49 protein-coding genes, 1 tRNA gene and 2 pseudogenes (1 of these 52 only partly in view) are annotated in these 57671 nt (G+C 62.7%); 22 read left to right on the top strand and 30 right to left on the bottom strand.

Annotation, left to right across the window (positions count from 1 at the left end):
• Window positions 1-715, bottom strand: partial view of an MBL fold metallo-hydrolase gene (locus LMTR21_RS34165; protein ID WP_065751932.1) — the 5' portion only. 140 nt of this gene lie to the left of the window's left edge; 715 of the gene's 855 nt are visible here — the first part of the coding sequence; its start codon is at window positions 713-715; its stop codon lies beyond the left edge, outside the window.
• 117 nt (window positions 716-832) lie between these two features.
• Between LMTR21_RS34165 and LMTR21_RS34160 the strand changes: the two genes are divergently transcribed.
• The gene (locus tag LMTR21_RS34160; RefSeq protein ID WP_065751931.1) at window positions 833-1246 is read left to right on the top strand and encodes a DUF3775 domain-containing protein; all 414 of its coding nucleotides are present in this window, start codon (window positions 833-835) and stop codon (window positions 1244-1246) included.
• On the opposite strand, the gene LMTR21_RS34155 is transcribed toward LMTR21_RS34160, so the two are convergent.
• From LMTR21_RS34155 to LMTR21_RS34140, 4 genes are all read right to left on the bottom strand, one after another.
• Window positions 1247-2236: an NADPH:quinone reductase gene (locus tag LMTR21_RS34155; protein ID WP_065751930.1), complete on the bottom strand. Its 990-nt coding sequence runs from the start codon at window positions 2234-2236 to the stop codon at window positions 1247-1249.
• A 10-nt stretch (window positions 2237-2246) separates the two neighbouring features.
• A complete protein-coding gene (locus LMTR21_RS34150; RefSeq protein ID WP_065751929.1) occupies window positions 2247-3029 on the bottom strand; it encodes an SDR family oxidoreductase in 783 nt (260 codons plus the stop codon).
• A 120-nt stretch (window positions 3030-3149) separates the two neighbouring features.
• Complete coding sequence (locus tag LMTR21_RS34145) at window positions 3150-3665, bottom strand: CvpA family protein (RefSeq protein ID WP_065751928.1); 516 nt, start codon at window positions 3663-3665, stop codon at window positions 3150-3152.
• Between the two features lie 215 nt (window positions 3666-3880).
• Entirely contained in the window at window positions 3881-5488 is a 1608-nt protein-coding gene (locus LMTR21_RS34140) for a GMC family oxidoreductase (RefSeq protein ID WP_187399261.1), read from the bottom strand.
• 338 nt (window positions 5489-5826) lie between these two features.
• Here LMTR21_RS34140 and LMTR21_RS34135 point away from each other — a divergent pair.
• Window positions 5827-5903, top strand: a tRNA-Met gene (locus LMTR21_RS34135).
• Window positions 5904-6042: 139 nt separating this feature from the next.
• Here LMTR21_RS34135 and LMTR21_RS34130 read toward each other — a convergent pair.
• Window positions 6043-7041: a LysR substrate-binding domain-containing protein gene (locus LMTR21_RS34130; RefSeq protein ID WP_246174798.1), complete on the bottom strand. Its 999-nt coding sequence runs from the start codon at window positions 7039-7041 to the stop codon at window positions 6043-6045.
• Window positions 7042-7165: 124 nt separating this feature from the next.
• Between LMTR21_RS34130 and LMTR21_RS34125 the strand changes: the two genes are divergently transcribed.
• Window positions 7166-7945, top strand: a complete 780-nt coding sequence (locus LMTR21_RS34125; protein ID WP_065751926.1) for a crotonase/enoyl-CoA hydratase family protein — start codon at window positions 7166-7168, stop codon at window positions 7943-7945.
• A 111-nt stretch (window positions 7946-8056) separates the two neighbouring features.
• A complete protein-coding gene (locus tag LMTR21_RS34120; protein WP_065751925.1) occupies window positions 8057-9184 on the top strand; it encodes an aromatic ring-hydroxylating oxygenase subunit alpha in 1128 nt (375 codons plus the stop codon).
• 65 nt (window positions 9185-9249) lie between these two features.
• On the opposite strand, the gene LMTR21_RS34115 is transcribed toward LMTR21_RS34120, so the two are convergent.
• Window positions 9250-9912: a TetR/AcrR family transcriptional regulator gene (locus LMTR21_RS34115; RefSeq protein ID WP_065751924.1), complete on the bottom strand. Its 663-nt coding sequence runs from the start codon at window positions 9910-9912 to the stop codon at window positions 9250-9252.
• 130 nt (window positions 9913-10042) lie between these two features.
• On the opposite strand from LMTR21_RS34115, the gene LMTR21_RS34110 reads away from it, so the two are divergent.
• Together LMTR21_RS34110 and LMTR21_RS34105 are read left to right on the top strand one after the other, a co-directional pair.
• Window positions 10043-10876, top strand: a complete 834-nt coding sequence (locus tag LMTR21_RS34110; protein ID WP_065751923.1) for a sugar phosphate isomerase/epimerase family protein — start codon at window positions 10043-10045, stop codon at window positions 10874-10876.
• Between the two features lie 23 nt (window positions 10877-10899).
• On the top strand, window positions 10900-11982 hold the full coding sequence (locus tag LMTR21_RS34105; RefSeq protein WP_065751922.1) for a Gfo/Idh/MocA family protein: 1083 nt from the start codon (window positions 10900-10902) through the stop codon (window positions 11980-11982).
• Here LMTR21_RS34105 and LMTR21_RS34100 read toward each other — a convergent pair.
• Window positions 11970-12875 carry an amino acid ABC transporter substrate-binding protein gene (locus LMTR21_RS34100; protein ID WP_065751921.1) on the bottom strand — a complete coding sequence of 302 codons (906 nt, stop codon included), beginning with the start codon at window positions 12873-12875 and terminating at the stop codon, window positions 11970-11972. The two genes, LMTR21_RS34105 and LMTR21_RS34100, sit on opposite strands and share 13 nt — an antisense overlap.
• 176 nt (window positions 12876-13051) lie before the next feature.
• On the bottom strand, window positions 13052-13513 hold the full coding sequence (locus LMTR21_RS34095) for a winged helix-turn-helix transcriptional regulator (protein WP_065752252.1): 462 nt from the start codon (window positions 13511-13513) through the stop codon (window positions 13052-13054).
• A 212-nt stretch (window positions 13514-13725) separates the two neighbouring features.
• Between LMTR21_RS34095 and LMTR21_RS34090 the strand changes: the two genes are divergently transcribed.
• The 4 genes and pseudogenes from LMTR21_RS34090 (at window position 13726) to LMTR21_RS34075 (ending at window position 18053) form a co-directional block, all read left to right on the top strand.
• Window positions 13726-14391, top strand: a complete 666-nt coding sequence (locus tag LMTR21_RS34090) for a 2-hydroxychromene-2-carboxylate isomerase (RefSeq protein ID WP_246174789.1) — start codon at window positions 13726-13728, stop codon at window positions 14389-14391.
• A 61-nt stretch (window positions 14392-14452) separates the two neighbouring features.
• Complete coding sequence (locus tag LMTR21_RS34085) at window positions 14453-16042, top strand: class I adenylate-forming enzyme family protein (RefSeq protein ID WP_141688206.1); 1590 nt, start codon at window positions 14453-14455, stop codon at window positions 16040-16042.
• 45 nt (window positions 16043-16087) lie between these two features.
• Window positions 16088-16825: an SDR family oxidoreductase gene (locus tag LMTR21_RS34080; RefSeq protein ID WP_065751920.1), complete on the top strand. Its 738-nt coding sequence runs from the start codon at window positions 16088-16090 to the stop codon at window positions 16823-16825.
• A gap of 35 nt (window positions 16826-16860) precedes the next feature.
• Window positions 16861-18053: pseudogene (locus LMTR21_RS34075) on the top strand (ABC transporter substrate-binding protein).
• Here the strand turns inward: LMTR21_RS34075 and LMTR21_RS40455 are convergent.
• Both LMTR21_RS40455 and LMTR21_RS34065 read right to left on the bottom strand, forming a co-directional pair.
• A complete protein-coding gene (locus LMTR21_RS40455; RefSeq protein WP_065751919.1) occupies window positions 18050-18304 on the bottom strand; it encodes a helix-turn-helix transcriptional regulator in 255 nt (84 codons plus the stop codon). The pseudogene LMTR21_RS34075 and the gene LMTR21_RS40455 overlap by 4 nt on opposite strands.
• Window positions 18305-18824: 520 nt before the next feature.
• The gene (locus LMTR21_RS34065; RefSeq protein WP_065751917.1) at window positions 18825-19175 is read right to left on the bottom strand and encodes a hypothetical protein; all 351 of its coding nucleotides are present in this window, start codon (window positions 19173-19175) and stop codon (window positions 18825-18827) included.
• A 531-nt stretch (window positions 19176-19706) separates the two neighbouring features.
• On the opposite strand from LMTR21_RS34065, the gene LMTR21_RS34060 reads away from it, so the two are divergent.
• Window positions 19707-20528 carry a class I SAM-dependent methyltransferase gene (locus tag LMTR21_RS34060; RefSeq protein WP_141688205.1) on the top strand — a complete coding sequence of 274 codons (822 nt, stop codon included), beginning with the start codon at window positions 19707-19709 and terminating at the stop codon, window positions 20526-20528.
• A gap of 23 nt (window positions 20529-20551) precedes the next feature.
• Here the strand turns inward: LMTR21_RS34060 and LMTR21_RS34055 are convergent, their stop codons facing one another.
• The 4 genes from LMTR21_RS34055 to LMTR21_RS34040 are packed head-to-tail and all read right to left on the bottom strand — an operon-like array spanning window position 20552 to window position 24222.
• On the bottom strand, window positions 20552-20965 hold the full coding sequence (locus tag LMTR21_RS34055; protein WP_246174776.1) for a hypothetical protein: 414 nt from the start codon (window positions 20963-20965) through the stop codon (window positions 20552-20554).
• A complete protein-coding gene (locus tag LMTR21_RS34050) occupies window positions 20962-22143 on the bottom strand; it encodes a glycosyltransferase family 4 protein (protein ID WP_084030542.1) in 1182 nt (393 codons plus the stop codon). Before LMTR21_RS34050 ends, LMTR21_RS34055 begins: the two co-directional genes overlap by 4 nt.
• 10 nt (window positions 22144-22153) lie before the next feature.
• Window positions 22154-23431 (bottom strand): glycosyltransferase, encoded by a 1278-nt coding sequence (locus LMTR21_RS34045; RefSeq protein WP_065751914.1) that lies wholly within the window; start codon window positions 23429-23431, stop codon window positions 22154-22156.
• Entirely contained in the window at window positions 23428-24222 is a 795-nt protein-coding gene (locus LMTR21_RS34040; protein WP_065751913.1) for a WecB/TagA/CpsF family glycosyltransferase, read from the bottom strand. The genes LMTR21_RS34045 and LMTR21_RS34040 overlap by 4 nt, the downstream gene beginning before the upstream one ends.
• Before the next feature lie 203 nt (window positions 24223-24425).
• Here LMTR21_RS34040 and LMTR21_RS34035 point away from each other — a divergent pair, with 203 nt between their 5' ends.
• Window positions 24426-25526, top strand: a complete 1101-nt coding sequence (locus LMTR21_RS34035) for an endo-1,4-beta-xylanase (protein ID WP_065751912.1) — start codon at window positions 24426-24428, stop codon at window positions 25524-25526.
• 21 nt (window positions 25527-25547) lie between these two features.
• On the opposite strand, the gene LMTR21_RS34030 is transcribed toward LMTR21_RS34035, so the two are convergent.
• From LMTR21_RS34030 to LMTR21_RS40450, 10 genes are all read right to left on the bottom strand, one after another.
• On the bottom strand, window positions 25548-26987 hold the full coding sequence (locus LMTR21_RS34030; protein ID WP_065751911.1) for a lipopolysaccharide biosynthesis protein: 1440 nt from the start codon (window positions 26985-26987) through the stop codon (window positions 25548-25550).
• A 3-nt stretch (window positions 26988-26990) separates the two neighbouring features.
• Complete coding sequence (locus LMTR21_RS34025) at window positions 26991-28040, bottom strand: acyltransferase family protein (RefSeq protein ID WP_246174773.1); 1050 nt, start codon at window positions 28038-28040, stop codon at window positions 26991-26993.
• Window positions 28037-29134 (bottom strand): acyltransferase family protein, encoded by a 1098-nt coding sequence (locus LMTR21_RS34020; RefSeq protein WP_065751910.1) that lies wholly within the window; start codon window positions 29132-29134, stop codon window positions 28037-28039. The genes LMTR21_RS34025 and LMTR21_RS34020 overlap by 4 nt, the downstream gene beginning before the upstream one ends.
• A complete protein-coding gene (locus LMTR21_RS34015) occupies window positions 29127-30200 on the bottom strand; it encodes a glycosyltransferase (RefSeq protein WP_065751909.1) in 1074 nt (357 codons plus the stop codon). Before LMTR21_RS34015 ends, LMTR21_RS34020 begins: the two co-directional genes overlap by 8 nt.
• Before the next feature lie 18 nt (window positions 30201-30218).
• Window positions 30219-31571, bottom strand: a complete 1353-nt coding sequence (locus LMTR21_RS34010; RefSeq protein ID WP_065751908.1) for a VpsF family polysaccharide biosynthesis protein — start codon at window positions 31569-31571, stop codon at window positions 30219-30221.
• A 41-nt stretch (window positions 31572-31612) separates the two neighbouring features.
• The gene (locus LMTR21_RS34005; RefSeq protein ID WP_065751907.1) at window positions 31613-33925 is read right to left on the bottom strand and encodes an AAA family ATPase; all 2313 of its coding nucleotides are present in this window, start codon (window positions 33923-33925) and stop codon (window positions 31613-31615) included.
• Window positions 33906-35261, bottom strand: a complete 1356-nt coding sequence (locus LMTR21_RS34000) for an outer membrane beta-barrel protein (RefSeq protein ID WP_065751906.1) — start codon at window positions 35259-35261, stop codon at window positions 33906-33908. Before LMTR21_RS34000 ends, LMTR21_RS34005 begins: the two co-directional genes overlap by 20 nt.
• Before the next feature lie 368 nt (window positions 35262-35629).
• The gene (locus tag LMTR21_RS33995; protein ID WP_065751905.1) at window positions 35630-36220 is read right to left on the bottom strand and encodes a polysaccharide biosynthesis/export family protein; all 591 of its coding nucleotides are present in this window, start codon (window positions 36218-36220) and stop codon (window positions 35630-35632) included.
• 150 nt (window positions 36221-36370) lie between these two features.
• Entirely contained in the window at window positions 36371-37105 is a 735-nt protein-coding gene (locus LMTR21_RS33990; protein WP_065751904.1) for a metallophosphoesterase, read from the bottom strand.
• A gap of 63 nt (window positions 37106-37168) precedes the next feature.
• Window positions 37169-37312: a hypothetical protein gene (locus LMTR21_RS40450; protein ID WP_187399260.1), complete on the bottom strand. Its 144-nt coding sequence runs from the start codon at window positions 37310-37312 to the stop codon at window positions 37169-37171.
• A gap of 534 nt (window positions 37313-37846) precedes the next feature.
• Here LMTR21_RS40450 and LMTR21_RS33985 point away from each other — a divergent pair.
• The 5 genes from LMTR21_RS33985 to LMTR21_RS33965 all read left to right on the top strand — a co-directional run bounded on the left by LMTR21_RS33985 (window position 37847) and on the right by LMTR21_RS33965 (window position 43416).
• Window positions 37847-38611 carry a sugar transferase gene (locus LMTR21_RS33985; protein ID WP_065751903.1) on the top strand — a complete coding sequence of 255 codons (765 nt, stop codon included), beginning with the start codon at window positions 37847-37849 and terminating at the stop codon, window positions 38609-38611.
• Window positions 38612-38651: 40 nt separating this feature from the next.
• Window positions 38652-40085, top strand: a complete 1434-nt coding sequence (locus LMTR21_RS33980) for a mannose-1-phosphate guanylyltransferase/mannose-6-phosphate isomerase (protein WP_065752247.1) — start codon at window positions 38652-38654, stop codon at window positions 40083-40085.
• Between the two features lie 86 nt (window positions 40086-40171).
• Window positions 40172-40960: an FkbM family methyltransferase gene (locus LMTR21_RS33975; protein WP_065752246.1), complete on the top strand. Its 789-nt coding sequence runs from the start codon at window positions 40172-40174 to the stop codon at window positions 40958-40960.
• Between the two features lie 65 nt (window positions 40961-41025).
• Window positions 41026-42345: a UDP-glucose dehydrogenase family protein gene (locus LMTR21_RS33970; RefSeq protein WP_065751902.1), complete on the top strand. Its 1320-nt coding sequence runs from the start codon at window positions 41026-41028 to the stop codon at window positions 42343-42345.
• A gap of 51 nt (window positions 42346-42396) precedes the next feature.
• Complete coding sequence (locus LMTR21_RS33965) at window positions 42397-43416, top strand: NAD-dependent epimerase (protein ID WP_065752245.1); 1020 nt, start codon at window positions 42397-42399, stop codon at window positions 43414-43416.
• Here LMTR21_RS33965 and LMTR21_RS33960 read toward each other — a convergent pair.
• Complete coding sequence (locus LMTR21_RS33960; protein ID WP_065751901.1) at window positions 43413-44345, bottom strand: helix-turn-helix domain-containing protein; 933 nt, start codon at window positions 44343-44345, stop codon at window positions 43413-43415. The two genes, LMTR21_RS33965 and LMTR21_RS33960, sit on opposite strands and share 4 nt — an antisense overlap.
• Before the next feature lie 143 nt (window positions 44346-44488).
• On the opposite strand from LMTR21_RS33960, the gene LMTR21_RS33955 reads away from it, so the two are divergent.
• From LMTR21_RS33955 to ggt, 3 genes are read left to right on the top strand one after another with little or no spacing between them, the layout of a single operon-like run.
• On the top strand, window positions 44489-46465 hold the full coding sequence (locus LMTR21_RS33955; protein ID WP_148636039.1) for a primary-amine oxidase: 1977 nt from the start codon (window positions 44489-44491) through the stop codon (window positions 46463-46465).
• A gap of 48 nt (window positions 46466-46513) precedes the next feature.
• Window positions 46514-47602: a TRAP transporter substrate-binding protein gene (locus tag LMTR21_RS33950; protein WP_065751899.1), complete on the top strand. Its 1089-nt coding sequence runs from the start codon at window positions 46514-46516 to the stop codon at window positions 47600-47602.
• Window positions 47603-47639: 37 nt separating this feature from the next.
• Window positions 47640-49262, top strand: a complete 1623-nt coding sequence (ggt, locus tag LMTR21_RS33945; RefSeq protein WP_084030508.1) for a gamma-glutamyltransferase — start codon at window positions 47640-47642, stop codon at window positions 49260-49262.
• A gap of 609 nt (window positions 49263-49871) precedes the next feature.
• On the opposite strand, the pseudogene LMTR21_RS42115 reads toward ggt, so the two are convergent.
• Window positions 49872-50376: pseudogene (locus LMTR21_RS42115) on the bottom strand (adenylate/guanylate cyclase domain-containing protein); the annotation flags it as partial.
• 316 nt (window positions 50377-50692) lie between these two features.
• Between LMTR21_RS42115 and LMTR21_RS33935 the strand changes: the two are divergent.
• Together LMTR21_RS33935 and LMTR21_RS33930 are read left to right on the top strand one after the other, a co-directional pair.
• Window positions 50693-51499 (top strand): MBL fold metallo-hydrolase, encoded by an 807-nt coding sequence (locus LMTR21_RS33935; protein ID WP_065751897.1) that lies wholly within the window; start codon window positions 50693-50695, stop codon window positions 51497-51499.
• Window positions 51500-51587: 88 nt separating this feature from the next.
• A complete protein-coding gene (locus LMTR21_RS33930; protein WP_065751896.1) occupies window positions 51588-52619 on the top strand; it encodes a glutathione S-transferase family protein in 1032 nt (343 codons plus the stop codon).
• A gap of 15 nt (window positions 52620-52634) precedes the next feature.
• Here the strand turns inward: LMTR21_RS33930 and LMTR21_RS33925 are convergent, their stop codons facing one another.
• From LMTR21_RS33925 to LMTR21_RS33915, 3 genes are all read right to left on the bottom strand, one after another.
• Window positions 52635-53714, bottom strand: a complete 1080-nt coding sequence (locus LMTR21_RS33925; RefSeq protein ID WP_065751895.1) for a 2Fe-2S iron-sulfur cluster-binding protein — start codon at window positions 53712-53714, stop codon at window positions 52635-52637.
• Window positions 53715-55529: an ethylbenzene dehydrogenase-related protein gene (locus LMTR21_RS33920; protein ID WP_246174749.1), complete on the bottom strand. Its 1815-nt coding sequence runs from the start codon at window positions 55527-55529 to the stop codon at window positions 53715-53717.
• A gap of 316 nt (window positions 55530-55845) precedes the next feature.
• Window positions 55846-57195 (bottom strand): hypothetical protein, encoded by a 1350-nt coding sequence (locus LMTR21_RS33915; RefSeq protein ID WP_065751893.1) that lies wholly within the window; start codon window positions 57193-57195, stop codon window positions 55846-55848.
• Window positions 57196-57671: the final 476 nt, after the last annotated feature.

Genomic DNA, 57671 nt, shown 5'->3' with positions numbered 1-57671 from the left:
GGGGATCGGAATCGGCGGTCGAGGACCAGCCGAGATGGGCCATCTGGCAGGGATGGTGGGCGACGTCTCCCGTCAGCAGGCCTTCCTCGCCCTCCGACCTGATATGGACGCTCATATGGCCGGGGCTGTGGCCGGGCGTCGGGATCAGGGTGATCTCATCCGAAAGCCTGGCATCGCTGGCGAGGAGATCGGCCTTGCCGGCGTCGGCGATCGGTCTCACGGAATCGTTGAACACCGCGAGCTTGTCCGGCTCATCGCTGTGGTCGCGCCAGTAGTCGTATTCGGTCTTGCCGAACAAGTATCTGGCATTGGCGAAAGTTGGCACCCATGTGTCGTCGACCAGTTTCGTGTTCCAGCCGACATGGTCGACATGTAGATGCGTGCACAGCACGGTATCGATACTGTCGGGCGGGAAGCCCGCCGCCGTCAGCGTGTCGAGGAACGGATCCTTGCGATTGTTCCAGGTCGGCACCTTGCGGCCCTGCTTGTCGTTCCCAAGTCCGGTATCGACGATGATCCGCCGGGACGGCGTCTCCACCACGAACGAGTGGATCGACATTTTGAGCCGGCCTTCCTCGGTGGCGAACTGCGGAATCAACCAGGGCAGTTTCTGAATTTCCTCATTGGTTGCGAGCGGCAGGATGAATCGGGTGCTGCCGACCGTTTCCATTTCGACGATTCTGGTGATCCTGACCCTGCCCACCTTCCATTGCATCCGGCGGTTCCTCCCGTTTCTGTTGGTTGGGCCAAGGATGCGGGTTTCCATGTTCCGGCGCAACGGATCATCTCGCGACGTTTGGCGTTATCGCATGGCCCGTATGAGGAACATGCGATGCCAGAACTGATGATTTCGCCCGAGAAAGTCGGCTTTCTGATTGAGAAGGCCCGGCAGTTCGACGTCAAGGAAGCTGCGTCCGATCCTGACTCCGGATCGAACCCTGCCGATGACGACATGATCGATGTGCTCGAGGATGATGGGCGCGATCCGGTCGCGCGCGAGATTGCCGGTTTCATCGATGCGCTGAGCGAGGACGAACAGATCGACCTCGTGGCGCTGATGCGGCTCGGGCGCGGCGACGGAACTATCGAGGAATGGAAAGAGCTGCGGGAGCAGGCCGCGGAAGGACGCCGTGGTCCCACCGCGCGCTATCTCTTGGGCGAGCCGATGCTCGGCGATCTTCTCGCCGAAGGTCTCGATGAATTCGGTCTCTTCTGGACCGAAGAGCGGACCACGCCGATCCAGTGATTATCGGGCGCAGTCCACGATGACGGTGCCGAGCTTGTCGCCTTTCTCCACCGCCAGATGCGCTTCTGCGGTGTCGGAGAGCGCAAACTGCGCCGCGACGTTATGGATGCGCGGGCCTGCCGCCAGCCATTTCGTGATGTCCGCCTGCGCCGCCGCCAACAGCGGCGGTGGCAGCGCAAACAGCACCAGGGCGCGAAGCGCGATGCATTTCTCCATCAACTCGCGCATCGGCACCATAGGCGTGCGGTTGCCGTTGGTGGCATAGACCGCGATCGTCGAGTTCACGCCCATCAGTTTCAGCGTGGTTTCGATGTTGCCGCCGAAATCGACATCGACGACGCGGTTCACGCCACGCTGTCCGGTGAAGGCCATCGCTTTCGCGACGACGTCCTCCGTCTTGTAATTGACGACGAGATCGGCGCCGGCGAGCCGCGCCTGCTCGGCCTTCGCCGCTGAGCTGACGGTCGCGATCACTTGCGCGCCGCCCCATTTGGCGAGTTGCACGGCGTAGTGCCCGACCGCGCCGGCGCCGCCGGTGACGAGCACGGTCTGTCCCACGATCGGCCCATCGCAATAGAGGCAGGTCCACGCCGTCATGGCGGGAATGCCCAGCGTGGCGCCTTCCGCGAACGATAGATTGTCCAGCAGCGGCGTCACCAGATGTTCGGCGAGCGCAATATATTCGGTCGCGGTACCGAACGCGCGGCCGTTGCGCTGGCCATTGAACAGCCAGACGCGCTGACCGATCTTGAGCCGGGTGACGCCGTCGCCGACCTGATCGATGATCCCTGCGCCGTCGCTGTTGGGAATGACGCGCGGATATTCCATCGGCCGATAGCCGCCGCCGCGTCGGCCGACATCGGCTGGATTGACGCCGGACGCCTCCAGCCGCACCCGGACCTCGCCCGGGCCGGCCACCGGCGTCGGCATCTCGCCATGGGCCAGCACCTCGCGCGCTGGCCCCGTTCGTTCGTACCAGACTGCTTTCATCCCGCGTCCCTTAGAGCGTGCCCGGGAATGCGCCGCCGTCGAGCAGGATGTTCTGCCCGGTGATGAAGCCGGCCTTGGCGCCGCAGAGGAAGGCGCAGGCAAGACCAAATTCCTCGGGGTCGCCAAAACGTCCCGACGGATTGAGTTTGGCGCGTTCGGCGAGCACCTGGTCTATCGTGATGCCGCGCTTTTCGGCTTCGGGCTTGGCCGTTCCGGTCAGGCGGTCGGTGACGAACGGACCCGGCAACAGGCCATTGATGGTGACGTTGTTGATCACGGTCTTGCGCGACAGTCCCGCGATGAAACCGGTGAGGCCGGCGCGCGCGCCGTTGGAAAGCCCCAGGATATCGATCGGCGCTTTCACCGCGGCCGAGGTGATGTTGACGATGCGGCCGAATTTGCGCGCCATCATGCCGTCCACCGTCGCCTTGATCAGCTCGATCGGGGTGAGCATGTTGGCGTCGATCGCCTTGATCCAGTCGTCGCGGGTCCAGTTGCGGAAATCGCCGGGCGGCGGGCCGCCGGCATTGTTGACGAGGATATCCGGTTCGGGACAGGCCTTCAGCACCGCCTCGCGGCCGGCCGGCGTGGTGATGTCGCCGACGATCTCGGTTACGGTGACGCCGGGATTAGCCTTGCGGATTTCATCGGCGGTCTTCTTCAGCGCCTCCGCGCCGCGCGCGGTGAGCGTGACATGCACGCCTTCCTTAGCGAGCGCGATGGCGCAGGCGCGCCCCAGGCCCTTGCTCGATGCACAGACGATGGCGCGACGGCCTTTGATCCCAAGATCCACAGTTTCTCTCCCGTTATGTCAGGTGATGTTTGAAAGGTGATGCGGCTACTGTAGCCAAGTCGAGCGGCCCTGATAAGAGAGCGGCTACCGCCGAAACGCATATCAGGAAGACCACGCCGATTATATGTGCCGGTCTTTCCTCAGGCGGTCGATCGTGGCCACGAGATCCGACGGAAGGGACTTGATGCCCAATTGCCCGGCGGCCGATAGCAGCGGTCGCAACCGAGAACCGGTCATGAATGTCGGTTGCTGGTTGGTTGGCAGAAGCCGGTCGAAGATCAGCACGAGGGTGGTCGCGATCAGGCCGACGCGCACCGCGCCAAGAACGGCGCCGCCAAGGCGGTCGGCCACGCCGGCTTGCTGGCCAATGACGTCGTCGAGGGCTATGCGCGCCAACTTGCCGAGCACCATGCCGGTGACCAGGAAGGCTCCGAAGAACAGCAGCGAATTCTGCGCAAACGGCGGGGCGAGCTTGTCGCCGATCTGCGGCGACAATAGCGGCATCAGTCCCATCGCGATCGGCATCGCGGCGAGATAGGCCACAATCGTAATCGCGCTGCGCAACAGCCCGGTATTGAAACCGGTGACCACAGAGATAGCCAGGCCGAGATAGACGATGGCGTCGAAGCTGTTCATCGGAAAAATTCCACCGGGTTTCGATACCGATGCTTCGTCAATGAATCGGATTGGCGATCGCTAAAATCGTCCGTATCGATGGGCCGGGGCGGCTGAGGATCGGCTCTCTCCCCGTCATTGCGAGCGAAGCGAAGCAATCCATCGCGCGGCATAACGGATGGATGGATTGCTTCGTCGCTTCGCTCCTCGCAATGACGGCGGACGCGGCGCGCCGATCAAACTGCCCGCATTTCCGCTCTTATCATGTCCGCGGCCTTCTCGCCGATCATGATGGTCGGTGCGTTGGTGTTGCCGCCGATCAACGTCGGCATGATCGAGGCATCGACCACGCGCAATCCCTCGACGCCATACACCTTCAGCTTCGGATCGACCACGGCCATGGGATCGTTCACGCCCATCCTGGCTGTGCCGACCGGATGATAGACGGTATCGACGCGCTCGCGCAGCAGGGTCCGGATGTCGTCATCGCCATGCACGCCTTCCGTGAACATCTCCTTCTTCTGCAACGCGCGCAGTGCCGGCGTCTCCATCAGCCGCCGCGTGGTCTTGAAGCCCGCGACCATGGTTTCCAGATCGTCAGGATCGCCAAAGAAATTCGGATCGATCAGCGGCGGCGCAAACGGATCGGCGCTTCCAAGCGAAACGCTGCCGCGACTCTTCGGCCGCAGCAGGCAGACGTGGCAGGTAAAGCCGGTGCCGCGATGGCGCTTGCGGCCGTGATCGTCGGCCAGCGCCATGCCGAAATGAAGCTGGATGTCGGGGATGTCGAGGTCGGGCCGGGTTTTCAGGAAGCCGCCGCATTCGGCGAAATTCGACGTCATCGGCCCGCGACGCTCGCGCCGATACTGGCGGATGGCCCGCAGCAGCCGCGGCAGCGCTTTCAGCGAAATGCCGTTGAAGTTCGGATTGTCGGACATGTAGCCGAACACGAAATCCGGGTGGTCCTGCAGGTTCTGCCCGACGCCGGGCAGATGGTGCACGGTGGCGATGCCGTGTTTACCAAGCTCGGCGCTGTCGCCGATGCCCGACAGCATCAGGAGATGCGGCGTCTGGAAGGCGCCGGCGGAGAGGATCACCTCGCGCCGAGCGCGAATTTGTTTGATCTCCTTGCCTTGCCGGTACTCGACGCCGACCGCGCGCTTGCCTTCGAACAGGATGCGGGTGGCGTGGGCGTGGGTCTCGACGCGCAGATTGGCGCGGCTTCCCATATGCGGGTGGATGTAGGCGCGCGCGGCGCTGCAGCGTTCGCCATTCCGCTGCGTCAGCTGATAGATGCCGAGGCCTTCGTGCTCGTCGGCATTGAAATCCTCGCGCAGCCGAAACTGCGCTTCCTGCGCTGCCTGCAGAAATATCCGCTGCACCGGATTGCCGGTGCGCGACTTGTTGACGGTAAGCGGTCCGCCCTTGCCGTGATATTCGCCGCCGAAATCGGCATTATCCTCGGCACGCTTGAAGTAGGGCAGCACATCCGCGAACGACCAGCCGGTGTTGCCGAGCGAGGCCCATTGGTCGTAGTCGGCGCGATGGCCGCGGATATAGACCATCGCGTTGATGGCGGAGGAGCCGCCGAGCCCCTTGCCGCGCGGCTGATAGCCGATGCGGCCGTTGAGGCCCTTCTGCGGCACGGTGTTGAAGGCCCAGTTGTTGACGCTGCCGGCAACCATCAGCACGAGCGCGAACGGCGTCGTGACCACCCAATTGTCGTTCCGGCCACCGGCATCGAGCAGCGCCACCGACGTCTTCGGATCTTCCGAAAGCCGCCCTGCCACCGTGCAGCCGCCGGAGCCGCCGCCCACCACCACGAAATCGTAAGCTTCCGCCACGCTCATTCCCCCCGGATTTTTTGTTCTGGCGACCTCACGGGCCGCGCCTTGGTCGCCTCTTGGGGCGCAAAACTCCGCTTTTGGGGCGTTTATGGCAAGAGCGGTTCCAGGAGGCGGTTTTTGCGCTCCAAGTGCTCGTTTTTGCTGTCATAAAATCTGCAAAAGCGGGATCTTGCCCCTTTCCAAAGCAGGGCGACGTTGATACATACCCCTCGCGCCCGATGGCTTTGCCCGGGTTGCCTTCTCAGGAAGCCTCCGGACGGGATCGATCGGCGCAAACACGCGTTGGCCGGGTTCGTTTCGGGTCCGGTTTTTTTGAAGGCAGTGCAACGGTTTAACGCGGGGTGGAGCAGCCCGGTAGCTCGTCAGGCTCATAACCTGAAGGTCGCAAGTTCAAATCTTGCCCCCGCAACCAAATCTAATTGCGAAAACCCTGGTCCCAGCGACCGGGGTTTTTCGTTTTCAGGGCAATCGCCAGAATTTCCGGCAAGCCACCCGCCGAGCTTCCCATCGCAAACCAATCGGATGGGTGTTCAAATCAGCTTCTGCGGCCGTCAACGGCAGAACTGCGCTATGCCGCCAGACGTCGAAAGTTCGGCTAGCAGCCAGCGTTTGAACACCTGAAGCGTGCGGTTGCGCTGCGCGCCCGGCGGATGGACGAGCCAGTAACTCCCGGTCGGATGCGCTAGCGAAAGCGGCCGACAGATCGTGCCTTGACGCTCCCGCTCGATGATGAACGGCTCCAGTCCAAGCGCCACACCGGCGCCTTGCTCGGCAGCCTGCATCGCAGCGACAAAGCTGTCGACGGAGATTGTCCGTGCCGGCTTCAGTTTGGCGACGCCGGCGTGCTCCAGCCATAATGGCCACGCAGCCGGGAAAGTCGTCACGTGAATCAGCGCGGCGCGCCTGAGGTCGCTTGGCTCGCGCAGGTTCAGTCGGCGTGCCAGCGAAGGCGCCGCCACGGGCGTGGTCCTGATTGCCGCGAGATGGTGTGCCGTGATCCCTTCGAACATTCCATCTCCAACGCTGATCCCGGCATCGAAAGCCTCGAGTTCGAAATCGACGTTGCGGCTGGAGCTTTCGATCGCAAGGTCGATGTCCGGATGCTGCGTCATGAAGCCGGCCAGGCGCGGAATGAGCCAGGCAGAAGCGAACATCGGCAGCACCTTGAGCCGGAGCCTTTGCCGTGCCGCCTTGCCGGTTGCGGAAGATCCGACCCGCGCCAGTTCAGCAAAGGCCCGGCCAGTTGCGGCGGCGAGGATTTTGCCTTCCGCGGTCGCCGCGATGGCGCGGTGTGTACGCACGAACAGCGCGGCGCCGAGTGCCTGCTCAAGATTGCGTATCCGATGGCTGACCGCCGACGGGCTGAGATTGAGGAGCTGCGCCGACGCTTTGAAACTGCCGGTTCGGAATGCGACATCAAATGCTTGCAATGCCAGGAGCTGCGACGCGTTGAGCGACGCGGCCGCGATTGCCGGCTGAACCGCCTGCAACAGGCGCCGCGAAGTTGCCGTCGAGACCGACCTGTGGGGAGTGGGACGCGCGCGTTTCATTCGATGATCCTACTGCACCGATAACCGTCCGTCGCCTGATTTGCGGAGTACGGATGAACTACGTTCATCCGAGAACGCTCCGGTTTCTCTTGCGCGCCGACGGGGTCGAACGAAATGATCCGGCATGACCGAACCCGAGCTTGTGCGCTACGAAACCGACGGCCCCGTTGCGGTCGTCACCATCAACAGGCCGCACGCGCGCAATGCCGTCAATCCGGCGACGGCGCGCGTGCTGGCCGAAAGCTTCCGTCGCTTCGACGCGGATGCCGCGCTGTCAGTCGCGATCCTCGCAGGCGCGGAAGGCACCTTCTGCGCCGGATTCGATCTCAAGGAAACGGCCGCCGGACGGCGGGGACATCGCGTCGAGCGCGGCGATGCGCCGATGGGACCGAGCCGCTTCAAGCTGGGCAAGCCGGTGATCGCCGCGGTCGAAGGTCACGCTGTCGCCGGCGGCCTCGAACTGGCATTGTGGTGCGACCTGCGTGTCGCCGCGCGCGATGCGACCTTCGGCGTCTATTGCCGGCGTTTTGGCGTGCCGCTGATGGATCTCGGCACCGTGAGGCTGCCGCGTCTGATCGGCCACAGCCGTGCAATGGATCTGATCCTGACCGGCCGCGGCATTTCAGGCGAGGAAGCGGAGCGGATCGGGCTGGCCAATCGGGTGTGCGAGCCTGGTTCCGCGCTGGTGACCGCGCGCGAGCTCGCCCACGCCCTGGCGCGGCTTCCCCAGGCGGCGCTGCGCAGCGACCGGATGTCGGCGATCGAGCAATGGGATCTCGGCTGGGAGCAGGCGATGCTGAACGAGTTCAGGCTCGGCATCGCCACGGCCGCAACCGGGGAGACGGAAAACGGCGCGCGGCGTTTCGTCGCCGGCGCTGGACGGCACGGCGTGGCAGCGACCTAAGCTCTAGATTCTTGCTTGACGCATTTTCTTCACGCGAACCGGTATCCACCCCGGATCAAGTCCGGGGCAGGCTTTCGCTCGAACGCTATGGCACAGGTTGGGAGAACGCTCATGAACGGCATGTTGGCGGATGAACCAGAGATCGTTGAACGGATCCTTGATCACATCGACCGCAAATCCACCGATCTCAGCGACGGGGTGTGGCACGAGCCGGTCGAGCACTACACGTCGCAGGCGCGGTTCTCTGCGGAGATTCGCCAGGTATTTCGCAAGACGGCCACGCCGTTCTGTCCTTCTGCGGCGCTGCCGGACACCGGCTGCTATGTGGCACGCGATGCCGCGTTGACGCCGGTCGTTGCCGTCCGCGGCGGCGACGGCAAGGTTCGGGCCTTCCGCAACGCTTGCCGGCATCGCGGCGTGCAACTGGTTGATGGCTCCGGCTGCAAGAAGGCGCTGACCTGCCGCTACCACGCGTGGACCTACGGCCTCGACGGCCAATTGCGCGGTATTCCCGACGAACACGGTTTTCCCGGCATCGACAAGGCCGCCTATGGCCTCGTTCCGATTCAGGCCGAAGAGAGGAGCGGCATGGTTTTCGTCACGCAGGATGGAGCCGAAATTCGCGACGGCGCAACTGAATCGTTGCCGGACCTGTTCGGACCGGACTGGCGCCTCCTTACGACCGTGGAGCAGGAATTTGCGGCGAACTGGAAGATTGTCGCCGAGGGATTCCTCGAAGGATATCATATCCGCTCCACGCATCACGACACGTTCTTTCCGCTGCAGTACGACAACATCAATGTTGTCGAAGCCTTCGGGCGCAACAGCCGGATCAGTTTTCCATACCGCCGGATCGAGAAGCTTCGGAAGGTGCCGCCGGCCGAACGCAGGACCTGGGGAATGCTGACCCATGTCTACCATCTGTTTCCGAACGTCATGATCGCGACGTTCCCCACCAACATGATCATGACCGTTCTGGAGCCGCTCGCCGTCGACCGCACCCGGCTCGTCACTTACACGCTCTCCAATCTCGCTGGGCATGAAGAAGGCCGCGCCGCGATCGCGCAAGGGCGAAACTTCGTCGCGCTCGGCGCGGCGGAGGATCGTGACGTGGCCTGCGCCGCACAGCGCGGTCTTGCCGCGGGCGCCAATGACGTATTTACCTTCGGCCTGTTCGAAGGTGCGATCCGGCATTTTCACCGCAACCTCCAGACCTTGATCGGAGAAACGGCATCATGATCCATTCGAAACGGATAAGTGCCATCGCAATCGTCACCATCGACCGGCCCGCTTCTGCCGCTCGATCAGTCCCTCCGCACGTGGCGCCACAGCAGGTCGGCGATTTCGCGGCGGCGTTGCGCCTTGGCCTTGGGCGATGACATGTCCCAGCCGAATTGCGCCTCGAAGGTGTGGCGGTTCGCGACCGAGAAGAAGCAGAGCGCGTTCAGCGTCATGTGCAGCTCGTTCGGATCGATGCCTGGCCTGATCGCGCCGCTGCGAACGCCTTTTTCCAGCACCGCGGCGATCTGGTTGATGATGGGCCGCGTCATCTCCTTGAGCTTCCGGCTGGCGCTGATGTGCCGGCCGCGATGGATGTTCTCGATGGTGACCAGGCGAATGTATTCCGGGTTGGTCTGGTCGAAATCGAAGGTGAATTCCGCAAGCCTTCGGATCGCTGCCTCCGGCTCCAGCGCCTCGAGGTGGAGACCTTCTTCGGCAACGCGCATCTTGGCGTACGCCATCTCGAGGACGGCGATGAACAGCTCCTCCTTCGAGTTGAAATAATAGAAGATCAGCCGCTTGGTGACCTTCGCGCGCGCCGCAATCGCGTCGGTGTTGCCGCCAGTCAGGCCGTTTTCGGCGAACTCTGCAAATGCGATCTCCAGAATCTCACGCCTGGTCCGTTCCCGGTCGCGCCGCCGGATCGGCGGCTTCCTAGCATTCGCGGGCTTTTTCGCAGGCTCCATCTGGCCGTCCGGTCCTTCCGCGCCGGGAATGCGCGCTCGCCGTCAATATGACTGAATCGATCGCTGTTGACAGTAATTATCCCATAGGATAATTATAATTATCCTATGGATTAATTAAGGGGCGGAAGAGATGACGCGCCCGGTGCTTGGCCTTGCCCATCTGACGGCCCTGGAACTTTCGCCGCCCGCGCTGGTCACGGAGGCAGCGCACGCCGGTTTCGCATCGATCGGCCTGCGATTTGTCCCGGCCACAGCAGGTGGTCCGGCCTATCCCACGCGAGTCGGTACGGAAGCCCACCGCGCGCTCAAACAAGTTCTCGCCGCCGAGGGTGTCCGCGTGAGCGACATCGAATTCATTCAGCTCACGCCTGACATCGACGTGCAGGCCTTCGCCGGCGTGTTCGAGGCTGCTGCCGATCTCGGTGCCATTTCGGTCATTGTCTCCGGCGACGATCACGACCCTGCGCGGCTGGCTGCGCATTTCGCCGAACTCTGCGACCTCGCGCTGCCATTCGGCCTGCGCGTCGATCTCGAATTCATGCGGTGGCGCGCGATCGGCGCGCTGCCGCAGGCGCTCGCGATCGTACGTCAGGCGGGCAAATCGAACGGCGCTATCCTCGTCGACGCCCTGCATCTCACCCGTTCCGGCGGCAAGGCAGGCGATTTGATCTCCATCCCCGACGAATGGCTGCGCGCCGCGCAAATCTGCGACGCCGGAGCGGACGCGCCCACGACCGAGGCTGCCATCATCGCCGAGGCGCGCGCAGGACGGCTGCCGCCTGGGGGAGGCTCGTTGCCGCTGGGCGAGCTTCTGGCGGCGCTGCCCGCCGACGCTTTCCTTAGCGTCGAGATGCCGATGCCGGCGCTTGAGACGCGGGCGCGGATCGCCACCGCCTTTGAGGCGACACTCCGACTGCTTGATCGCTACGCGCGCGGCACGATGCGCCCTGGCCAGCGCTGCTAAAACTCACCGATGGGATTCGTGACATGAAGAACATCGCCATCGGCGTGATCGGTGCGGGCCTGGTCGGACGCAAGCACCTGCGAAAGCTCGCCGAGCGGAGCGACTATGATCTCGTCGGCATCGCGGACGTGAATGTCGATCAGGTCGAAGCCGAGCATCCGAAGACGAGTGTATTCGCCAATTACCGTAAGTTGCTGGACGAGGCACGGCCGGAAGCGGTGATCATCGCCTCGCCGAACCAGCTTCATGCCGAGACCGGCATCGAATGCGCCCGGCGCGGCATTCACATCCTGATCGAGAAGCCGGTCACGGATACGCTGGAGAGCGCGGCGGCCTTGCTGGCCGAGGTGCGCAAAAACGGCATCAGATCGCTGGTCGGTCATCACCGCCGCCATCATCTGCAGGTCAGGACGCTGAAGGCGCTGCTCGGCGAGGGGCGGATCGGCGACATCGTCGGGGTGTCGGCGATCTGGGCCACGCACAAACCGCAAAGCTATTTTGAAGTCGCGTCGTGGCGCAGCCAGGCCGGTGGCGGCCCGGTCCTGATCAACCTGATCCACGAGATTGATTTCCTGCGCTTCACCGTCGGCGAAATCCGGGCCGTCGAGGCGATTGCCTCGAACCGCCAGCGCGGCTTTGCGGTCGAGGATACCGCCGCCGCGCTGATTGAATTCGACAACGGCGCGCTCGGCACCTTCTTTATCAGCGACAGCGCGGTCTCGCCTTGGACGATGGAGCAGGGCTTGGGCGAGGCTATGGAATTCCCGTTCAGCGGACAAGGCAGCTACCGCCTGATGGGCCGCTGCGGTGCGCTCGAATTTCCGAACCTTGTGCAATGGGCGCAGGCTGATGGTGCGCAGAACTGGAATCAGCCGATCCAGGCCCGGCACATTCATGCCGGCACGATCGATCCCTATGTCGCGCAGCTCGACCATTTTCGCGATGTGATCCGCGGCACGGCGCCATCACTGCAGCCGGTCCAGGACGGCGCCCGCTCCCTGAGCGCAACGCTTGCCATTGCCGAGGCCGCAAGCGCCGGCCGGCGCATCGACCTGCGCGACCGCTACGCGGCACTAGGGCCGGCCGCAAGTCTTCAGCGCTCGTAGCTCGCCGGGTCCGGGCTATCAGACGGATGCGCAAATGCCTTACGCAAGACCGCCGACATCGGTGTCTTGAAATTGAGGCCGTTGGGCGGCACCGGCGATTCGAACCACTTCCGGTAGACCGCTTCGATCTCCGGGCTCTTGTATAGATCCGCGGTCACGCGATCGGCCACGGCCTTGAACGGCGCATCGTCCTTGCGCAGCATGATCCCGTAAGGTTCGGCCCTGGACAGGGTCTCCTCGCTGATCATATAGGCGGACGGATCTTTTGATCGTGCGATCGCGACGGCGAGTTGCACGTCATCGAGGACGTAGGCAGCCGCGCGGCCGGTCTCCAGCATGAGAAACGCCTCGGCCTGATCCTTGGCGGCCAGCAACGCGATGCCGAGATTTCGTGCGGTATTGACCTGATTGAGCTGCACCATGTTGGTCGAGCCCGATATGGCGACGACAGGCTTGCCTTTCAGATGATCGATTGTGGTGATGTTGTCGGACTTCCGCGCGGCAAACCGGGTTGCCGACAGGAAATGCGAATTGGTGAACGTTACCTGGCGCTGCCGCTCCGCATTGTTGGTGGTGGAAGAACAGACGAGGTCGACCGTCCCATTCATCATGAGCGGAATGCGATTGGATGACGTGACGGCAAGCGTCTCGACGGCGACATTCGCGACTTTGAGCTCGCGCTTGACCGCGTCGACGATCCTCAGGCAGATGTCGACGGCATATCCGATCGCCTTTTGATCGCCGTCCAGGTAGCTGAAGGGCACCGAGGCTTCCTGAATGCCGAGGATGATCCTGTTCGTCTCCTTGATCTTTTGCAGCGTTCCGGTCAGTTCGCTCGCATTGGCAGGCACGGCCAACAAGGCAGCCGCGATCATCGCCGCAGACAGGCGCATCGCTTTTTCTCCATGAGCATCGGCAGTTCTTGTGAAGGCTTGAGCAAATCGGCCCCGCAGCAACACGATCACCGTCTTAGCCGACATTGTTCTCGCGTGCTATCAAAGCCTGCTTCTATCAGTTATCGAACAATTTGATCGGCAAGCCGCATGTCGGGCGGCGCGCGAACCGGCACCTAAGCGATCTCCGCGGAGCCAGGCCCCGGGTGGGTGTGGACCTGCTTGGCATGAATGGGCTCGCCGCATTCCGAGCAGATCATCACCGGATCGAAAAACTTGCCGCAGTTCTTGTGCTGATGCAGCAGCGGGCGGCCGCGCTCGTCCACCATGTGGGTGTCGCCCCAATGCACGATCGACATCACCACCGGATACAAATCCAGGCCGCGTTGCGTCAGGATGTATTCATAGCGGGCCGGGCTTTCCTGGTAGCGGGCACGCCGCAGCACGCCGTAGCGGACGAACTTCTTCAGCCGGTCCGCCAGCAGATGCCGGGTAATGCCGAGCTTGGATTGAAACTCGTCGAAGCGGCGTACCCGAAGAAAACACTCCCGCAGGATCAACAGGCTCCACCGGTCGCCAATGACCGCCACCGTGCGCGCCAGCGAGCATTGTTCTTCCTCAAGCGTGTCCCAGCGCATCGCGCTCTCCGGCATTGATCAATCGATACAACAGGATAGCACATTAAATTCCAAATCGGAATGCGTCAGCATAAACCCGTTTGGCAGGAATAATACGGCTCGCTAGCCCGTATAAGATTGACAGTTCTTTTTTAGAACTATAAATGTCGACGCCAGATCAAGCCCGAAGGGCCCGTCAGGCCGTACAAGCTCGGGAACGCGGGGAGGGCCGTATGTCAGAGGCCGGCATGTTGAAGGTCGAATTTCATTTCGATTTCGGAAGCCCGAACGCCTATCTGGCGGCACGCCTGATTCCGGACATCGAGCGACGGACCGGGACCAAATTCGACTATGTCCCGGTGCTGCTCGGCGGCATCTACAAGCTCACTGGCAACAGCTCGCCCGCCGACTATCTGAAGGGCATCAAGAACAAGCCCGACTACATGGCGCTGGAGACCGAGCGCTTCATCAAACGCCACGGCATTACCAACTACCGGCGCAACCCGTTCTTTCCGGTGAACACACTGCAATTGATGCGCGGCGCCATTGCGGCGCAGGCCGAAGGTATTTTCTGGCCATATTTCCAGGCGGTCTATCACCACATGTGGGAAGAGCCCAAAAAGATGGACGATCTCGACGTGATGCTGGAGGCGCTGGCCTCGTCGGGGATCGACGCCAACAGGATCGCCGCGAGATCGCAGGATCCCGCCGTCAAGAACCGGCTGGCGGCGTTGACGCAGGACGCCGTCGATCGCGGCGCTTTTGGCTCACCGACGTTCTTCGTCAATAACGAGATGTTCTTCGGCAAGGACCAGCTTCGCGACGTGGAGGAGGAGATCCTGGCGCAACAGCGCGCCAGGGAGGCCTCCGGCTCGTCCGAGAGCCGCCGCGCGTTCTGATTTCGCTTTCGGGATCGAAGGCCGACAAGGATCAAACAGTTCGTCATCGAGGAAAGCCATCGTGGAAACTGTTCTCGACAACATCAGCGCGTGCGATCTGCTCGTAGGCCTGCCGTCGCGGGTACACGATGTCTACGTGAAGTTCGCGCAGCAAACGCCCGATCATCCAGCGTTCGTCGAGGCGGGGCGCTCGTGGAGCTACCGGCAGTTCTCGGACGCGGTCGAGGCCGTCGCGCGCGATCTGCGCGAGCTGCAGGTCAGGCCCGGCGACCGGGTGATGGTGGCCAGCGAGAACAGCGTTGCCCTCGGCGCGATCCTGTTCGCCATCGGCAAGCTCGACGCCTGGGCCATTGCCGTCAACCCGCGCCTGAGCGCGCGCGAGCTCGAACAGATCAGTTCCCACAGCGGCGCCCGCCGGGTTCTCTTCAATTCGGCGCTCTCCGGGGAAGCCGCCAATCATGCGGCGCGCAACGGCGCGGCCACAGGTTCGATCGGACCGTTCGGCGGCATCGGCGTCGGGCCGTTGAACGAGGAGGCGCGGGCCGAGCCCGTCGAGGCCGACGCCGCGCGTCAGGTCGCGGCGCTGATGTACACTTCGGGTACCACGGGCGCGCCGAAGGGGGTGATGCTCAGCCACCGCAATCTGATGGTTGCGGCGAAAACCTCCGGCGTGCTGCGGAAGACCGGTCCCGCCGACCGGATCTACGGCGTGCTGCCGATGTCGCACATCGTCGGCTACTCGATCCTCCTGATCTCGACCCTGATGCACGGCGCCACGCTGCACGCCATCTCGAAGGCCGATCCTGCCGCGCTGGCGGAAGCGATCGCAAAGGACGGGATCACGACGCTTTACGGCGTGCCTGCGACCTATCAGCGTCTGCTCGAATACAAGGCCGTGAAAGGAATATCGCGCCTCGATCGCGGCCGCCTGCGGATGATGTGCGTGGCGGGTGCGCCGCTTGACCTGACGCTGAAAGGCCGGATGGAGGAGGAGTTCGGCATTCCCCTGCTCAACGGCTACGGCATCACGGAATGCTCGCCGGGGCTTGCCGGCGTACGCGAGAACCGGCCTGCCGACGACGAAACCGTGGGACCGATATTGCCGGGTGTCGAGCAACGGATCGTCGACCGGAACGGCCACGAAGTCCCGGTCGGCAGCGTCGGCGAACTGCATGTCCGAGGTCCCAACGTGATGCTCGGATACTATCGCTCCGTCGAGCAGACGCGCGCCGCCATCGACGCCGATGGCTGGTTCAACACCGGCGATCTCGCGCGCATCAACGGCGAGGGTGACCTCTATATCGTCGGCCGTACCAAGGAGCTCATCATCCGCTCCGGCTTCAATGTTTATCCCGCCGAGGTCGAGGCCGTGATCAACGCGCACGAACTGGTGGTGCAGTCGGCCGTCGTCGGACGCAGCGTCGAGGGCAACGAGGAGGTGGTCGCGTTCGTCCAGCTTCTGCCGGGCGCGAAGATCGGCGTGGACGAGCTCAAGTCCTATTCGGCGGGGCTGCTGACCTCCTACAAGCGGCCAAGCGAGATTGTGATCCTCGACGCCTTGCCCGCGGCGTCGACCGGCAAGATCCTGAAACACAAGCTGCGGGAATTGGCGAACGGGAGCAAGATCGACCCGGCGACGGCCGCTGGCTGACACATCAGCCGCCGCGTCCTTGAGGTAGCGAACAGGAGATAACCAATGGCCAAGAGAAACGCGACCGCGGCAATCATCGGTGCGGGAGACTATATCGGCGCCGAGATCGCCAAGAAATTCGCCGCCGAGGGATTTACCGTCTTCGCCGGCCGCCGCAACGGCGACAAGCTCGCGCCGCTGGTGGGCGAGGTCCAGGCCGCCGGCGGCAAGATCTTCGCGCGCTCGCTCGATGCCCGCAAGGAAGAGGAAATCACCGCGTTCCTCAACGATGCCGACAAGGAAGCGCCGCTTGAAGTCTGCATCTTCAATGTCGGCGCCAACGTCAACTTTCCGATTCTCGACACGACCGAAAGGGTCTTTCGCAAAGTGTGGGAGATGGCCTGCTATTCGGGTTTCCTGGCCGGCCGTGAAGCCGCGCGCCTGATGCTGCCGCGGGGCCAGGGCAATATCTTCTTCACCGGCGCCACCGCCAGCCTGCGCGGCGGGCGCGGCTACGCGGCCTTTGCCAGCGCCAAGTTCGGACTGCGCGCGGTGGCGCAGGCGATGGCGCGTGAGCTCGGGCCGAAGAACATCCATGTCGGCCACCTGATCATCGATTCCGGCGTCGATACCGAATGGGTTCGGCAACGACGCATCGAGGCCCACGGTCCGGACGCGCTGAACGATCCCGATGCGTTGATGCCGCCCGCGTCAGTCGCAAACGCCTACTGGCAACTCTACGAGCAGCCGCGCAGCGCCTGGACATTCGAAATGGAGATCCGGCCGTTCAAGGAGACGTGGTGAACCGCGGTCGCTTCTGACAACAAGGGGAGGGAGGCATGATGAGGAAAGCCGCCATTGCGGCAGCGTTGACGCTTGGGTTCGCGATCGCGCCGGCAAATGCCGAAACCGTCGGCGTCACCGCAACCGAGATCAAGATCGGCGGAACGTTTCCGTTCAGCGGTCCGGCCTCGTCGCTCAGCAATACCGCCAAGGGTCTGATCGCCTACATCACCTCCATCAACGAGCGTGGCGGCGTCAATGGTCGCAAGATCAACTACATCAGCTACGACGACGCCTATAGTTCGCCGAAGACCGTCGAGCAGACCAGGAAATTGGTCGAGAGCGACGAGGTCGCGTTCCTGTTCGGTCCGCTGGGTACGCCCGGCATCAGCGCGACGATCAAATACGTCAATGCCAAAAAGATCCCGCATCTTTTCGTCGTCAGCGGCGTCACCAGGTTTTCGAATTTTTCCGAGCATCCGATGACCTCCACCGGCCTGCCCAGCTACCGGACCGAGGGCACGATCTATGCGCGATATATTGCGCAAACCGCTCCCAGTGCGAAGATTGCGATCCTCTATCAGAACGACGATCTCGGTAAGGATTTTGTCGCGGCCTTCAAGGAACATTTGAAGGGCGACTACGACAAGAAGGTGATCGCCTCGTCGTATGAGGTCACCGAACCCACGATCGATTCCCAAGTCGTCACGCTCAAGGCGTCAGGAGCGGAAGCGTTTCTGCTTGCAGGCACGCCGAAGTTTGCCGCGCAGGCTATCAGGAAGGCCGATGAAATCGGCTGGAAGCCTCTCTTCCTCATTAATTTGGTTTCCACTTCAGTGTCGGCCACCATCGTGCCCGCCGGCCCCGACAAGGCCAAAGGCATTATCGCCGCCACGATGCTGAAGGATGCGAACGACTGGAAATGGGCTGATGATCCCGGCATGAAATGGTATCGCGCTCACTTCGAGAAATATCTGCCGGCGCGGATATCGGCGACGCCAACTATCTGTTCGGAACCCAGCAGGGCCAGATTCTCGAACAGGTGCTGAAGCAGTGCGGCGATGATCTTTCGCGTGAGAACGTCATGAAACAGGCGCGCAGCATCCGCGGGCTTTCGCTTCCGACGCTGATTCCGGGAATCGCCGTCAATACCGGACCTGACAACAGCATGGCTTACACGCAGTTGCAGCTTCAGCGCTGGACCGGAACTTCGTGGGAGCAGTTCGGTGACGTCTTGAGCGCCGACTAAACCCGGACAGCTGACCGCGAGCAGGAAGGCTTCCTGGAGCGCAGTTGCCGCGGCGTCGTTCCCGTCCAACGCTTGAAGGCATGGGTAAAGGTGCTCACCTCCCGATATCCCAGAAGCCACGCGATCTGTGAGATCGTCAGTTCGCCGTGCGTGAGGTATGCTTTGGCCAGGTCCATGCGATACTGATCCAACAGGGCCGAAAAGGTCAATCCCTCGGCTGCAAGCGCACGCGCGAGCGTACGACGGCTCATGCCAAGTTCTCGGGCAATTGCCGTCGCACGTGCTTTTCCGTGAGGAAGTAGCGGCGCATATGTCCACCAACATGCAGCGTGCGGCGGCTGCGTTGGCTTGATAGCGGGAGGTCGGCATTACGCACCGGAGTGAGTATGCAGATGCGTTGGTTCGAGCAGCATTCCCACTACCGGCTGCTGAAGCTGGTTTCGCCGTTCGTAGCGGTGGTTCATCGATTCGTTCCAATTCATCGCAAATGCCGCGCATCGGCGGGTGGATTTCGGGGGAATCGCACAGAGGGGCCGCGACCACCGCCAACGATACGTTTGCTTTCAGCGAGGCAGCCAGGCACGTCGCGGCAGATGACCCCAAGGCAGCGGACTCAATCGGGCACGATGTAAGCCGAACCGAATCCACGACCGCAGCCGATGCCGCGCATCTTTCCGGCACCGTCATCGACCCCGGTCATGACGCATCGGGCGTACTTGCCGGCGCCGCGTCCCTGTATCATCCGCCCTTCATCTGACCGCATCGCGTCACTCAGGCCTGGTCGGGGCTGATGGTTACGACCATGACGCCGTCGATCTTGATCAGGAACGTCATGGTCGGCTGGCTGGATGCCGGCGCTCGTTCGGCTGCGTGCCGGAATGCAGCGATCTCCTCTTGCGCCGCTGCCCGGGGGCTGAGCGTTGAACCCGGCGCGCAGACGGGAATACCGTCGGAGGTGAGCGCGCTCAGATCGGTCCGCAGGTCGGCGTCGCGACAGATTTCCCGTGCCTCGGCGAGGTCGTTCGCTTCGAACGCCAGCGTCGGCCTTCGATCGATGTCGAGAACAAAAACCTGAAGCGGGCCGGATCCATCCGGTCGCTGCGATGGTTCGCGGGCTGACACCAGGCAACTCCTCGATCAATCAGGTGGCGAGCTGAGCCGGCGGATCAAGGTTTCCGGAAGGGTCGGAGTTTGTCAAATCCTCGATCACGGCGTCATCAACGCCGGGTTACGAACGACGTAGCCCGCCAGCTGCGCGAAGCGGGCCATTGGAACGCAGTTCGAGAAATCCCAAAATTTGCTCGGAAACAGCACGGCGGCTCGTGCGTTGCATTTCTGCCGGTCCCACACTGTGGCGTCTGGTCAAAGCCTACATCCGAATTGCAATGCAAATTGTTCCCGGCCCCGCATTGTTGCGCACTCATCGCGTTCGAAATAGCATCAATCGCAAGTCAGGAACAGGCAGGGCAGAAGACATGAATATGAGGTCCTTCTTTGCAGCTTTCTGCCGTCGATCATTCGGTAGTGAATACGGAACCCGCACACTGGAAGCAACGCCTTCGCTGCCCTCACTGTTCGGCGGCGTTGCGGAACGTTTGGGCGCAGCCGTCCTGTTCGAATCCCGCCTGCGATTATAGCAGGGCCGGGTTTCCGGTGGTCGGCGCACAGCCGGTGCTGATCGATTTTGCAGACAGCATTTTTGAGCGCAGGATGTATGAGGCCGAGAGCGGCTCGGCGCTGCAGCGGGACGTCAGTCGCCGTTCCCTTGGATCGCGCCTGCATCGCTTTACCTTCGGCGGAAATCCGGTTGCGGTTTCCAACAGCGCGAAATTCATCGAGCTGTTGAAGCGGGAGTCGCGGCGGCCGGTCGTGCTCGTGATCGGAGGCGGGACCATCGGTCTGGGCGCAGACGAGCTCTACCGCGACGATTCGATCGAACTCGTTGGCACTGATGTCTATGCCTCGCCGCATACCGCGCTGGTGGCTGACGCCCACAGTCTGCCGTTCGAGGACGGCGTGTTCGACGGCGTCTGGGTGCAGGCGGTGCTGGAACACGTGCTGGAACCCGCAACGGTGGTTGCCGAGTTGCACCGGGTGCTGCGTCTGGAAGGCCTGGTCTATGCGGAGACGCCGTTCATGCAGCAGGTGCATGAGCAGGCCTATGACTTCTCACGTTTCACGCAGAGCGGTCACCGCTGGCTGTTCAGGCGTTTCTCGGAAGTCAGCGCCGGGCCGGTCGGCGGCGCCGGGGTCGCGCTTGAATGGTCGATCCGCTACTTCGCGCGCGCGCTCGGCGCGGGCAACAAGCTTTCGCGGCTGATCGTGCTGCCGTTCTTCTGGATCAGGTATCTCGATGCATTCGGCCGAGGCCGGGCCGCAGCAGATGCCGCCAGCGGCTTCTTCTTTCTCGGGCGCAGGGCCGAACAGGCGATGGATCCGCATGCGATGCCGGATTATTACAACCGCCAGAAATGAGCTTTGATGGACGGCGCGCGGCTCTACGAAATGCCCTTGATCTTCTTGCATGGCGTCGATGATGTCGACGACATCCGTGCGACGTCGGTTACGGAGCGGATCGAAAGCTTTTCCTTAGCTGTGATGAAGCGCAGCACGCCGTGCGGATAGGTGTCGCAGAACCGCGCCAGCGTCGAGGCGGTTGCCGGAACGCTGTCCTGTTTGGGGATCACCGCGATGCCGCCGTCCTTCAGGATGTACGCATCCTTCACGTTGGGCATGGCTGACGTTGCGATGCAGATCTTGAACAGGTCGTTGTAGGCCTGCGGCGTCAAGGCCTGGTCGCCACCGGGCGTTGCCAATAGATACTCGCGGCTCTTGCGGCAGTTCTCATTGTCCGCCCGCGCCGCACCGGTCGCGAGCGCCAGCAGCATTGCGGTCGCGACCCATCGCCTCATGCCGTTTTTCCCATCGCGTGGTTCTCGGATGCCCGCTTGCCGGCATAGGCCAGGCCATACGTTGTCGCCGCGCATCGCTCCCATGAAAGGGCGCGGGCATGGGCGGATGCGCCAGCCGCGAGAATGGCGCGCAGACCTCGGTCCGCGGCCAGCTCTGCGATCGCCGGCGATATGCTTTCTACCGACGGCGGCACGAGAATGCCTGTCTCGTCGGCCAGGACGGCGTCGGCTACTCCGCCGACGTCGGTCGCGACGCTCGGCAGGCCGGTGGCGCCGGCTTCCAGATAGACCAATCCAAATCCCTCCACCCGGCCGGTCGCATCGGGCATCCCCGTCAGGCAGAAGAAATCCGAGGCCGCGTAGAGATCGCGGATTTCCTCGTTCGATTGGGGCCCAAGGAAACGAATGTCGCATTCCGCCTGGCCGGCGGCGCGTCGCAGATCGCCGACATAATCGGCTTCACCGTCCGGCCCGACCACGAGCCACGTGATGCGATGGCGCAGTTCGTCCGGAAGCCGCGACAATGCAGCAAGTGTCAGATGGTGCCCTTTGCGGCGTGTGATGCGCGCGACCGTGATCATCACCAGGCGGTCTTCCGGCAGGCGATGGGCCAGGCGAATCTCCCGGCGCGTTCGTCGCCCGCCGAACCAGAATTCCGATACGCCCAGATTGATCGCGCTGATGCGGCGCGGATCGACGGCAAACCGCTCGCGGAACAGCGTCTCGGTAAAGCGGCTGTTGGCAACGACCTCCGTCCGCGGTCCGAACACTCCAGTGCCGCGTATCGCCATGCGCTTCAACGGCGTCTGCGTTTCGTTGATCTCGGTGCCGTGCACCGTCATGAGTACCCGCGCCGGCGTTCGCCATCTGGAAAGCGCAAGCGGGATGAAGAACGGCCAGTCGGCGGCATGGACCACGTCGTATCGGTCGCCGCGGACACCGCGGCGCGCCAGCATGATCTTGCGCGGCAGGTCGCGCATGGAATGAAGACCGCCGCTGAAGCGAACGACCTCGAAGGGCAGGGCGCGGTCATCGTCGGCAGTCTGCCGCGCGTAGTCCGGCGCCACCACGGTGACTTTGGCGCCGAGCCGGCTGGCGGCCGCGGCAATTTCGCGGGCGTATGTTCCAATTCCTCCCATCGCGGGAGCGAACTCGCTGGTCAACAGAAGGATATTCAAGCCGGCGCCCTCAATAGGTCGGCGCCGCGGCGGCAAGTCCGCGCGCATCCTGAATTTCATGGTGATAGCGGAAGACCCGCGCGAGCTGGGTGCCTGGCGTAAACGCCATGATGGTGTCGGCGACCTGCACCGGGTTCATCGCACCCGTCTCGATGGCATCCCTGATATCGACGAACCGCTGGACCAGCGCATCGACCATCTCGTCGCGGCTGCCGCTCCGCGGCACAAGATAGCCGCTGAAGCCGGGTCGGATCACGGATTCGAGCTGCGGCAGGTGCATGGCGACGACAGGGCGGCCAACCGCCAGGGTCTCGAGCACGCAGCGCGGCATGCCCTCGAACTCGGACGTCAGGAGTCCGGCATGCGCGCTCGCCAGTGTCTCCGCCATGCCGACGGCATCCTTGAAGCCGTGGCGCACGGTGATGTCCTCGATGGCGGCGAACTCCTCGAACCGGTGCGGGTCGCTGGTGCCGATATAGTGAAACCTGACATCGCCGTTCAATCGCTGCCGCAGGCGGTCGATCGTGCGGAACATCAACGGCGGATCCTTGAACTCGTCGAGCCTGCCCGCGAACACGATCTGGAATGGCGAAGAGTTCAGCGGCCAGACCTGCGGCTTGAAGATGTCCGTGTTGACCCAGGTCCAGAGCGTGTCGATCTTGTCCTTGCGGCGCGGATAGGTCTGCTGCAGCCGCTCGGTGATGAATGGATTGACGCAAAGAAATTTCTCGCTCATGGCGACGGCGAACCGCTCGCCGGTGTTGTGGACGAAGGAATATTTCCGCAGCAGCGAATCCATCTGCAGCTTCGGCGCGCCCTCGCCGTGAAGCATCTGCACGAACGGGAGCCGCAGGATCGCCGGCAGCCATGAGAACTCCACCCGTCGTAGATCGATCGAGCATCGTCGCGCACGGATCAGTTTCGCAATCGGCCGGAAATGACGCAGCAGCGCCATGAAGAATTGTCCGGTCAGCGAGGTGCGGATGCTGCGCGCCGCTTCGCGGGCCTGCTGGTCCGAATAATGCAGGATCGGCAGGAAGTCGAAACCGCGGCCGCGGAACGTCAGCCGGTGAAGCTGTCCGAGCTCCAGCTCGCCCGTCGAGTCGACGCCGATGAAGAGGATATCGGTGTCAACGGGATGAAACGTGATGAAGTCGCGGATGTATGTTTCAAGGCCGCCGACCTTCTGGCCGCGCGGATCGAATGGATGAATCAAGCAGATCTGGTAACGTGGCTTGATCCGGTTGGCATTTCGCGCGCGTAGCGCGAGGGTCAATGTTGAAGTCATGCCGCTTTCCTCATGCGCGCTTGGACGATTTGCGGAATGGTTCGCGCCACGAGCCGCGGAACCTCCGTCATGCATTTGACATAGCGGGGGCCGAGCCGCCGCGGCTCTCGCAGCATGCGCCACGCCCACTCCAGCCCGGTTTTGCGCGCGATGGATGGCGCGCGGTCTTGCGCGCCGGCGATGAAATCGAGCGCGGCTCCGATGCACAGCACTCCGGTTCCGTTCAGCTCGTCGAGGCACCGCGCCGCGAACAGTTCCTGCCGTGGCGCGCCCAGCGCGACGAAGCAGAGTTTTGCGCCCGAGGAACGAATGCTTTCGATCGCAGCATCGGCTTCGCTGGAATAGGGATCGAATCCCGGTCCCGGCGCAAGCCATCCGGCGATCTGCAATCCCTGGAATCGTTCCGCCAAGCGTCGCGCCGTCATTTTCAGCGTGAGGTCGTTGGCGCCGAACAGAAAGACCGGCAGCCCTTTCTTGCGGGCTTCCGCACAAACCGGTTCGACGAGATCGGCACCAGTCGTGCGCTCGATTCGCGTTCCCATGAGACGACTGAGTACGACGATGGGGAACCCGTCGGCTGTCACAAATCTGGCACGGCGATAGGCGGCGCGAAAATTGGCGTGCTGCTGCAGTTGAACGACGTGATCGAGATTGAGCGTGCAGACGCTGAAGTTGTCGCCATGTTGCGCGGCCGACACGATCGAGGACACAGCTTCCGGAAGCGTGGGAACATTGATCGTGATGCCATCGACTGTGAGGCGCGGCTGCAACTGCGCTGGTGGTTCCGACATGTCGATCTCCTGCTGATGATGTGATCGAGAGACGCAAGTGGCGGGGACTAATCGACATGCGCATCGCAACTGGAACTGCGCGCCGAAAATTTTTCTCGACCGGCATTCGTCACGAAATCGAACTAATGCGACGCAACGATGGCGGCGCCGCGTTGCGGACGAAGAGACATGGCGGCGAAGCATTCACATCATGGAGATCAGCTATGCAGCAGTGGTCGAGGCGAAATGCGCTCGCTCTCATCGCAGGAGCAGGTGTTGCTTCTTACGGGAGGAACGCACTCGCCGCGCAGTCCGCGCAGAGTCTCGGCGCTATCGCAGCTCGTAACGGCATTGTGTTCGGCGCAGCTGCTGGTCCCGTGATCGACAAGGATCGTGCCTATCGCGAGCTGTACCAGACGCAGACGCGCATCGTTACGACGGATATCGCGATGAAGATGGGAACCATCGCGCCCCAACCGGGGCCGAAACGATTCGAGAGTGCGGATCGTCTGCTGCAATTCTGTGCAGGCAACAACATTCCGATGCGCGGCCACTGCCTTATCTGGAACGAATGGGTTCCGCAGTGGATCAAGAGCATGAGCAGCGCGGAGCGCGAGAAGTTCTTCGATTCCTATATCGAGGAGGTGGCCGCCCGCTATGTCGGCAAGCTGCACTCATGGGACGTCGTCAATGAGCCGTTCTGGCCCGGGCACAAGGCGCCCGGCGGTTACCGGCTCGGCCCATGGTACGACACGTTCGGAACCGGCTATGTGCGCCGCGCCTTCGAGCGTGTGGCGGTGGTCGACCGCAAGACAAAACTGGTTCTGAATGAGGCGCAGAGCGAGCGCGACGATGATGTCGGCCTCACGGTTCGCAAAGGCCTGCTGCAACTGGTCGACGAGCTGAAGCATGCCGGCGTGCCGCTGCATGCCGTCGGACTGCAAAGTCACCTGCAGCCGCGCTATCCGCATGACCCCGGACGCTTTGCCGAATTCCTGCACGCGCTTGCCGAACGTGGCGTCGAGATCTACCTGACCGAATTCGACGTGCGCGACGATACGTTTCCGGACGACATCGCGGCGCGCGACGCCATGATTGCGGAGACCGCCGAGAAGTACCTGAACAACGCGCTGCGCGTTCCGGCGGTCAAGATGGTGATCGCGTGGGAACTGGCCGACAATTACTCGTTCTATACCGATGCGGCGAAGAAAAAGGATCCTCTCGCGCAACGGCTGCCGCGGCCCCTGCCGTTCGATTCATCGATGCAGAAGAAGCCGCTGTGGTATGCGATGGCGCGCGCGTTCGAGAATACAAGGAAGTCGTAGCCGCGGATGTGTCGGATGCGCTCATGCCCCCGAATGCTGGGGGCGTGGGCGGAGCATTCGCATGAGCGACGGCGCGTAGAGCAAGGCAAGCGCGCCGAAATAGGCGGCGGCGCCTGCCGCGACATGTGCCGCCAGCACGGCAAGCGAGCGGGCCTCCGGGAATATCCGCAGCAAGGCGGCCATCGCAATTGTCGCCAATGCGATGCGCAGGAGATGGTTGACCGGAAGCCGCAGGCCGAATTTGGTAAAGCCGATCGAAAAGCTGACGATGGCGGCGGCGAGCGCCGCCAGCACCGTGGCGCCGGCGACGCCGGTCAATCCCCAGACGGGCAGAAACAGGGCGCTCAGCACCACAGTCGTCGACGCGTCGATCGCGGCAATCGCCATCATCCAGCGCGTGCGATTTTGCAGCAGAAAGACCTGGTCGCCGAAATGAGCGCGAAAATTGCGGATCGCGCCGGCGAGGATAGAGAGCGGCAGGATGGCGAGCGTCACCGCCTGGAACGGCGCTGCGATCAGGAGATGCACGATCTCCGCTCGCAGCATGATGATGCCGGCAAGGCTTGGCGCCAGGATTGCGATAAGGAGTGCGCTGTTGGTGGCAAGCTGGCGCATGCCGGCCTGATTGCCACCCTGCTCGATGCTTTTCACCGCCAGCGGGAAAGCGGCCGCGGTCACCAGCATGGCCGCAACGGCAGCGGCCCGCTGGCCGAGGCCATAGCCGACCGCGAATAGGCCCGCCGCGGCCACGCCCGAGAATTGGCTGATGATGAAGCGCGACGCATTGAGGCCGACCCAGCCGAGCGCGCCGCCGATAATCAGGGGAAGGCCATAGCGCAGGGCGTGGACCACGATCTCCCGGTCGATCGGCCACAGGCGAGGGCTCCAGCCGATCCACGGAAGGACGATGAGTGCGGCAATCAGTTGCGCCAGCGCGTAGCCGGCCAGCGGCCATTCCGGCGATTGGCCGATCAGCTTGATCAACACCAGGCCCATGATAAATCCGACGGATGGTCCGAATACCTGCTGGATCGTATAGACCCGGATCTGCTGCCGCGCGCGGGCGCGTTCACCGATGTAGAGATTGAGCGATCGGGTGATCACATAGGCGATGGTAGCGAGCAGAAGCCCCGTTCCGGCGCCGGGCGCGATGACCAGAAGCAGAATTCCGACCACGGCCGCGCTCTGCAGAACCACGGACGCGAGCAGCACCGCGCTTTCGGTGCGGTAGAAACGGGGCCCGTCGCCCGCGTCCTGGTACCGTCCGAGGAAACGCAGCGCATATTGCGACCACCAGGCGAGGAAGCCGATCTGCAGCAATTCATGCGTGGCCGTGATCAGCGTGATGACGCCGAGCGTGTGCTCATCGACAACATGCGTCCATACGATCATCGCCAGAAGCTGGAACAGCGGTCCGACGAATTGCGCGGGCAGATAGAGCAGGGTGTGCTTGAGGAGCATCTCTTAAGCCCCCAGCCAGCGGCAGATTCGGGGTGAGGCCAGTTGCCTCACCGTCAGCAGCGCGGCGGTGCTAACAAAAGCGGTCACGCCCCAGGTAACGGCAAAGCCGGCGATACCGCCGAACTGGCGCAGCCCGCCGTGATCGCGCAGCGCCATGACGACGAAGATGTGCCAGAGATAGATGAAGTAGCTGCCCGAGCCGATCCACCCGAGCAGCGGCGATTTCGGCTGGATGGCGAACAGCGCAACGCAGAACAGGGCCGCATAGAGGAAGAAGGCGACCGAATCGTACGTGGCGGCGTCGCCGAGGTTGAAGATGCGCACGGCGGCATAGAACACGTACGCCGCCAGCATGGCGCCAAGCAGCAAGCGGCGCACGCCCTGATCGGTGAGGTCTGCAAACATTGCGGTCAGCGCGCCGAGCGCGACAAAGGAGAACCAGAACGGAATGTCGCGCATGCGGACTTCGTCGAGCAATGCCTCCGAGGCGCCGAGCCTGGACATGGCCGGATCGAGATAGCTGCCGGCCAGCAAGCCGCAGCCGATCGAGAGCAACAACAGCGCCGCGAGGCGTTGCCTTGATGCGGGTCCACCGCCGCCGGTCGCAAAGATGAGCCACAGGCCGAGCATGCAGCAGACGTAGACGAAGACATAATAGTAGACGAACACGTATCCGAGAGCGAACCGGGCGAGCGTCGTGCCGATGCGATGATCCATCGCCGGGTTATGCAGCGCCATGTAGGCATAGGCGGCGACGAACGCGATCGCGTAAGGGATCAGGGCCGCCCTTAGCCGCTTCGCCAGCGGCACGCGGCCGGAGAGCGCCGTCAGATATCCTGATACGAACAGGAACACCGGCACGCAGGGCCGCAGCGCCGCGTCGAGGGATTTTGCCCAGGTCACGTCGAGCGGCTGCGGCAGCGAATGAATTCCGATCACCATCAAAATGGCGATGCCGCGCATGGTGTCGACGACGCCGTCGCGGGCTTTAGCCGGTGCATGCGTGACGCTCAGGGATGCCGGAGTTGCCGGCAGGCGCTCGACGACCGTCATCGCGCGCTCTCCTGCCGTGACACCGCACGCCCGATGGCGCGGCGGTCGTAAGCCTCGGTCAGATATCGTCGCAGCGGCGTTTCGAACGTGCGCAGCGAGATGACGCTCGCGATGGCGAGAACGACGATCGCCACCGGCGCCAGAATCAGACGTTCAGGTGGCGACAGTGAAAGCAGCCGCGATCCGAAGGTGATGATGACGGTCGCAACCGGGATGTGCAGCATGTAGCAGGAATAGGTCAGCGGCGACCAGCGATCGAAGCCGAGCCGCGACAGCAACGTGTCGCGCCCGGCGCAGTCCACTTGGATGGCCAGCAGTGCGATGGCGTAGATCGCGAGCAGCGCGGTCATCGTCGGCAGCCACGAGCCGAGCACGATAAACGCCGTCAACGATGCGGCGAGTGCGCCTGGAATTGTGGGCCAGCGTGCGATCCGGTCGCGAAACAGATAGCAGGCGACGCCGAGGCTGAAGGCGGGCAACGCCCGGAAGCCGCCGCCTTGATTGATCCAGTCGACCCATGGTGTCGTCCCTGCGGCCACCACCCAAAGGGAGTTGGCGAGTGCGGCGAAGACCACGAGCGCAATGACCGCCTCCTTGCGGCGCTGAGCGATCAGCGCGACGGCCGGGAACAGCAGATAGCAGAACATTTCCGCCGAGAGCGACCAACTCGGGAAGTTGAACGTCAGGCGCTCGCCGATGAAGGCGTGAAGCAGCAAAAATTGTGCAGGCAGGTCGGAAAGCGGATAGCGGGCAGGGTTGTCCGTCCGCGCGGCGCCGAAATGAAGCGCGCCGGCAAGCGCCACATAGAAGGCGAGGGTGGCGAGATGCAGCGGATAGATGCGGGCGAGACGACGCCAGAGGAAGCGGCCGATCGATGCAGCGTCGTCGACGCGGCCGAAATACTGGCGTGCGATGACGAAGCCGGAGACCACAAAGAACAGATCCACGAACAGATTGAAATGCCAGGTGTGGGCGACCATGAAGTGGCCGACGGGCACGTCCTTGAAGTAGTCGGAATAGTGAAGGATCACCACGGCGCTGGCCGCGATGATCCGTAACCCGTCCTGGTGCCTTGTGGCGCTGGTGTCATGCAAGGCGGCGGTACTCCGGAGCAGCGTTTCCCTGAAGGTGAGCAAGGCGGGCGATCAGGCTGATGACGTTTTCGCGGTCGCCGCGGGCCAGATCGTTCCAGCGCGCCAGATTTCTTGCAGCGTCAGCCACGTATCGGGCGCGCCAATTCTCGTTCCAGAGCGCAGCCGCAATCCGCGTGGCGGCAGAGGCGGGATCGGCGGTATCGATGTAGATGCCGGACTCGCCGAGCACTTCGCGGAAGATCGCGGCATCGGGCGCGACGATCGGCAGCCCGGCGTACTGCGCCTCCAGCAGCGGCAATCCCAGGCCTTCGTCATGGGATGTGCAGATGAAGAGGTCCGCGGCGTCAAGCAGTTGATTAACCCGCTCGGCGGACTGATATCCGTGCAGCGTCACGCCCGGTTGCTGCTCTAGCGCCTGCCAGTCGTTACCCCATCCCGGCCTTCCGACGATATCCAGCGTGGCATCAGGAAACCCCTGCATGCGCAGGGCCTCGAGGATTTTTGCCGCCGCTGCAAAATTCTTGCGCGGCTCCACCGTCCCCAGCGCGATCAACCGAAGTGGCTGGGGCTCCGCGCTTCGTTCGCTGCGTTGACCCGGGTCGAGCCCAAACACGTTACGCACCGCAGGCCGATAGAGCGTCACCTCGGCATCCGACCGGCAATGCGCGGCGAGCTTACGCCTTGTGTCGCCGGAATTCGCCAGAAAGCGCGGATAGTGGCGCAGCGCGAGCTTGAAGGGGCCGGCCATGTAGAGCCGCGCCCGCATATTCAGCTCTGCGCGCCGCGTGATCAGGAAGTCGTCGTGGATATAGGGCAGCACGCGGGAAGCAAAGGGCCGCAGCAGCGGGCTGGGCGGAAAGCCGGGGCAGAGCAGGATGGAGGACGACGCGGCCAGCCGCATCGGCAAGCCCAGCGTCTGCGTCGTCAGCATCTGGCGAAGCCCCTGCGCCGTCACCGGAACGACATCGAGCGGCGCAAGCGCTTTAGCGGAGAACAGCTCCAACGTAATGCGTTCCAGGCCGGTGACGTGGCGTCCGAGATGGGTGTTGTCGATATAGATAGCCATGCGAAGAGAATCCCAAAGTTATGCCGCAACGGACCGGTAGGTGACATGCGGGCGAATTTGCGAGGGCGCGGCGACGCGCCGCTGCGTGCGCGGCAGCAAGACCGAAATGAGGATCACGAACTGCGCGAGCTGAATGTTCTTCGACGAGAAGCTCACCGAACTCGCCGCGATGATGACGATCAGCAGCATGATGGCCCATGCCGCCGGACTCGAACGGCGCAGCACGTCGACGAAGAAGCAGACCAGGCCGATCGTCAGCAGGATGGTATGGATGAGGCCGAACTGAACGACGGATGAAATCCAGAAGTTTTCGATGCCGTAGTTGAGGCCGAGTTGCGACTGCAGCGCGTTCACCCGAACCGGGTTGGGGCCGAGGATCAGTTCATTCCAGTCGAAATGCGAGAGCAGGCTGAAGGTGGCGTAGCGCGCCAGCGTGCTGCCCTTGTCGGAAGAGAAGCGCAGCAGCATCTTGTCGAAAATGCCGAGGTCGAGCGCGGCGAACACGATGGCGCCGGCCGCAAACAGCACGCAGATGGCGAGAATGGCTGCAGGAAGCTGCGTTCGCTTTCCCCGCATCAGGCGGAGTGCCTCGAAGCCGCCGAGCAGTCCGATGACCGCCAGCACGGTGACCAGCGAGGTTCGGCCGCCGAACGCCATCAGCGACGCCAGGCAGAATGCGATCAGCGGCAGCTGCAGCAGAATCGGCGGACAGATCGCCGGACGAAGCACCAGCGCGAGCACGTAGGCGCCGACGATGCCGGATGCTGTCAGCGGATGGCCGAGCAGCGCCGCGGAGCGCCATTCTCCCATCACCACGACATCGCCGAGCGTCAGCGGGATCAGACGGTGGCCGGAGAAATACTCATAGTATCCGAGCACGACGTTCAGCAGGATCGTGAAGTGAATGGCCCAGACCAGCGGGCGCCGTTGCGCAGGCGATAGTTGCCACATCACCATCGCGATCAGGATCGGCAGCAGGAACGTGTCGATGATGACCGTGAAGGGGCGCTCGAGCACGATCACCTGGACCAGCAGAAAAAGCCAGCACAGCAAATACGCCAGCAGCAGCTTCGATTCGGAAAGTATCCGGTTGAGCTCGCCAACCGGGCCGCGGCTGCGCATCAGCAACAGCGAGAACGCGAGCACCGTGAAATAGGTCGCCGGATGCAGCTTTTCGTAAAAGTTTCCGCCCGCCGTCAGATAGTGGATTTTCCAGGTGGTCAGGACGGAGGACGAGAGCGTGAAGGTCGCAATGACGGCCAGCAGCATTAGGCCGGTCGCGATCCGTTCAATGAACGCATCGGCATTCGTGGCGCGCCCAGGCGTATGGGCCGGCCGTACCGCGTCCAATACAAGGGGACGGCGGCGCATGTGCGCGACGCCTGCCGATCCGTTCAACGGTCGACGCACTCTCACCGCGCCGCTCCGGCATGGAGGCCTGCGGTGCCGTACGGCTTGAGATAGGCCGAGCTGCGGTAATAGTCGTAGAACTGCAGGCGGCTGAGATCGACGCGGGTCAATACCGTCCCCATGACCCGGTCGCTGACCGGCGACAGCAGGTCCATGGCATGGGACAGCACCTCACCGGGCGTCTGATCCCATGCCGTCGCCACAACGATTCGATCGGCCAACTCGGCGAGCGCGCGGCCATCGACCAGGGGCACCAGCGGCGGCGAGTCGATCACGATCAATTCGTAACGGTGGCGGAAGTAGTCGAGCACATCGACGATCCGGTCGGAGAACATCAGCTCCGTGATGTATTCGACCTGCTGGATCTTGGTTGACGGCAGCACCGACAGTCCGGTGCTGTGATCCACCAGCACGGCCTGCTCCGGTGCGGCCCGGCCGATCGCGACTTCCAGCAGTCCGGCATCGGCGCGCGGACAAAGTGCGCGGGTCACCTGCGGGTTGCGGAGGTCGCCATCGATGAGAAGCGTTCGGATGCCGAGCGTGGCCAGCGACTGCGCCAGGTTGATGGCCAGCGTGGTCTTGCCTTCGCTGTCGAGCGCGGAGGTGACCTGCACGACCTTCACCGGCTGCGATCGCATCGTCCGTTGCAGCGCCAGGCGAACCGCCCGGATCGCTTCCGCGAAGAATGTGCCGGGCTCGTCGATTGCGTAGCGGGTCAGGGGCGGCTGCAGCGGCGCCGGCAGGAGCTTGGTGGTCTTCGGATCATAGCGGCCGAGTTCTTTTCGTCCGCGCCGGGCAAGACCGGCAAGCTCGCGCGCGCCGATCAACGGAACCGCCGCAAGGGCAGGCACGCCCGCGATGGCTTCGGCCCGTTCGAGCGTCTTCACGCGGTCGTCGAGATAGTCGGCGAGAAATGCCAGCACGCTGCCGGCGCCGAGGCCGAGCATCACGGCGAGGCCGAGGATCAGCATTGTCTTGGGCGATGAAGGCCTGATCGGAATGCTGGCCTTGGTCACGATCCGGGAATCCGGCATCTCCAGGCTCTCTTGCGCGGTCGTCTCCTTGGAGCGTGCGAGATAGGACTCATATTGTGTGCGGTTGGCTTCGGCCTCGCGTTGCAGCTCGCGCAAACGAACCTGGGCCTGCCCCGAGGAAGTGGAGACGCCCTGGAGCTGGTCGAGGCTCTGCTGCAGCGACGCTTCGCGCGAACGCGCCACGTCATAATCGTGCTTCGTGCTCTCTAGTACTCGCTTGATTTCCTCGTTGATGAGTCTTTGCGTGTCGCGCCGCTGCGCCCGGACATTGGCGACGGAAGGATGACGCGCGCCATATTTGCTCGAGAGGTCGGCTTCGTTCTTGGCGATGTCGGCGTACTGGGTCCGCAGCTTCGTGATCATTTCCGAGGAAATCGCCGCGTTGATGCCGCCGGGATCGCCGCCCGACTTCGCGATGTCCTGAACCTGTTCGTATTTGGCTCGCGCTTCCGCCGTTTGCGCGCGGGCGGCGATCAGCTTGCCGTTGAGGTCGGTGATCTGCTGATCGTTGAGCGTGACGCCCTGCGAGACCATCAGATTGTTGGCAGAACGAAAATCCTCGACAGCCTTTTCGGAGACGACGACTCTGGACTTCAAATCATCGATCTGTCCATTGAGCCACGTCGCCGCAATGCGCGTGGCGTCGTATTTGGCGCGAACCTGTTCGTCGAAATAGGCGTCCGCGATCGCGTTGGCGATGGTGGCGGCCTTTTGTGGTGATCGCGAACTAACGGCGATGTCGACGAGGAAGGTGGTGCCCTGCCGCGTCACTTTCATCCGCTTCTGAAGGATATCGACCGATCGTGACTTGGCGGCGTCCTCCGGGCTGGCACCGTCGCTCGGCCCGCTGCTGCGGAACAGGTTCTTGATCGGATCGAGCAGGCCGGGCTTTGGCGTGAACTCCTCGTCTTCCGTCAGCTTCAGCTTGCCGACGACGCGCGTCAGGATGGCGACCGACTGGATCAGCAGCGTCTGGCTTTCGATGGTCGCGTCGTCGGTGCCGAAGTTCGACAGCACGGACTGATTTGTCTCGACCACATTGGCGCGGCGCGGATCGACCAGCACGGTCGAGGTCGCCGTATATAGAGTGGTGGCGAATACCAGGTAGACCGCTGCCAGACTGAGCAGGGCGACGGCCGGCAGCGCCACCATCTTGTAGCGGCGGCGCAGGATGCGGCCCATCTCGCGCAGATCGACGGTCGGATACTGCCGGCTTTCGGCCGGACGGGCCGGAGGCTCGTCGGGGATCACATAGGGCAGGTCAGAATTGCGCTGTAACATTCATTCCCACCAGGTGTTTGTCGAAGGTGAAGACCGGAACGTCGCTGTCGCGCTTGGTGTAGCGGTAGTAGGCGGAAACGGCCGCGAAGCGGTTGACGAGGTATTTGACGCGCGTGTCCGATGTCAGCACGTTGTCCTTGCGGAGCTGGCCGAAGAATTTGTCGTTCTCGTAGCCGCCCGCGAGCGACACGATGACGTTGCGCCGCAGTTCGTAGTCGAGGCCGAGCTGAACCGCATTCGCCAGCACGCCGGTGGCACTGGTATCGGTAGTTTGCGTGACGAGCTGTTCGGCATTGAAATGCACGTCGAGCAGGCGCGTCGGACGCCATGTCAGCCGCGCGCGGTAGGAGGGGCCCTCGATGTTTCCGATCGACGGATCGTCGAAACGCTGTTGAACATAGCCGGCGCCGAATTCGCCGGTGACCAGATTGCTCAGTCCGATGGTGACGCCGGACAGCGCGCGATAGCCTTGCGAGTCCAGGGTGTGACCGGGTGTTCCCCTGATGTCGCGCTGATTGCCTTCCACGCCGCCGAACCAGCCGAGCGTGGAAGAGATCGCATAGTCGATCCGGCTGTGCAGGGAGTAGATCTGCCCGTCGCGGGCATCCTGGTTGATGACGGTGCCGTCCTGCGCGCGCGTCGATCCGTAGTCGTAGGAATCGGTGCGGAAGCCGACCGATGTCGTCAGACGGTTGAACTCCTTGCGCAGCGTGACGTCGCCGGACATCAGATTATATGGTGTCGGCGATATGGCGTTGGCTGGCGAGGTGAGCGTGCCGACGCCCTCGTTCAGATGCGCGATCTGAAAGCTGCCCAGCAGCATCGTGTCTTTGGTGATGTCCAGCCAGCCGTTGCCCTTCAGGCTCGCATTGGTCTGATTCAGGCTCGAATTCTGGCTATAATTCGTCTGCTGCGCGTCCAGCTTCAGATCGACGCCATGCCGTCTCCACAAGGAGTGCGCGCGCAGGGTCGGCTCGATCACCGCTGCGATGTCGGAACGTTGGTTGGTGTTCGAGGCAAAGACGTTGCTGTCGTAAAAAGTGCCGGCGGTTAGCGACGGGTTGAACATCCAGGAACCGGAGCGAATGCCGATGGGTTCGTAGCCAGGTTGCTGTCGCTTCTTCACCGGCATGTCCTCAGGCGGAATCTCTTCGCGGGTCTCCGGATCGGTTCTGTCCGGGAGCGATGACGGCTCAAAGATTTTCGTCGCGTTCCAGGGCGAGGCGAATTCCCCGCTGGTCCACGGGATGGCCTGTGCATTCGCCGTCGAGCCAAGGCCGAGCAGGATGGCAGCCGCCGGCGCGGGCAAGAGGCTGATGCGGGATAGATCGAGCATGCGGATGGAACGGAATCGCTCTCCGCCTTCTTTGGACGCATTCGACGACGCGGATGCACACTCTGGTCCCATCACCCATCCCTTGCGGGAACGCGAAGGCGGCGAACACATATTGGGCGAGGCCCATCGCTCAAATATTGATCGTCGACTGCGCATAAGAACGGCAGGCCTCATACTCGGTACGCGGGCGCAGGGTTGCGAATTGTGAGATTGAAAGTGATGCGCACGCCTGCAACGCGCTTTGCCGGAAAAGTTTCCCCGCGTTGCAAAATTTTTCGCACGTGCAAAAAATCTGTGATGACAGCGCAACACGAACGCTGTCATCCGCTCGCGAGCGGCATTCACTTCATCTGCGGATCCGTGGATTGCTAGAAGTAGCGCTCCGGAATTCGAATGTTGTCGCCCGGATAGACCGGAACGGGGGCATCGAGAGGATATGTCTGTTCTGCGCCGGCGCCTGCACGGCGCAGAAAGACCTTGTTCTCGTTGGCGCGATAGGTGAATCCGCCGGCGCTCGCGACGGCATCCATCACCGTCAAGCCATTGCGGTAGGGATACTCCCCGCTCTTCTTCACTTCGCCGAGAATGTAATACGGGCGATACTGCGCGATCTCGACGTTGACACGGGGATCACGCACGATTCCTTTTGCAAGCGCGGATGCGATCAATTTTTCGAGTTGCCGCGTCGTCGCGCCTGCGGCCTTGATATGGCCGGCGAGTGGAATCGAGACCTGACCGCTATTGCTGATTTCATACTCGCCCGTGATGTCAGATTCTCCATACACCTTGAGTCTGATTCGGTCGTTCGGACCGAGAACGTAACCGTCCGCGGACGATGACGATGCGGATGGCGACGTTTGTGCTGAAGCCTGAACCGAAAGACCGGCACTGATGCCGGCGATCGCAAGGACGAAGAGAAGGGGAAGCGTCAGTCCGGCGCTGGGCGACCGTTGCTGCATGGCTGCATCTCCATGAGTGCACGTAACAGCTTGCGATCATTGAGAAGCAAAAACGGCGAAAGAATGTGAAGGCGAGAGTTCCGTCCCACTTGGTGAACGAGTCACTTCAGCATCATAGAGTGTGCAGCGATCACAAAGAGTGTACAGCGATTACAAGAAGAGGATCGTCGATCCTTCGATCGCGACACACGTCAGAGTTCCTGTGCGCCATGCGGCGGTGTCGATGTTGATTCGATTGTGCCTGATATCTGGATGCGGCACCGGCGTATGACCGTGCACGATGAACCGTTCGTGACTCTGCGTCGAGCCGAGGAACTCATCACGAATCCAAATCAGATCATTGGGATCCTGATGCTCGATCGGAACGTCAGGGCGAATGCCGGCGTGCACGAACAAGAAATCGCCGCAACTGAACTGATTACGCAAGCATCGCATGACCAATTCGTGTGCACGGGGAAACGCGTCAACAAAGTGGCGATGCAGGTTGATGGCTGTCTCGTTCTCGTCGCGCAGCTCGATGCCATAGGATGCAAGCGTTTGCCTGCCGCCCAATTGCAGCCAGTACGGCAAGATCGCCGGGTCCTGAAGGAACCCTTCCATCACAGCTTCGTGGTTGCCTCGGAGACACACCGCGCGATGGACAACGAGTCGCACTGCGAGCAGATCGAGCACCGTCCTGGAGTCCGGCCCACGATCGATGTAATCGCCGAGATAGACTTCAATTGTATGTGCGATCGGCCTGCGCCTTATGTCGTTGTCGATTCGTGCGGTGATCTCGCTCAACAGATCGGCCCGGCCGTGGACGTCGCCGACCGCATAGATGCGTGTGCCGGCTGGCGCTGAAGCGGATACGGAGCGCGAAGGTGCCACGAATGGTCGGTGCATGATGCGAGATGTCGATCATGGAACCGGGCGACGGTCAATCCACGACTCTGTGCGTCGATACTTCTAGAAGAAGATCAGACGAATAAGAATCGCGATCGTCACCCACGCAATCGTGTTCCCGATGATGATGCGGTTTCTGAGTTTGCGGTCGGGCAACAGTCTGTCGTGTTGCACCAGCGCGCGGCTATGCAGATGTTCGGCCATCATGGGCGCCTCCCCGGAACTGTTCCGCGAAGTGGACGGCTGGCGAATCGCTGCCGTCTCTGTTTCCTCCCCGAAGCTTGGCGATCACCGTGCGCCTCATCACTGTCTTTCGACAGGCTGTGGCCGATCGCTTTGGCTTTCGATGAACAATCTCGTTCAAAACAACGACGTGACGGCGAATTGTTGCCCGCGCAGTAATGCCGAGCTCGATTGAATGTCGAGAATCGAAGAGGTGGAATTTGTTCCGGGATTTTTGAATATGCATAGCAGCGTCAAGCGACACGCAGCTCATTAACCAGGCAAATCGACACTAAGCGTCTCCGAACAAACCGGAATATCGCGTCGCACAAACTTCATTAACGATTCAGTTCCGTCATTGTGTGCGTCGCTTTCGCATTCGCGCCAAATTTCGCTCAAGATTCTGGAAAGTGTTAGCGACCGCGAAGTGCGAACATTCGCTGCTGCGAAATCGTCACGCTCGTTGTCGAGCGCGCGACGTACTTGATCTCAATTCGGTTCCCGCAGAGAGGAGACACAGTGGCCTCCATTGTGACAGCGAGCTTCGATCGGAATAACGTCACGCCGATTCGAAGAGAGCGAACCCAGATATCGGTCCGTCCGGTCGAGTTTGCCGGCGGCGGTGCGCGTGGCACGTATCGAGCCGGCCGGCGCTCTCGCAGGAGCGCGCGGATCGAGCCGTCGTCCTCGGTCGCAAAGCGCATCTTCGATATTACGGCGGCAGGCGGTGCACTGCTGTTCTTCGCGCCGCTCCTGATTGCGATCGCCGTGGCGATCAAGGTGACGTCGCGGGGCCCGGTGCTGTTCTTTCAATATCGCTACGGTTATCGTAACCGCCGCTTCAAGATCTACAAGTTCCGCACGATGCGCAACGACGCGGGCGACGTGCGCGGCGTCAGGCAGACCGTGCAGGGCGACGCGCGCGTGACGGCGGTGGGAAGAATTCTGCGAAAGACCAGCCTCGACGAAATTCCGCAGCTCATCAACGTCCTCAAGGGTGACATGTCGCTGGTCGGGCCGCGGCCGCATGTGCCGGGAATGTTGGCGGCGGATCTGCCTTACGAAGACCTCGTGCCCTATTATTTTCAACGGCATACGGCGCGGCCGGGTATCACCGGGCTCGCGCAGGTCAGCGGCTGCAGGGGAAGCACAGCCGAGTTCGAGCCCGCGGTTTCGCGGATCGATTACGATCTCGATTACATCGAGAGGTGGTCGCTGCGCATGGACATCATGATCATCATCCGCACGATCCGGAAGGAATTCCTGTCGGGCAGCGGATACTGACCACCCGTCACTCAAAACATCGAAGGACCAGGCAATGGCGATGATCGAGCCGCGGGGCCGTATTGTACCCGTTCTCCTGTCAGGTGGCGCCGGCTCGCGGCTATGGCCGCTCTCGCGCGAAACCTACCCCAAGCAACTGCTCTCGCTGCTGGGCGAAAACACCCTGCTGCAGCAAACGGCGCTGCGGGTCGAGGATCGCGCGCTGTTTACCGATCCGATGGTAATCGCGAACGCCGAGCATCGATTCGCGATCGGCGAACAGCTGCGCGCGGTCGGGGTCGATCGTCCAACCATCGTGCTCGAACCGGTCGGCAGAAATACCGCACCCGCGGTGGCGATTGCCGCGTTGCTCGCCAGCGAATCCGACCCCGACGCCGTGATACTGGCGATGCCGGTCGATCACTGGGTGAGCGACCACGCGGCGTTCCGCGCGGCCATCTCGACTGGCATTACCGCCGCCCGCTACGGCCGCTTCGTCCTGTACGGCGTCCGGCCTTCATCGGCGGCGACTGGGTTCGGCTATATCCGGATGGGCGATGAGCTGGATGCCGCGTCGCCCATTCGCAGCGTCGCCGGCTTCGTCGAGAAGCCGGATCTGGTGACGGTCGAGCGCCTGCTGGCGTGCGACGAGCATGTCTGGAACAGCGGAATATTTCTGCTGCCGGCGCGGCAGTTCATCGACGAATTGGCGCATCGCGCGCCGGAGGTTCTCGCCGCCTGCCGCAAGGCGCTGACCGGCGCCACCCGCGACCTCGATTTTCTTCGCCTCGACGAGCGTGCCTTCGAGGCTTGCCCGGCGATCTCGATCGACTACGCGATCATGGAAAAGACCGAAAACGCGGTGGTCGTTCCCGCCACGTTCGACTGGAGCGATGTCGGAAGCTGGTCAGCCTTGTGGTCGATGGCCGACAAGGATCAATCAGGCAACGTCGTCATCGGCGACGCGGTCGTGGAGGATGCGTCGGGGTGCTACGTCCGGGGTGACGGACAATTGGTCGCGGCGCTCGGCGTCGAGGATCTCGTCATCGCCACGTCGCCGGACGTGGTGCTGGTGACCAGCCGCAAGCGCGATCAGGATGTCGGAAAGCTGGTCGAGCGTCTGAAGGCGAACGGTCATCGTTCGGCGACGCAGACCCACAGCGTCCATCGTCCCTGGGGCTACTATCAGTCGATCCACGCCGGCGAGCGGTTCCAGGTCAAGCGCATCACCGTCAATCCCGGCGCCAAGCTGTCGCTGCAAAAACATTATCACCGCGCCGAGCATTGGGTCGTGGTGAACGGCACCGCGATCGTCACGCGCGACGACGAGGAAATCCTGCTGCGCGAGAATGAATCGATCTTCGTCCCCCTGGGATGCATGCATCGTCTGGAGAATCCCGGAAAGGTTCCGCTCAACCTTATCGAGGTCCAGTCGGGCGCCTATCTCGGCGAGGACGACATCGTTCGCGTACAGGATATCTATGATCGCGTCTGAGGCGCGGCCGGATGAGAGGCAGCATCCGCATCGGGGACGGCGCACGCCGCGGCAAGAGCATGCGCGCGACACCAAGGGAGGCGGCCATGAATGCAAAACAGCAGGTAAAGGAGCTGGTGAAGGACGCGTTTCCATCGATCTGGCTGCAGTGGCATTTCATGAAGCGCCCGAAATCGGCGGAGCGGGAACTGTCCTATCTCGAAAAAGTGATCCCCGATGACGCGGTGACGGTCGACGTCGGCGCGAATTGCGGCCTCTACACGCGGCGACTGGCGCGCCTTTCCCGGCAGGTCCATGCCTTCGAGCCTTCGCAGCAGATGGCCAGGCTGTTGCGCCGGACCTCGGCACGGAACGTCAGCGTCCACGAGATTGCGCTGTCTGACCATGACGGCGATGCCGAATTGTTCATCCCGAAAGGCGATGACGGCCTGGTCCATGGCCTTGCTTCGCTCGAGGCGCGAACCGATTCATCGGCTAAAATGATCTCCGCCCACGTGCCGATCGCGCGGCTCGATGCGGTGATTGATCAGGATGTGGCGTTCGTGAAAATCGACGTCGAAGGCCACGAGTTGAACGTTCTCAACGGCGCTGTCGAACTTTTGGAGCGGTGCCAGCCGGTATTCCTGGTGGAGGCGGAAGACCGCCACCGCGCTGCGGCGACACGCTCGGTGTTCGAATTCTTCCGCAGTAGATCCTATCGGGGGTTCTTCCTTAAGGACAATGAAGTGATTGACGTCGAGGCGTTCGATCCTGGAACGCTTCAGGACGCCGATGCGTTACGGCCGGATGGCGGTCGCAAGGACGGTCAGTTCTACGTCAACAACTTCTTTTTCTTTCCCCGCCATCTCGACGGTGAATCGATATTGAGCGGCTAGCTCCTCGTTTCGCCTATCCCGCCGGCGCGGCCTCGGGCCGCGCGGCTCCTCAGACAGGATCCGTAATGCATATAGCAATGATCGGCGCCGGCTATGTCGGGCTGGTGTCAGGCGCGTGTTTTTCCGATTTCGGGCATCAGGTCGTCTGTATCGACAGCAACGCAGAAAAAGTTGCTAGCCTCAACAGCGGAGAGATGCCGATTCATGAGCCGGGACTCGCCGAACTGGTGGCGCGAAATGTCGACCAGGGGCGCCTGTCGTTCGCGAGTGATCTGAAATCGGCGGTCAGCGAAGCGGAGGTGGTGTTCATCGCGGTCGGCACGCCGTCGCGCCGCGGCGACGGGCATGCCGATCTGTCCTATGTCTACACGGCGGCGCGCGAGATTGCGGGCGCGCTTCCCGATCGGGCGGTGGTGGTCACCAAGTCGACGGTTCCGGTTGGAACGGGCGACGAGGTCGAACGCATCATCCGCGAAGAGAATCCGGCCGCCACGGTTGCCGTCGTCTCCAATCCCGAATTCTTGCGTGAAGGGGCGGCGATCCGCGACTTCAAGCACCCCGACCGGATCGTGATCGGAACGGATGACGCGCGCGCCCGCAGCGTAATGGCCGAGGTGTACCGGCCGCTTCACCTCAACGCTTCCCCGATCCTCTATACCGACCGCCGCACCGCGGAGCTGACGAAATACGCCGCGAACTCCTTCCTCGCCACCAAGATCGCCTTCATCAACGAGATCGCGGACCTCGCCGAAAAGGTCGGTGCCAATGTGCAGGAAGTCGCGCGCGGGATCGGTCTCGACAACCGGATCGGCCAGAAATTCCTGCATGCCGGGCCGGGCTTCGGCGGCTCCTGCTTTCCAAAGGACGCGATGGCGCTGATCAAGACCGGCCAGGACAATGCATCGCCGCTGCGCATTGTAGAAACAGTGGTCGCCGTCAACGACCAGCGCAAGCGGGCGATGGCGCGCAAGGTCGCCAACGCGTTCGGCGGCAACATCCGCGGCAAATCCATTGCGGTCCTCGGCGTCACCTTCAAGCCCGAGACCGACGACATGCGCGACGCGCCGTCGATTCCACTGATTACTGCGCTGCAGGACATGGGCGCCGAGGTGCGCGTGTTCGATCCCGTCGGCATGGAGCAGGCGAGGAAGGTGTTCGAGAACGTCACCTTCTGCGAGAGCGCCTATCGCTGCGCCAAAGGCTGCCACGCGCTCGTCATCGTCACGGAATGGGAGCAATTCCGGGCGCTGGACCTCAAAGAGCTGTCCGCCATCATGGCCTGTCCCGTCATCGTCGATCTCCGCAACATCTACTCTCCGGAGGAAGTGGAGCGGAACGGCTTTCTGTATTGCGGTGTTGGGCGGCCGAAATCGGTGGCGTACTGAAGGACACGAGCCGTCATGACATCGGCTGATTAGGGATACACGCATATGATGATTGCGGATCAGGCAATTCTGGTAACGGGGACCGCGGGATTCATCGGATTCCACGTGGCGCAGCGGTTGCTGCAATCCGGTCACCGCGTGGTCGGGATCGACAACCTCAATTCGTACTATGATCCGCAACTGAAGGCGGCCCGGCTCACTATTCTCCGCAACGATCCGCGCTTCCAGTTCGAAGAGCTCGATGTGGCGGATCGCGTGGCGATACCGGCGCTGTTCGCGCGCCATCGGTTTCCCGTCGTCATCCATCTGGCTGCGCAGGCGGGCGTGCGTTACTCGCTGAAGGATCCGCACGCCTATGTCGATGCCAATCTGGTCGGCTTCACCAACGTTCTGGAGGGATGCCGGCACAATGGCTGCCGTCATCTGCTGTTCGCGTCCTCGTCATCCGTCTACGGCGCCAACAGGAAGCTGCCGTTCTCGGTGCATGACAATGTCGATCACCCGATCAGCCTCTATGCCGCGAGCAAGAAGGCCAACGAGCTGATGGCCCATTCATACAGCCATCTCTACGGCATCCCGTGCACCGGCCTGCGGTTCTTCACGGTGTACGGCCCATGGTATCGGCCCGACATGGCGCTGTTCGTGTTCGCGGATGCGATCGTCCGCGGCGATCCCGTCAAGTTGTTCAATGGTGGCCGGATGCTTCGCGACTTCACCTATATCGACGATGTGACGGAAGCGCTGGTTCGCCTGATCGATCGCGCGCCGCAAGGCGGGCAGCTCGGCCTCGGTGACGCCCTGGACCCGGGATCGAGCGCCGCGCCCTGGCGGATCTATAATGTCGGCAACAACAAGCCGCAGCAACTGCTGCACGTGCTCGATGTCCTCGAGCAGGAGCTCGGGCGCAAGGCCAAAAAGGAATTGTTGCCGATGCAGCCCGGCGACGTGCCGACGACCTATGCCGATGTCGATGACCTCGTGCGTGATGTCGGCTTTCGCCCGGCGACGCCGATCGAGGATGGCATCCAGAAGTTCGCGGCCTGGTATCGCGGCTATCATCGCGCGGCCTAGCCCGCGGCGCTTGCGCGAAAATTCCGTGGCGTGGTGCCGAACCGGTCCTTGAACGTGCGGGTAGCATGGGCGGCGTCGGCAAAACCGCACTGATGCGCAAGCCGCGCGATCGGAACGTTGGTCAGCTGCTGCAGCAGGTCTTTGAACCGTTCGACACGCAGATGAAGCACGTGCCGCTCGAACGTGGTCTCGCGGTCGGCGAAGATGCGATGAAACGTCCGCTCGGAAACGCCGAACTCGGCGGCGAGCGCCGGCACCGGCCGTATGGCGGCGATGTTGGCCCGCAGATAGACATCGATTAGACCGAACAGGTCGGGCCGGGACAGCGCATGGCTGGCGCCGGCGGCGAGACGCAGCAGGGCCGACAGATAGGCAACGATATCAGGCTCGCCCTGTCGCGCCGGCGCATCGGATAAGGAAATCGTGTCGCGAAACAGCGCGGCAATCGAACGCGCTACCGTCCCGGATAGCGGCACAGGCCTGGCGCAGAACCGCTCCGCCCCGGGAACGGACCGCAACAGCGCGGCGGCGGGGACGGTTGCGATCAGCAACTCCACGCGCTGTCCGGGGCCGAACAGCCGATCCTCGAACGGGCGCCGCGCATCGTAGAGCACGCCATAGCCGGGATCGATCGTGCCCTCGTTTCCGGCCTGCACCATCGAGCTTCGGCCGCGGCGCTGAAAATCGAACATGAATTCGTCGGAACCGGCGCGGCTCACCAGCCGGGCATCGCGGGTGTAGCATTGCGGGCTAGAGTCGAAACGGACGAGCTTCGCCCCGCCGATCTCGACGAATTCGAAATGGCCGCTGACCACAGCGGAACCGAGTGGCCGCGTCTCGACATGGGCGAACGACCGGCAGATCGCTTCGGTCCAATAGGCCGCCCGTTCGGTCGGACGGATCGGGTCGGTGGAGACGCTGATCGGCATCGCGTGGCTAGGTTCCGGTATGTGGCGCCGCAGCGTCGCCCATGACCGGTGGGTCTGGCAAGGGCCAGAGTTGGCAGGCTCATTCAAGACGCCCGGAGCGGAGCGGCTTAGCCTGCCTGCGAACCCTATCCATCCGGCCCGATATGGCACGCACAAAACCTTCCGTCCTGGCGCAGGCCAGTCATCCGCTCGATCCGCTCAGCGAGGCCGAGGTCGCGCTGGCCGCTGACATATTGCAGCGGATCAAGAAGCTTGGCCCGGATACGCGATTTACCCATGTGCAGCTCGAAGAGCCGGCCAAATCCGACGTTCTCGGATGGAAACCGGCGGCCGGGCCGCCACGGCGGGCCGCTGCTACCCTGTTCGACTGCAAGACCGGCGCGACGCATGTCGCCACGGTGGACCTTGAATCAAAGTCGGTGACGGCGTGGCAGGAATATTCGACCAAGGCCCATCCTTACGGCCAGCCGCCGATCACCATCGAGGAGGTGTTCAAGGTCGGCGACATCGTCAAGGCCGACGCGGACTGGCGTCGCGCAATGAAGCGGCGAGGCCTCGATGACAAGGACATCGAGCTGGTCCAGGTCGATCCGTTCTCGGCCGGTTATTTCGACCGCGAGGTGGAGAAGGGCCGGCGGCTCGTCAGCGCGGTGTCGTACTGGCGCAGCGATCTCAAGGACAATGGCTATGCCCACCCGATCGAAGGCGTGGTGGCGCTGGTCGACCTGATCGAGAACAGGATCGTCCATCTGGTCGATGAAGCAGACATCATTCCGATCCCGAAAAAGTCGCGCAACTACGACCGCGCGTCGATCCCGCAAACGCGCAAGGACGTCAAGCCGCTGGACGTCGTGCAGAAGGAAGGCCCGAGCTTTACGGTCGACGGCTGGAAGGTCTCTTGGCAGAACTGGTCATTCCGCGTCGGCTGGACCGCACGCGAAGGCCTCGTGCTGCACCAGATCTCATTTCGCGATGGCGGGCGCGAGCGGCCGATCGTCTATCGCGCCAGCGTCACCGACATGATCGTGCCCTATGCCGATCCGACCGCCAACCATTTCTGGAAATGCGCCTTCGATGCCGGCGAGTATGGATTGGGCAAGCTCGCCAATGCGCTCGAACTCGGCTGCGACTGCCTCGGCCACATCCATTATTTCGACGTGCCGGTTGCCGACGACTACGGCAAGCCGAGCGTCATGAAAAATGCGATCTGCCTGCATGAGGAGGATTACGGGATCCTCTGGAAGCATTACGAGTTCCGTAACGAGACGTTCGAGGTCCGCCGCTCGCGCCGCCTCGTCATCTCCTTCTTCACCACCGTCGGCAATTACGACTACGGCTTCTTCTGGTACTTTTACCAGGACGGCACCATCCAGCTCGAAGTCAAATTGACCGGCATCATCCAGACCGCGGCGATCGCCGCGGGCAAGGGTTATCCGTGGGGCGGCATGGTCGCCGAAAATTTGGGCGGACCGACCCATCAGCACTTCTTCAACGCCCGCCTGCACATGATGCTCGACGGTGACGGCAACACCGTCACCGAACACGAATTCCGCCCGCGGCCGTGGGGCACGGACAATCCATACGGCAACGTGTTCGACGTCACGGCCCGAACGCTTTCGCGCGAGCGCGATGCAGCTCGGGAGGCCGACGGCCGCACCGGGCGCTACTGGAAGATCGCCAATCCCAACAAAAAGAACAGCGTCGGCGGCCCGACGGCGTATAAGCTCATTGCGCACAGCGCGCCGGCGATGCTGGCGCAGGAGGGCTGCTACATGACCTCGCGCGGCGGTTTCGCCACCAAGCATGTCTGGGTGACGCGCTATGCGCCCGACGAGCGCTATGCGAGCGGCGAATTTCCGAACCAGCACGCCGGCGGTGACGGTCTGCCGAAATACATTGCCCAGAACCGCGCCATCGAAAACGAGGACATCGTCGTCTGGCACAGCTTTGGCGCGACGCATGTCTGCCGTCCGGAGGATTTTCCGGTGATGCCGGTCGAATATGTCGGCTTCACCTTGAAGCCGAACGGCTTCTTTGCCGAGAATCCGGCGATGGACCTGCCGCCCGACCGTAACAGCGCCAGCCGTGACAACCGCGACAAGGGGTCGTGTTGCGGCTGACGGTTCCGTGGATTCGTTTCTTCATTTCACCAGATAAGGGGACTGACCATGAATCGCAGGAGGCTCCTCAAGACGGCCGCCGGTGCCGCCGTCGCCTCGACCGCCGTCGCCGCGCCGGCCATCGCCCAGTCCGCTCCCGCCGTGCGCTGGCGCCTGACCACGTCATTTCCGAAGACGCTGGATACGCTCTACGGCGCCTGCGACATGTTTGCCAAGGCGATCGCCGATCTGTCGGACCAGAAATTCCAGATCAGTGTGTACGGTCCGGGCGAGATCGTGCCTGCGTTTCAGGTCTTCGACGCGGTGGCGAACAACACCGTCGAGATGGGCAACAGCGCTTCCTACTATTACATCGGCAAGGATCTCGCGTTCGCGTTCGGCACCGCCGTTCCGTTCGGCCTCAACACGCGGCAGATGAATGCCTGGCTCGCCTATGGCGGCGGCCTCGACATGCTCAACGAGCTCTATGGCACGTTCGGCATTTACGGCATACCCTTTGGCAACACCACCGCGCAGATGGGCGGCTGGTTTCGCAAGGAGATCAAGTCGCTCGACGACCTCAAGGGATTGAAATTCCGCGTCGGCGGGGTCGCGGGGCAGGTGCTGAGTCGGCTCGGCATCGTGCCGCAGCAGATTCCGCCGGGCGATATCTACCCGGCGCTGGAAAAGGGCACGATCGACGCCGCCGAGTGGATCGGTCCCTATGACGACGAGAAGCTCGGCTTCCTGAAAGTCGCACCCTATTACTACTATCCCGGCTGGTGGGAAGGATGCGCAAACGGCTTCCTCTATATCAACAGCGCGAAATGGGCCGAGTTGCCAAAGCTCTATCAGAACATGGTGACGATTGCCGCCGGCCAGGTCGCGGCCGACCTGACGGCCAAATATGACGCGCGCAACGCTGCCGCCATCAAGCGCCTGGTTGCGGCCGGGGCGCAACTGCGGCTATTCTCGAACGATATTCTGGACGCGTCGTTCAAGGCGACCAACGAACTGTTTGCCGAGGTCTCGGCCAAGAACCCGAAGTTCAAGGCGCTGTACGATTCCACGATCGCATTCCGCAACGAACAGTATCAGTGGCATCAGGTCTGCGAGGCCACCTACGACAATTACATGATCCGGCGGATCCGCGCCTGATTGCTGTCTGACGGCTCGGCAAAATCGGGGGCTTGAATTGGATATTCGTACCGGCCGGCCCGTCACGCTGGCGTCGAACGGCATGGTGACGTCGCCGCATTCGCTTGCCTCTGCGGCCGGCCTCGACGTGCTTCGCGCCGGAGGTTCGGCGATCGATGCCGCGATTGCGGCGAGCAGCGTGCTCGCGGTGGTCTATCCGCACATGACCGGTCTCGGCGGCGACGCGTTCTGGCTCATCCATGATGGCGCCAGCGGCGAGATCCGCTACCTCAATGGCGGCGGCAAGGCGGCCGAGGGCGCCACGCTGTCGTCGATCAAGCAGCGGGGCCTGAAGGAAATCCCGCTGCGGGGCATCATCCCGGCGACGCTGACGGTGCCGGGCGCGGTGGCGAGCTGGACCGAGGCGCATGCGACTTACGGGCGATTGCCGCTCCGGCGCGTGCTCGAAAGCGCGATCGGCTATGCCGGCGATGGCTTTCCGGTCACCGGTCGCCTCGCAAGCTTCATCGAGATGATGCGCGATGATCTGCTCGGGGATCGCGAAGCCGCCGCGCTGTTCTTTCCGCAAGGCGTGGCCGCGGTGCCGGGGACGAAGCTCACCAATGCAAACCTTGCCTGCACGCTTCAATCGATCGCGGTCGATGGCTGGCAGGGCTTTTACGGCGGACCGGTCGCCGCCGAGATGTCGCGCGTTTCGGAAGAGAGAGGCGGTCTGTTCCGGTCTGCCGATTTCAGCCGGCAAAAATCTGTCTGGGGCGCGCCGTTGGTTGGCCGCTACCGCGACGTCACCATCTTCAACACGCCGCCACCGACGCAGGGTTTTGCCGTGCTCGAAATGCTCAATCTTGTCGAGCCGCACGAACTGCACCGAAAGGATTTCCTCGGGCCCGACCATGTCCATCTGCTGGTGCAGGCCAAGCAGATTGCCTATCACGACCGCGATCAGGTGCTTGCCGATCCCTGCTTTGCCGAGGTGCCAGTCGAACGGCTGATATCGAAGGAATACGCGGTCGAACGCGGCCGGCTGATCGACGGCAGGTCGGCATTGAGATGGGACATGGTGCCGTCATACGGCAGCCTGTCCGGTGATACGGTCTATGTCGCCGCCGTCGACCGCGACGGCAATGCGGCATCGCTGATCCAGAGCCTGTATGGCGCATTCGGCTCATGCGTGGTCGCTGGCAAGACCGGCGTCATCCTGCAAAATCGTGGCGCCTATTTCTCGCTGGATCACAACCATCCCAATCGCCTCGAACCCGGCAAGGTCCCGCTGCACACGCTGATTGCCTCGATGGCCAAGCGCGACGGAAAACTCTGGAGCGTGCTCGGCTGCATGGGGGCGGATGGCCAGCCGCAAATCCAGATGCAGCTCTATGCAGCCATGATCGATTTCGGCCTCGACATCCAGGAAGCGATCGAGATGCCGCGATTCCTTTCCGGCCGCTTCGCGCTCGGCGAGGCGCGCGACACGCTGCATATTGAGGGCCGCTTTGCTGCGGATACGATGGAGGCCCTCGCGCAGCGCGGTCACACCATCGACCGATGGGACGCCTGGAACGAAATGGCCGGCCACGCGCATGGCATCACGATCGACGGGCAGAACGGCATGCTGAGCGGCGGTTCCGACCCGCGCAGCGATGGCGCAGCTATCGGGTACTAAAGCGGGATGACTTTTCTTCGAATCGTCATCCCGCTTTATCTTTTTGTTTGAGCATGATCTTTTCGGAAAACCGCTACACACTTTGCGCTAACGCGGCCCTGCGGGTCCGGATCATGCTCTAGGTCATTTGATCAACGGCGCGCTCAAGTCACCTGGCGAGATTTGGCACAGCCATTGGATGAAACGCGAAGGCAGACGTCGATCTCGATCAAAGATCGCCTTTCATGCACGCGGTGATAAAGGTCGTCTTTCCGGGCGTCTCGTTGTTACCCCAACCGCGTTGAGCTGCAAGATCCTTGCAGGATTGAAAGGAACGCTTTGTCACCTCCGATTCGTTTTTAGTCGAACTGGTGCGACGGATGGCTGGAGCCGGCGTTGGCGATGTCGATGTCGGGGGTGGGGTCGTCGACACCGGCGGCAACGCCGCGGCAGCAGTTGAGCTTGGCAAAGGGTTACTGTCAGGCCTCTGGGTTGCAAGAAAGTAAGTAAAGACTGCAGTGCACAGCGTGAAGGCGCCGATGAGGGCGACCGAAAGCCACCTCGCCGATCTTGTTCTTGCCGGCGTGGCAGTCGACCGTGGCGCTCCATAAGCGTGGCCATCGTCCCATGTCGCTACGATATAGGCATGAACCGGCGCCGGAATATTCTTCACCTTCCGCGCGCCGATGTCGATAAATCGCGCGGACAGCTTGTTGGCGACCTGCTCATGCACCGCGCGTGAAATACAGATGCCGCCAACTTCGGCCAGGCCCTCAAGGCGAGCGGCGATATTGACGCCATCGCCGAGCAGATCGCCCTCGCGCTCAACCACGTCGCCGATGCCAATGCCGATGCGATAGCTCATCTGCCGGCTGCCAGGATACGCGAGATTCCGCGTGCGCAGGCTTTCCTGGATATCGATGGCGCAGCGTACCGCTTCGACTGCGCTGGAGAATTCTGCAAGAAGCGCATCACCTGCGGTATTGAAAATGCGGCCGCCCCCCATCGCAATGAGGCCGTCGGTGGCGGATCGACAGGACGCCAATCGCCGCAGGGTCTCTTCTTCGTCATCGGCGACCAACCTGCCGTAGTCGGCAATGTGGGCTACCAGAATTGCGGCGAGCTTGCGCCTCATGAAGATGGTATCCCGAATAAAATTGGTCGCAGCAGAATGCTCCCAGGTTAGACCAACCGGGGATGATGACGGCGGTGCCGGCGCAAACTTCGCGGAACCCGTCAATCCGGTTGGCGTCAAGCGAAGCCTATCCGCCGTCCATCCGGGCCGCAATACCGAACCCTCCCGTAAGTTACCGAAATGCTGCGGTTTTTGCCCGGTCGCTTCGCGTTCGGCGAAGCGTGCGACAGCGACAGAGCGGCGATTTGCCCTGCCTGGCTGGCCGTTGGTCGACCGCTCCATTTGCGTTACCACTCTATCGGATGGGAGTACGCCGATGCCGCTATGGACTTGCGAACAATGTGGCGCCCAGTTTCCCGAAAGCGTTGAGCCGCCGGCCGTGTGCCCCGTCTGTGAGGACGAGCGGCAGTATGTGAACTGGAACGGCCAGACGTGGATCGCCCGCGAGAAATTGGCGAAACGTTACAAGCTCGTCTGGCGTGACGATCTCGGCATTCCCGGCATCAGCATGCAGCCGGGTTTCGCGATCGGGCAGCGCGCGCTGCTGGTGCCCGAGGCCGATGGCTGCGTGATGTGGGATTGCGTGCCGCTGGCTACAACGGAAGCTATCGAATACGTCCGCTCGCTGGGTGGCTTGAAGGCGATTGCCGTTTCGCATCCACATTACTATGGCGCGGTCGCCGACTGGAGCGAAGCGTTCGGCGGCGTGCCGGTCTATCTGCATGGCGACGATCGTGCCTTCGTCACGCGGCAACATTCCGCCATCGTGCCATGGACTGGTGACACCCACCAGATTTCAGACGACATCATGCTGGTGCGAACCGGCGGACATTTCGCAGGCGGCACGATCCTGCACTGGCGCGCGGGCGCGCAAGGGCAGGGCGCGCTGCTCACCGGCGACGTTGCGATGGTGGCGATGGACCGCCGCTCCCTCAGCTTCATGTACAGCTATCCGAATTACATTCCGCTCAACGCCACAGCGGTGTGCCGGATCGCGCGCGCGGTCGAGCCGCTGGCGTTCGATCGCATCTACGGCGCATGGTGGGGCCGCAACATCGCCGACAACGCCAAGGCGGCGTTCGAAATGTCCGTCCGGCGGTATATCGCAGCGATCTCCGGTTAGAAGCGGCCGGTCAATCCCATCCTTATGGCTTCTCCGCCCGTCCTGTTGTTGGCAGTATCGATACCAAACAAGAAACGGGGGAAGCACGATGTCATCGCCTTTGCTTTTGCTGGGAGCGCCGGGTTCGCCCTATACGCGCAAGATGCTGGCGGCGCTGCGCTACCGCCGCATTCCCTATCGCCTTCTGGTCGGCTCGCACCGTACGCCGACCGATCTGCCCAAGCCAAAGCCGCAGCTGCTTCCGACGTTCTATTTCACCAAAGACGACGGCTCGGTCGAAGCGGTCGTCGATTCGACGCCGCTGCTGCGCCGTTTCGAGCGCGACTATCCTGATCGCAAGCTCGTGCCGTCAGACCCGGCGATTGCCTTCCTCGATTATCTGCTCGAGGACTTTGCCGATGAATGGCTCACCAAGGCGATGTTTCACTATCGCTGGCATTTTCCTCAGGATGCGGACCAAGCCGGGGAAATATTGCCGCGCTGGTCGGTGAAGCCGATGACCGAATCTGTGCTGGCGCCGATGAAGGCCTTCATCAAGGACCGGCAGATCTCGCGTCTCTACGTGGTCGGCTCGAACGACATCACCGCGCCTGTCATCGAGGCGAGCTTTCGCCGCTATCTCGGCGCCATGAAACGCCATTTGGAATATCATCCGTTCCTGATGGGCGCGCGGCCGGGCACGTCGGATTTCGCGGCCTATGGCCAGTTGACCCAACTGGCGCGGTTCGATCCGACGCCGACGGCAATCACGCTCAGCGAGGCGCCGCGTCTGTTCGCCTGGACCGAAGTGCTGGAAGATCTTTCCGGCGTCGAACCGGCCGAGTCCGACTGGATATCGCGCGACAATATTCCGGCGACGCTGAAGGACCTGTTCGTCGAAATGGGCCGGGTCTACGTCCCGGTGATGCTGGCAAATGCCAAGGCAGTCATGCAGGGCGCGAAAACGGTCGAGACCGAAGTGGACGGCCTGCCATGGGTGCAGGAGCCGTTCCCGTATCAGGCCAAATGCATCAAGTGGATCGGCGAGGAATACGCCAGGCTCGACGATGCCGCACGGCAGGCGGTGTCGTCGATCATCGCCGGCACCGGATGCGAACAGCTGCTGTCTCCCGCCGCGTGATTTTGGCGCGGCCGTTTAGCGGCTGCCGGCTCCGACCGTGGCCATGCCGCGCGGCATCGGCGCTGCCGGTTGCAGCGGGACAGATCCGCTCTTGGGCTCGCTGAGCCAGCCGGTGAGGCGCGACATCAGGCCGGTCTGCTCCACCGTCCGCGCCTCCTGCACGAACGGGTCGGTGTAGCACCGGGCGCCCGCGGCCTTGGCGATCCGCGCCACCGCATCGGTCATCGCCGGCGCGCCCGCGGTATAGACCACGTCATCCGGCGTGAGCTTTGGCAGATGATCGGTCGGCCGGCCGCTTTGAATGGCATGCGAGATTTGCTGCGGCTCCGACACCATCGGAAGCAGTGTGACGTTGGGAAACAGCGCCAGCCGGCACAGCGCCGCGTGCATGTAGAGCGAGCGGATGCTGCGGGCCTGTACGATGAAGACCATTTCGCGCTGCGGCTGCTCCATGATCGCGGCGACTGCGACCGACCACATCGGGGCAAAGCCGGTGCCGCTGGCGACGAGAACGATGCGTCCCGGATGGTCCTTCCTGAAAAACGCGCGGCCATACGGTCCTGTCAGTTTGACGCGATGCCCGGGCTGGATTTCACGGCCGAGCGCCGAGGATACCTGTCCGTCTGTGACCTTTCGGATGTGAAAGTGCAGGATGCGGTCGTGAGGAGGGCCTTCCAGCGGATAGGTCGGGCTGTAGGACCTTGCCGGGAATCCCTGAAATTGCAGCTTGCAATACTGGCCGGGAAGGTAATCGAGCGGCTTCGGCAGCTCGATGTCGACGCCGACCACGTCGGGGGCGAGCTGAACAGTCTGCGCCACTTCCGCCGACAGCGCCACCGGTTCCGGCGCGGCCTCGATTGCAATCTCGAGATCGGAGACGATCCGGGCCTGGCAGGCATGAATCATGTCGTCGCCTGGGCTATGGCCGCCGAACACCTGGCCGTCGACCTTCCGCACGCGGCAGGCGCCGCAGATTCCGGAGCGGCAATCGTGCGGAAGATCGACGCCGTTCATCAACGCCCAATCGAGCAGAAGCTCACCGCAATTTGCCAGAAACGGCTCGTTGTTGATGGTGACTTTGCAAATTTTCGGCATTTATTCCACCTCGATACGAATGGGCCGGACGTGCCTTGTATGTCTGATCTGGCTGTGGTCGAACGCGGCGACCCGCATGAAGACGCCGCTTCTGATCGGCACGTCGAACTGACTTGTGGTGTCGAGCCGGCGCTTCACCTCGAGCGCCCAATGGCCCGAAGCCCAGCGGGCCGCGGATCTGATATCTGCGCGGTCGCCTGAAAATTCGCCGTTCAAGATGACGCCGGGGATCACGGTCCCTATCGGGATGCGGGCGTCGATGCTGGTTGAATAGGGCACCGAATCCTGTTCGGTCATGAACCAGCGCGCGCCGTCGCTTTCGCCGTGATTGGGGTCGAGATCGATGTCTCCCATCGCGGCGGCCGTGTCGGCGATTACCTTGGGCAGGCGCAGCGGGGCGATCAGGCGGCTGCGGCGCGAGCCGCCTGACGTGTCGGCCTCGACTGTGAAATTGTCGCGGTAGTTTGCCGTTCCCGGGTCGGGCGCGAAGCCGCCCTTGTAGGGAACGATATTCGCCGCCTGCATCGGGGTCGGGTCGACGGGCGGTCCGAAATGGGCGTCATCCATCCATCCGCTCGCGCTGCTCGTCGCCTTCCATTGCCAGACGTCGGCATAACCGGTTGCCGTGTAGTGCAGGCCGCGGCCGCTCATGGTGGCCGGCGCGCCGGCGACCGGCTGTGGCCCGGGATGAAAGGTTCGGCCGCCCGCCAACGTGACGTCCGAGGTAGTCAGCAGCACTGAGAACTTGTCTTCGTTGTATTGATGCTCGTCGCCGATCTGGAAGCCGGAATGAAGCAGGTGCCATCCATCGCCTTCCTTGACGAGCGGCAGGTGCTTCAGCGAGCGCGTCGAATCTTCCCAGGTAAAGAGGAAATAGGCATAGGTGCCGTCATGCACCGCGCGGATCTCGATTCTGGCTTCGCCCTTGCCGTCGAAATTTCCGCCTTCTCCGGTCAACAGCGAGAACGGCTTGACGCCGCGCCAGGCGCGATCGGACGTGTCGCCGTCGAGGGTCGGTGCGTCGGCGGGATTGATGCGGCGGATGTGCACGCCATCCACCGCCAGCCGATCGGTCGCGACGAGCAGCGAAGCGCCGGTGATCGCAGCGGCGACCGCGACGACGAACGCATTGGCCTGCAGCGTCGGGTTTCGCGATCTCGGCGTTCGCGGCGCCGGATCACTCGTTCGATCGCGTCGCGCGTCGGCTCGTGGCGCCAGCGGATGGGATGAAACCTCGGGCGGCGCATCCGCCTTTTCGGATTCCGGCAGGCGCGCCGATTGCTCGGCCAGCATCCCCAGCAACTCGACGGCATCGAGCCGCGGTGGCGGCGCAGGCAGCGGGGCAGGACGAAAGATGCGCAGCAATTGTGAAACGCCGCCGCTCTTGAACTGGGTCAGCACATGAAGGACGACAAAGGCGAGGATCACCCAGGTCCCCACCCAATGCAGCATCGCCACGTCGTAACCGGAGTAGAAGCCGAAATAGAGCAGGCCGCCGCTGACCAGAAGTCCGGTCATCGTGATGAAGAAAATCCAGTACATCAGGGCGATCACGGCGCTCAACCTGGCCTGTCCGCGCCCGAATAAGCCGCGCAGCCGAACCCTGTCGAGCTGGACGCGGCGCCCGAGGCCGGAGCGGACCATGTAGACGATGTAGCCGATCGCCACGGCGACCAGGACGACGGCTGCCTGCATATGGGCGATCCATACGCTGTCGCGCGGCAGTACGGCATCGAACCAGTTGAGCCAGGTCCGGTCGGGCGCTTCCGTCGCAATGCGCAGACCGGTAACGAGCGCAACGGTGAATGCTGCCACGAACGTCCAGTGTAGAATAATGGTCCCATAATCCGTCTTACGCTGCCTCACGCATACGCCCCGCTACTTCACTTCCGGGCAGCAACCGGTGGCGCCGAACTCCACCGACCGCCGATGTCGCTGCCATTACCCATGATGGCGCTCAAGCCGTTGTTGAGACCATCTTCCAAGATCGTTCGTTAGCGGGCATCGGCCGGTGAAGAGCTCTTTTGTGCCCGCCGCGTGAGCCGAACCGGCGAACGCGCTTCTTGATTTGATCTATCGGCCTCCAGCGTCCCCGCGGCATCGGGAGCGCCGGAGGCCGCGCCGCGCGCCGCTATCCCCACGTGGAATGTAAATGATGTGCCAATTCCGGCATGCCCGATTGGCCAAGGTCTTCGCCCCCGATCGTGACGTCGGCGGCTGCAAGCGTCACCGGCTCGACGCTGATGGGGGCCACGACGTTGCTGCCGACATCGGCCGCGTTGCCGTGCATCTGGTCCGCAGCCGCCGTGACCAGGGCCGCGTTGCCGGTCTGCAATCCCTTGATCATCGCTTCGATCTCGGCGCCGAGCATGCTGCCCTGGTGCGCGTCGAAATCAGTGACGCTCTTCTCGAATGCCCTGAGATCGCCGATCAGCGTGGCGATGGCTTCGGCGTCCTGGCTGCCCGCGAGCTCGATCGCCTGCTTTCCAAGCGCATTGGACTGCGCGATGAAATTGGCGACGACCATCGGCTGCACGTCGCTGTCGAGAAAATTCGGAGCGGGCGGGGTGGCATCCGCAAGCGGCGAGAAGCCGCTGACGCCGCCCTGCGTCGCCATGTCAGCCAGGTTGGCGTCGCCCTGAACGATGTCGATGATGTCGAGGATGTTGTCGGCGCTGGCCTGTGCCGCAATGGGGCTTATCGTGGGGTCGTTGATATAAACGAGTTCGAGCTGGAGTTGCTGTACGATCGCGTCGGCATGGACGCCGGTCAGCCCCTCGAACAATTCCGGGCTGGCGGTCATCAGCGCCTGCATGTCGGCTATCACGGCATTGATGTCATCGGTGATCTCTGCCCGGTTGCCGTCATTGACTCCGCCAAGGATCTGACTGGCCACGTTGTCGAACATCTCGCCGATCTCCGCGAGATTGTGGGGCGCGGCGGCCGCCGGAGGCTCGGCCGGCGTGGTCGGCGCCAGATTCGCCAGCACGGGGTCGGTGCTGACGGCATTGATCATGCTGATCTGGCTGGCGCGAAGCGTTTGTTCTGCGACGGCGGCGTTACCGGACGAGCCTGCGACGCTCACCGCGGCGTTGGCCGCCGAAATGGCGCTGGTGATGTCGGACAGGACCGCCTGAACATGGCCGAGCGTGGCGCCGGAAAACTGCCCTGTACTGAGCTCGGCCAGCAGATTGTTCTGCACCGCGGCGAGATTGTTGGTGTGGAGGGCAATGCTGCTGCCTCCCTGACCGATGTCGTCGATGGCGCTTTGCCGTGGGGCATCCATCGGCTGCCGAGCCATGCCGTTGAAGGTGGCGCTGAGGTCCGAGATGCTCGAGCCGACCGGTCGCGCCATGGTTTGGTTGGCTGGCGGCGTTTCCTCGGGCAGCGTCGGCGATGGAGGAGCGACTGGCGGACTGGCGACGTCATCGATCGGGAGATCGAGATCAACGTCGGGTTGATGTCCTTCGTAGCGAGCCATTGTTCGTCCCCTGTCGTCCAGTCGAATTAATGAGGTGTGCGCGGGCACCCGCCAGGGAGCAGGATGTGCGCACGTTGAAGGATCGTTGAGCTTCGTGGCGTCATTCGGCCGACACGGCGACCAATGAGCGCCGAAGCAAGGTTATAGACAGACGAATCCATGACGCGCGCCGCGCCGAAAAACGGCGAAGCAGGCGCGTGCGAGACGAGAATAAAGCAGCGCTTTTCCGCGCCTGTTGCGGCGGTTCGAGGCGTCGGCCCTTCCGCGCCGGAATCCTGTTGGCCGGTATGCACGCCAAACGGGCGGCAAGAAGCCTTTGCCATCGTTCTACCCAAGCACGAACTCGAACTATCGGTGTTCGTCGCATTCTCGCCGAAAAATGGACCGCATCGCGCGTCAAGGAGACTTGCAGGGAGGCCCGGCGGTTGCGCGGGTCGAAGGGCAGTTCAATGAGTATCGCTCAGGGTCAGGCACAG

Source organism: Bradyrhizobium paxllaeri (assembly GCF_001693515.2).
In the GTDB taxonomy this organism is placed as follows: Bacteria; Pseudomonadota; Alphaproteobacteria; order Rhizobiales; family Xanthobacteraceae; genus Bradyrhizobium; species Bradyrhizobium paxllaeri.
Note: the sequence above shows the minus strand (reverse complement) of the source record. Positions and strands in the feature narration are given on the sequence as shown.

Bases quoted from the DNA above. Each gene is read 5' to 3' on its own strand.
- LMTR21_RS34160 (WP_065751931.1), top strand. From the start codon at position 833: ATGCCAGAACTGATGATTTCGCCCGAGAAAGTCGGCTTTCTGATTGAG.
- LMTR21_RS34155 (WP_065751930.1), bottom strand. From the start codon at position 2,236: ATGAAAGCAGTCTGGTACGAACGAACGGGGCCAGCGCGCGAGGTGCTG.
- LMTR21_RS34145 (WP_065751928.1), bottom strand. From the start codon at position 3,665: ATGAACAGCTTCGACGCCATCGTCTATCTCGGCCTGGCTATCTCTGTG.
- LMTR21_RS34130 (WP_246174798.1), bottom strand. From the start codon at position 7,041: ATGAAACGCGCGCGTCCCACTCCCCACAGGTCGGTCTCGACGGCAACT.
- LMTR21_RS34125 (WP_065751926.1), top strand. From the start codon at position 7,166: ATGACCGAACCCGAGCTTGTGCGCTACGAAACCGACGGCCCCGTTGCG.
- LMTR21_RS34120 (WP_065751925.1), top strand. From the start codon at position 8,057: ATGAACGGCATGTTGGCGGATGAACCAGAGATCGTTGAACGGATCCTT.
- LMTR21_RS34115 (WP_065751924.1), bottom strand. From the start codon at position 9,912: ATGGAGCCTGCGAAAAAGCCCGCGAATGCTAGGAAGCCGCCGATCCGG.
- LMTR21_RS34110 (WP_065751923.1), top strand. From the start codon at position 10,043: ATGACGCGCCCGGTGCTTGGCCTTGCCCATCTGACGGCCCTGGAACTT.
- LMTR21_RS34105 (WP_065751922.1), top strand. From the start codon at position 10,900: ATGAAGAACATCGCCATCGGCGTGATCGGTGCGGGCCTGGTCGGACGC.
- LMTR21_RS34100 (WP_065751921.1), bottom strand. From the start codon at position 12,875: ATGCGCCTGTCTGCGGCGATGATCGCGGCTGCCTTGTTGGCCGTGCCT.
- LMTR21_RS34095 (WP_065752252.1), bottom strand. From the start codon at position 13,513: ATGCGCTGGGACACGCTTGAGGAAGAACAATGCTCGCTGGCGCGCACG.
- LMTR21_RS34090 (WP_246174789.1), top strand. From the start codon at position 13,726: ATGTCAGAGGCCGGCATGTTGAAGGTCGAATTTCATTTCGATTTCGGA.
- LMTR21_RS34080 (WP_065751920.1), top strand. From the start codon at position 16,088: ATGGCCAAGAGAAACGCGACCGCGGCAATCATCGGTGCGGGAGACTAT.
- LMTR21_RS40455 (WP_065751919.1), bottom strand. From the start codon at position 18,304: ATGAGCCGTCGTACGCTCGCGCGTGCGCTTGCAGCCGAGGGATTGACC.
- LMTR21_RS34055 (WP_246174776.1), bottom strand. From the start codon at position 20,965: ATGAGGCGATGGGTCGCGACCGCAATGCTGCTGGCGCTCGCGACCGGT.
- LMTR21_RS34045 (WP_065751914.1), bottom strand. From the start codon at position 23,431: ATGACTTCAACATTGACCCTCGCGCTACGCGCGCGAAATGCCAACCGG.
- LMTR21_RS34040 (WP_065751913.1), bottom strand. From the start codon at position 24,222: ATGTCGGAACCACCAGCGCAGTTGCAGCCGCGCCTCACAGTCGATGGC.
- LMTR21_RS34035 (WP_065751912.1), top strand. From the start codon at position 24,426: ATGCAGCAGTGGTCGAGGCGAAATGCGCTCGCTCTCATCGCAGGAGCA.
- LMTR21_RS34030 (WP_065751911.1), bottom strand. From the start codon at position 26,987: ATGCTCCTCAAGCACACCCTGCTCTATCTGCCCGCGCAATTCGTCGGA.
- LMTR21_RS34025 (WP_246174773.1), bottom strand. From the start codon at position 28,040: ATGACGGTCGTCGAGCGCCTGCCGGCAACTCCGGCATCCCTGAGCGTC.
- LMTR21_RS34015 (WP_065751909.1), bottom strand. From the start codon at position 30,200: ATGGCTATCTATATCGACAACACCCATCTCGGACGCCACGTCACCGGC.
- LMTR21_RS34010 (WP_065751908.1), bottom strand. From the start codon at position 31,571: ATGCGCCGCCGTCCCCTTGTATTGGACGCGGTACGGCCGGCCCATACG.
- LMTR21_RS34005 (WP_065751907.1), bottom strand. From the start codon at position 33,925: ATGTTACAGCGCAATTCTGACCTGCCCTATGTGATCCCCGACGAGCCT.
- LMTR21_RS34000 (WP_065751906.1), bottom strand. From the start codon at position 35,261: ATGCTCGATCTATCCCGCATCAGCCTCTTGCCCGCGCCGGCGGCTGCC.
- LMTR21_RS33995 (WP_065751905.1), bottom strand. From the start codon at position 36,220: ATGCAGCAACGGTCGCCCAGCGCCGGACTGACGCTTCCCCTTCTCTTC.
- LMTR21_RS33990 (WP_065751904.1), bottom strand. From the start codon at position 37,105: ATGCACCGACCATTCGTGGCACCTTCGCGCTCCGTATCCGCTTCAGCG.
- LMTR21_RS40450 (WP_187399260.1), bottom strand. From the start codon at position 37,312: ATGATGGCCGAACATCTGCATAGCCGCGCGCTGGTGCAACACGACAGA.
- LMTR21_RS33980 (WP_065752247.1), top strand. From the start codon at position 38,652: ATGATCGAGCCGCGGGGCCGTATTGTACCCGTTCTCCTGTCAGGTGGC.
- LMTR21_RS33975 (WP_065752246.1), top strand. From the start codon at position 40,172: ATGAATGCAAAACAGCAGGTAAAGGAGCTGGTGAAGGACGCGTTTCCA.
- LMTR21_RS33970 (WP_065751902.1), top strand. From the start codon at position 41,026: ATGCATATAGCAATGATCGGCGCCGGCTATGTCGGGCTGGTGTCAGGC.
- LMTR21_RS33960 (WP_065751901.1), bottom strand. From the start codon at position 44,345: ATGCCGATCAGCGTCTCCACCGACCCGATCCGTCCGACCGAACGGGCG.
- LMTR21_RS33955 (WP_148636039.1), top strand. From the start codon at position 44,489: ATGGCACGCACAAAACCTTCCGTCCTGGCGCAGGCCAGTCATCCGCTC.
- LMTR21_RS33950 (WP_065751899.1), top strand. From the start codon at position 46,514: ATGAATCGCAGGAGGCTCCTCAAGACGGCCGCCGGTGCCGCCGTCGCC.
- LMTR21_RS33935 (WP_065751897.1), top strand. From the start codon at position 50,693: ATGCCGCTATGGACTTGCGAACAATGTGGCGCCCAGTTTCCCGAAAGC.
- LMTR21_RS33930 (WP_065751896.1), top strand. From the start codon at position 51,588: ATGTCATCGCCTTTGCTTTTGCTGGGAGCGCCGGGTTCGCCCTATACG.
- LMTR21_RS33925 (WP_065751895.1), bottom strand. From the start codon at position 53,714: ATGCCGAAAATTTGCAAAGTCACCATCAACAACGAGCCGTTTCTGGCA.
- LMTR21_RS33915 (WP_065751893.1), bottom strand. From the start codon at position 57,195: ATGGCTCGCTACGAAGGACATCAACCCGACGTTGATCTCGATCTCCCG.